Annotated in this window: 51 protein-coding genes, 1 tRNA gene and 4 pseudogenes (1 of these 56 cut by a window edge); 34 read left to right on the plus strand and 22 right to left on the minus strand. The window is 72.0% G+C overall.

All coding sequences use genetic code 11. The features are described from left to right. The first annotated feature begins 152 nt into the window (after window positions 1–152). The 11 genes from CW362_RS16900 to CW362_RS45470 all read left to right on the plus strand — a co-directional run bounded on the left by CW362_RS16900 (window position 153) and on the right by CW362_RS45470 (window position 12,651). The gene (locus tag CW362_RS16900) at window positions 153–2,174 is read left to right on the plus strand and encodes a beta-galactosidase (protein ID WP_103550306.1); all 2,022 of its coding nucleotides are present in this window, start codon (window positions 153–155) and stop codon (window positions 2,172–2,174) included. 818 nt (window positions 2,175–2,992) lie between these two features. Continuing rightward, a complete protein-coding gene (locus CW362_RS16905; protein WP_103550307.1) occupies window positions 2,993–4,552 on the plus strand; it encodes a glycosyl hydrolase 53 family protein in 1,560 nt (519 codons plus the stop codon). 145 nt (window positions 4,553–4,697) lie between these two features. After that, the gene (locus tag CW362_RS16910; RefSeq protein WP_103550308.1) at window positions 4,698–4,985 is read left to right on the plus strand and encodes a helix-turn-helix domain-containing protein; all 288 of its coding nucleotides are present in this window, start codon (window positions 4,698–4,700) and stop codon (window positions 4,983–4,985) included. A 25-nt stretch (window positions 4,986–5,010) separates the two neighbouring features. Then, window positions 5,011–5,967, plus strand: a complete 957-nt coding sequence (locus tag CW362_RS16915; protein ID WP_103550383.1) for an SMP-30/gluconolactonase/LRE family protein — start codon at window positions 5,011–5,013, stop codon at window positions 5,965–5,967. A 213-nt stretch (window positions 5,968–6,180) separates the two neighbouring features. Beyond that, window positions 6,181–6,657 carry a fluoride efflux transporter CrcB gene (gene crcB, locus CW362_RS16920; RefSeq protein WP_103550309.1) on the plus strand — a complete coding sequence of 159 codons (477 nt, stop codon included), beginning with the start codon at window positions 6,181–6,183 and terminating at the stop codon, window positions 6,655–6,657. Continuing rightward, entirely contained in the window at window positions 6,654–7,037 is a 384-nt protein-coding gene (locus CW362_RS16925; protein WP_103550310.1) for a DUF190 domain-containing protein, read from the plus strand. Before crcB (CW362_RS16920) ends, CW362_RS16925 begins: the two co-directional genes overlap by 4 nt. Continuing rightward, entirely contained in the window at window positions 7,034–7,408 is a 375-nt protein-coding gene (gene crcB, locus CW362_RS16930; protein WP_103550311.1) for a fluoride efflux transporter CrcB, read from the plus strand. Before CW362_RS16925 ends, crcB (CW362_RS16930) begins: the two co-directional genes overlap by 4 nt. Before the next feature lie 83 nt (window positions 7,409–7,491). Further along, entirely contained in the window at window positions 7,492–8,328 is an 837-nt protein-coding gene (locus CW362_RS16935) for an undecaprenyl-diphosphate phosphatase (protein WP_103550312.1), read from the plus strand. Window positions 8,329–8,568: 240 nt separating this feature from the next. Continuing rightward, the gene (locus CW362_RS16940) at window positions 8,569–9,510 is read left to right on the plus strand and encodes a glutaminase (protein ID WP_103550384.1); all 942 of its coding nucleotides are present in this window, start codon (window positions 8,569–8,571) and stop codon (window positions 9,508–9,510) included. 118 nt (window positions 9,511–9,628) lie between these two features. Beyond that, window positions 9,629–11,035, plus strand: coding sequence for a polyprenol phosphomannose-dependent alpha 1,6 mannosyltransferase MptB (mptB, locus tag CW362_RS16945; RefSeq protein ID WP_103550313.1), 1,407 nt, complete (start codon window positions 9,629–9,631; stop codon window positions 11,033–11,035). Beyond that, window positions 11,032–12,651, plus strand: coding sequence for a glycosyltransferase 87 family protein (locus CW362_RS45470; protein WP_338069062.1), 1,620 nt, complete (start codon window positions 11,032–11,034; stop codon window positions 12,649–12,651). Before mptB ends, CW362_RS45470 begins: the two co-directional genes overlap by 4 nt. A 14-nt stretch (window positions 12,652–12,665) precedes the next feature. On the opposite strand, the pseudogene CW362_RS44515 reads toward CW362_RS45470, so the two are convergent. Together CW362_RS44515 and rho are read right to left on the minus strand one after the other, a co-directional pair. After that, window positions 12,666–13,568 (minus strand): annotated as a pseudogene (locus tag CW362_RS44515) (D-alanyl-D-alanine carboxypeptidase family protein); the annotation flags it as partial. An 88-nt stretch (window positions 13,569–13,656) separates the two neighbouring features. Next, the gene (gene rho, locus CW362_RS16960; protein WP_103550316.1) at window positions 13,657–14,799 is read right to left on the minus strand and encodes a transcription termination factor Rho; all 1,143 of its coding nucleotides are present in this window, start codon (window positions 14,797–14,799) and stop codon (window positions 13,657–13,659) included. Window positions 14,800–15,268: 469 nt separating this feature from the next. Between rho and CW362_RS16965 the strand changes: the two genes are divergently transcribed. Continuing rightward, window positions 15,269–16,759: a protein kinase domain-containing protein gene (locus CW362_RS16965; RefSeq protein WP_103550317.1), complete on the plus strand. Its 1,491-nt coding sequence runs from the start codon at window positions 15,269–15,271 to the stop codon at window positions 16,757–16,759. 147 nt (window positions 16,760–16,906) lie between these two features. Here CW362_RS16965 and CW362_RS16970 read toward each other — a convergent pair whose 3' ends face one another. Then, complete coding sequence (locus CW362_RS16970; protein ID WP_103550318.1) at window positions 16,907–17,704, minus strand: nitrilase-related carbon-nitrogen hydrolase; 798 nt, start codon at window positions 17,702–17,704, stop codon at window positions 16,907–16,909. A gap of 326 nt (window positions 17,705–18,030) precedes the next feature. Between CW362_RS16970 and CW362_RS16975 the strand changes: the two genes are divergently transcribed. The 4 genes from CW362_RS16975 (at window position 18,031) to CW362_RS16990 (ending at window position 21,780) form a co-directional block, all read left to right on the plus strand. Continuing rightward, window positions 18,031–19,284 (plus strand): cytochrome P450 family protein, encoded by a 1,254-nt coding sequence (locus tag CW362_RS16975; protein ID WP_103550319.1) that lies wholly within the window; start codon window positions 18,031–18,033, stop codon window positions 19,282–19,284. Window positions 19,285–19,421: 137 nt separating this feature from the next. Continuing rightward, entirely contained in the window at window positions 19,422–20,168 is a 747-nt protein-coding gene (locus CW362_RS16980) for an SgcJ/EcaC family oxidoreductase (RefSeq protein WP_103550320.1), read from the plus strand. Beyond that, complete coding sequence (locus tag CW362_RS16985) at window positions 20,165–20,506, plus strand: YciI family protein (RefSeq protein WP_103550321.1); 342 nt, start codon at window positions 20,165–20,167, stop codon at window positions 20,504–20,506. Before CW362_RS16980 ends, CW362_RS16985 begins: the two co-directional genes overlap by 4 nt. Next, window positions 20,503–21,780: an RNA polymerase sigma factor gene (locus CW362_RS16990; RefSeq protein WP_103550322.1), complete on the plus strand. Its 1,278-nt coding sequence runs from the start codon at window positions 20,503–20,505 to the stop codon at window positions 21,778–21,780. Before CW362_RS16985 ends, CW362_RS16990 begins: the two co-directional genes overlap by 4 nt. A gap of 708 nt (window positions 21,781–22,488) precedes the next feature. On the opposite strand, the gene CW362_RS43325 is transcribed toward CW362_RS16990, so the two are convergent. The 3 genes from CW362_RS43325 to CW362_RS17000 form a co-directional block, all read right to left on the minus strand. Beyond that, window positions 22,489–22,573 (minus strand) — tRNA-OTHER (locus CW362_RS43325). 261 nt (window positions 22,574–22,834) lie between these two features. Further along, window positions 22,835–23,497, minus strand: a complete 663-nt coding sequence (locus tag CW362_RS16995) for a response regulator (RefSeq protein WP_103550323.1) — start codon at window positions 23,495–23,497, stop codon at window positions 22,835–22,837. Then, window positions 23,472–24,644: a sensor histidine kinase gene (locus tag CW362_RS17000; protein ID WP_103550324.1), complete on the minus strand. Its 1,173-nt coding sequence runs from the start codon at window positions 24,642–24,644 to the stop codon at window positions 23,472–23,474. The genes CW362_RS16995 and CW362_RS17000 overlap by 26 nt, the downstream gene beginning before the upstream one ends. 175 nt (window positions 24,645–24,819) lie before the next feature. Here CW362_RS17000 and CW362_RS17005 point away from each other — a divergent pair, with 175 nt between their 5' ends. After that, complete coding sequence (locus CW362_RS17005) at window positions 24,820–27,087, plus strand: MMPL family transporter (protein ID WP_103550325.1); 2,268 nt, start codon at window positions 24,820–24,822, stop codon at window positions 27,085–27,087. Between the two features lie 366 nt (window positions 27,088–27,453). Here the strand turns inward: CW362_RS17005 and CW362_RS17010 are convergent, their stop codons facing one another. After that, entirely contained in the window at window positions 27,454–28,443 is a 990-nt protein-coding gene (locus CW362_RS17010; protein ID WP_103550326.1) for a helix-turn-helix transcriptional regulator, read from the minus strand. 93 nt (window positions 28,444–28,536) lie between these two features. On the opposite strand from CW362_RS17010, the gene CW362_RS17015 reads away from it, so the two are divergent. From CW362_RS17015 to CW362_RS17025, 3 genes and pseudogenes are all read left to right on the plus strand, one after another. Beyond that, window positions 28,537–28,935, plus strand: coding sequence for a VOC family protein (locus CW362_RS17015; protein WP_103550327.1), 399 nt, complete (start codon window positions 28,537–28,539; stop codon window positions 28,933–28,935). Between the two features lie 339 nt (window positions 28,936–29,274). Then, a pseudogene (locus CW362_RS17020) lies at window positions 29,275–29,415 on the plus strand (VOC family protein); the annotation flags it as partial. A 68-nt stretch (window positions 29,416–29,483) separates the two neighbouring features. Next, window positions 29,484–30,548: a hypothetical protein gene (locus CW362_RS17025; RefSeq protein WP_103550328.1), complete on the plus strand. Its 1,065-nt coding sequence runs from the start codon at window positions 29,484–29,486 to the stop codon at window positions 30,546–30,548. Window positions 30,549–30,567: 19 nt separating this feature from the next. On the opposite strand, the gene CW362_RS17030 is transcribed toward CW362_RS17025, so the two are convergent. Together CW362_RS17030 and CW362_RS17035 are read right to left on the minus strand one after the other, a co-directional pair. Beyond that, window positions 30,568–31,410 (minus strand): ATP-grasp domain-containing protein, encoded by an 843-nt coding sequence (locus tag CW362_RS17030; protein ID WP_103550329.1) that lies wholly within the window; start codon window positions 31,408–31,410, stop codon window positions 30,568–30,570. Window positions 31,411–31,672: 262 nt separating this feature from the next. Beyond that, entirely contained in the window at window positions 31,673–34,345 is a 2,673-nt protein-coding gene (locus CW362_RS17035; protein WP_162684109.1) for an NACHT domain-containing protein, read from the minus strand. 229 nt (window positions 34,346–34,574) lie between these two features. On the opposite strand from CW362_RS17035, the gene CW362_RS45285 reads away from it, so the two are divergent. From CW362_RS45285 to CW362_RS17055, 4 genes are all read left to right on the plus strand, one after another. Next, window positions 34,575–35,069: a hypothetical protein gene (locus CW362_RS45285; RefSeq protein ID WP_276313672.1), complete on the plus strand. Its 495-nt coding sequence runs from the start codon at window positions 34,575–34,577 to the stop codon at window positions 35,067–35,069. Continuing rightward, complete coding sequence (locus CW362_RS43070; protein WP_112477702.1) at window positions 35,066–35,593, plus strand: hypothetical protein; 528 nt, start codon at window positions 35,066–35,068, stop codon at window positions 35,591–35,593. Before CW362_RS45285 ends, CW362_RS43070 begins: the two co-directional genes overlap by 4 nt. 68 nt (window positions 35,594–35,661) lie before the next feature. After that, on the plus strand, window positions 35,662–36,063 hold the full coding sequence (locus CW362_RS17045) for a hypothetical protein (protein WP_103550331.1): 402 nt from the start codon (window positions 35,662–35,664) through the stop codon (window positions 36,061–36,063). Between the two features lie 407 nt (window positions 36,064–36,470). After that, the gene (locus tag CW362_RS17055) at window positions 36,471–37,061 is read left to right on the plus strand and encodes a hypothetical protein (RefSeq protein WP_103550333.1); all 591 of its coding nucleotides are present in this window, start codon (window positions 36,471–36,473) and stop codon (window positions 37,059–37,061) included. Window positions 37,062–37,139: 78 nt separating this feature from the next. Here the strand turns inward: CW362_RS17055 and CW362_RS17060 are convergent, their stop codons facing one another. After that, a complete protein-coding gene (locus CW362_RS17060; protein ID WP_103550334.1) occupies window positions 37,140–37,523 on the minus strand; it encodes a hypothetical protein in 384 nt (127 codons plus the stop codon). A 718-nt stretch (window positions 37,524–38,241) separates the two neighbouring features. Here CW362_RS17060 and CW362_RS44060 point away from each other — a divergent pair. Both CW362_RS44060 and CW362_RS17070 read left to right on the plus strand, forming a co-directional pair. Beyond that, on the plus strand, window positions 38,242–38,703 hold the full coding sequence (locus CW362_RS44060; RefSeq protein WP_206300974.1) for a DUF6193 family natural product biosynthesis protein: 462 nt from the start codon (window positions 38,242–38,244) through the stop codon (window positions 38,701–38,703). A 180-nt stretch (window positions 38,704–38,883) separates the two neighbouring features. Then, window positions 38,884–39,039 (plus strand): annotated as a pseudogene (locus CW362_RS17070) (IS5/IS1182 family transposase); the annotation flags it as partial. 714 nt (window positions 39,040–39,753) lie between these two features. Here the strand turns inward: CW362_RS17070 and CW362_RS45290 are convergent. Both CW362_RS45290 and CW362_RS17080 read right to left on the minus strand, forming a co-directional pair. Continuing rightward, window positions 39,754–39,888 (minus strand): hypothetical protein, encoded by a 135-nt coding sequence (locus CW362_RS45290; RefSeq protein ID WP_276313673.1) that lies wholly within the window; start codon window positions 39,886–39,888, stop codon window positions 39,754–39,756. 141 nt (window positions 39,889–40,029) lie between these two features. Further along, window positions 40,030–40,887, minus strand: coding sequence for a hypothetical protein (locus CW362_RS17080; protein WP_103550336.1), 858 nt, complete (start codon window positions 40,885–40,887; stop codon window positions 40,030–40,032). 60 nt (window positions 40,888–40,947) lie between these two features. On the opposite strand from CW362_RS17080, the gene CW362_RS17085 reads away from it, so the two are divergent. Then, entirely contained in the window at window positions 40,948–41,400 is a 453-nt protein-coding gene (locus CW362_RS17085; protein ID WP_103550337.1) for a hypothetical protein, read from the plus strand. 149 nt (window positions 41,401–41,549) lie between these two features. Here CW362_RS17085 and CW362_RS45295 read toward each other — a convergent pair whose 3' ends face one another. Further along, a complete protein-coding gene (locus tag CW362_RS45295) occupies window positions 41,550–41,678 on the minus strand; it encodes a hypothetical protein (RefSeq protein ID WP_276313674.1) in 129 nt (42 codons plus the stop codon). Between the two features lie 561 nt (window positions 41,679–42,239). Here CW362_RS45295 and CW362_RS45635 point away from each other — a divergent pair. Both CW362_RS45635 and CW362_RS17100 read left to right on the plus strand, forming a co-directional pair. Further along, a pseudogene (locus CW362_RS45635) lies at window positions 42,240–42,806 on the plus strand (molybdopterin-binding oxidoreductase); the annotation flags it as partial. 288 nt (window positions 42,807–43,094) lie between these two features. Continuing rightward, window positions 43,095–43,769 (plus strand): fasciclin domain-containing protein, encoded by a 675-nt coding sequence (locus tag CW362_RS17100; protein ID WP_103550338.1) that lies wholly within the window; start codon window positions 43,095–43,097, stop codon window positions 43,767–43,769. A gap of 109 nt (window positions 43,770–43,878) precedes the next feature. Here the strand turns inward: CW362_RS17100 and CW362_RS44525 are convergent, their stop codons facing one another. The 4 genes from CW362_RS44525 to CW362_RS17115 all read right to left on the minus strand — a co-directional run bounded on the left by CW362_RS44525 (window position 43,879) and on the right by CW362_RS17115 (window position 46,493). Continuing rightward, entirely contained in the window at window positions 43,879–44,226 is a 348-nt protein-coding gene (locus tag CW362_RS44525) for a zf-HC2 domain-containing protein (protein WP_240657832.1), read from the minus strand. 45 nt (window positions 44,227–44,271) lie between these two features. Further along, on the minus strand, window positions 44,272–44,805 hold the full coding sequence (locus CW362_RS17110; protein ID WP_103550339.1) for a DinB family protein: 534 nt from the start codon (window positions 44,803–44,805) through the stop codon (window positions 44,272–44,274). 15 nt (window positions 44,806–44,820) lie between these two features. Further along, on the minus strand, window positions 44,821–44,961 hold the full coding sequence (locus CW362_RS43330) for a hypothetical protein (protein WP_162684110.1): 141 nt from the start codon (window positions 44,959–44,961) through the stop codon (window positions 44,821–44,823). Between the two features lie 149 nt (window positions 44,962–45,110). Continuing rightward, window positions 45,111–46,493, minus strand: a complete 1,383-nt coding sequence (locus CW362_RS17115) for a hypothetical protein (RefSeq protein ID WP_376450044.1) — start codon at window positions 46,491–46,493, stop codon at window positions 45,111–45,113. Between the two features lie 113 nt (window positions 46,494–46,606). On the opposite strand from CW362_RS17115, the gene CW362_RS17120 reads away from it, so the two are divergent. Further along, window positions 46,607–47,836: a molybdopterin-dependent oxidoreductase gene (locus CW362_RS17120; protein WP_103550340.1), complete on the plus strand. Its 1,230-nt coding sequence runs from the start codon at window positions 46,607–46,609 to the stop codon at window positions 47,834–47,836. Between the two features lie 298 nt (window positions 47,837–48,134). On the opposite strand, the gene CW362_RS17125 is transcribed toward CW362_RS17120, so the two are convergent. From CW362_RS17125 to CW362_RS17135, 3 genes are read right to left on the minus strand one after another with little or no spacing between them, the layout of a single operon-like run. Next, window positions 48,135–48,875, minus strand: a complete 741-nt coding sequence (locus CW362_RS17125) for a class I SAM-dependent methyltransferase (protein WP_103550341.1) — start codon at window positions 48,873–48,875, stop codon at window positions 48,135–48,137. Beyond that, window positions 48,872–49,489, minus strand: a complete 618-nt coding sequence (locus CW362_RS17130) for a TIGR04282 family arsenosugar biosynthesis glycosyltransferase (RefSeq protein WP_103550342.1) — start codon at window positions 49,487–49,489, stop codon at window positions 48,872–48,874. Before CW362_RS17130 ends, CW362_RS17125 begins: the two co-directional genes overlap by 4 nt. Beyond that, window positions 49,486–50,190, minus strand: a complete 705-nt coding sequence (locus tag CW362_RS17135; protein ID WP_103550343.1) for a glycosyltransferase family 2 protein — start codon at window positions 50,188–50,190, stop codon at window positions 49,486–49,488. The genes CW362_RS17130 and CW362_RS17135 overlap by 4 nt, the downstream gene beginning before the upstream one ends. A 114-nt stretch (window positions 50,191–50,304) precedes the next feature. On the opposite strand from CW362_RS17135, the gene CW362_RS17140 reads away from it, so the two are divergent. Continuing rightward, a complete protein-coding gene (locus CW362_RS17140) occupies window positions 50,305–51,030 on the plus strand; it encodes a response regulator transcription factor (RefSeq protein ID WP_103550344.1) in 726 nt (241 codons plus the stop codon). A 2-nt stretch (window positions 51,031–51,032) separates the two neighbouring features. Next, window positions 51,033–52,142, plus strand: coding sequence for a sensor histidine kinase (locus CW362_RS17145; protein WP_103550345.1), 1,110 nt, complete (start codon window positions 51,033–51,035; stop codon window positions 52,140–52,142). Window positions 52,143–52,224: 82 nt separating this feature from the next. On the opposite strand, the gene CW362_RS17150 is transcribed toward CW362_RS17145, so the two are convergent. Further along, window positions 52,225–53,226, minus strand: a complete 1,002-nt coding sequence (locus tag CW362_RS17150) for an NAD-dependent epimerase/dehydratase family protein (RefSeq protein ID WP_103550346.1) — start codon at window positions 53,224–53,226, stop codon at window positions 52,225–52,227. A gap of 124 nt (window positions 53,227–53,350) precedes the next feature. Between CW362_RS17150 and CW362_RS17155 the strand changes: the two genes are divergently transcribed. Continuing rightward, on the plus strand, window positions 53,351–54,070 hold the full coding sequence (locus CW362_RS17155; protein WP_103550347.1) for a flavodoxin family protein: 720 nt from the start codon (window positions 53,351–53,353) through the stop codon (window positions 54,068–54,070). Between the two features lie 113 nt (window positions 54,071–54,183). On the opposite strand, the gene CW362_RS17160 is transcribed toward CW362_RS17155, so the two are convergent. Then, entirely contained in the window at window positions 54,184–55,785 is a 1,602-nt protein-coding gene (locus CW362_RS17160) for an alpha-amylase family glycosyl hydrolase (protein ID WP_103550348.1), read from the minus strand. A gap of 103 nt (window positions 55,786–55,888) precedes the next feature. Here CW362_RS17160 and CW362_RS17165 point away from each other — a divergent pair, with 103 nt between their 5' ends. After that, window positions 55,889–56,392: the 5' portion of a carbon-nitrogen hydrolase family protein gene (locus CW362_RS17165; RefSeq protein ID WP_103550349.1), read on the plus strand. Its footprint extends 222 nt past the window's final position; only the first 504 of its 726 coding nucleotides appear in the window; the start codon lies at window positions 55,889–55,891; its stop codon lies off the right edge, out of view.

Consider the following 56,392-nt stretch of genomic DNA (forward strand, 5'->3'; position numbering starts at 1 on the left):
CTTCGGCTCACCTGCCGTGCTTCTGTGAGCGTTCACAGTAGAGAAACATCCCGGACACTTGTCAATGGTTGTTGCTGTGCGGTTATGTTGGTCTCACGCCGCTGGCGTTGTGTGTGCACGTTCCCAAATGATCGATTACATGGGAGAGATCCATGCCGGAGACCAACCCCAAGGGCCTCACCGGGCTCGCCTTCGGTGGGGACTACAACCCCGAGCAGTGGCCGGAAAGCGTCTGGCCCGAGGACGTCCGGCTGATGCGCGAGGCGGGCGTCACCATGGTGAGCGTCGGGATCTTCTCCTGGGCCCTCCTCGAACCGGCCCGGGGCACCTACGAGTTCGGCTGGCTCGACCGCGTCCTCGACCTGCTGCACGAGAACGGCATCCGCGCGGACCTGGGCACCCCGACCGTCGCACCGCCCGCCTGGTTCTACCGCGAACACCCCGAGGCGCTCCCCGTCGCAGCCGACGGCACCCGCTACGCCTTCGGCTCACGCGGCGCCATCTGCCACAGCAACACCGACTACCGCGCCGCCGCCGCTTCCATCACCACCCGGCTCGCGACCCGGTACGCGGACCATCCCGCCCTCGCCCTGTGGCACGTCCACAACGAGTACGGCGTCCCGGTCTCGGCCTGCTACTGCGACTCCTGCGCGGCGCACTTCCGCCGCTGGCTGACCGGTGCCTACGGGACCGTCGACGAGCTCAACGAGGCCTGGGGCACGGCCTTCTGGGGCCAGCGCTACACCGACTTCGACCAGGTCGACCCGCCACGCACGACACCGACCGTCGGCAATCCGGCGCAGGCGCTGGACTACAGGCGGTTCGCCGACGCGACCATGCGGGAGAACTTCACCGCGGAGCGGGACATCCTCCACCGCCTCGCGCCGGGCATCCCCGTCACCACCAACTTCATGACGGCCCTCAGCCAGTGCGACTCGGTCGACTACTGGGCCTGGGGCCGCGAGGTCGACCTCGTCACCAACGACCACTACCTGATGACCGACGGACGCCGCACCCAGGTGAACCTCGCGATGGCCGCCGACCTCACCCGCTCGGTCGCGGGCGGCGCGCCCTGGCTGCTCCTCGAACACTCCACCTCGGGCGTGAACTGGCAGCCCCGCAACCCGGCCAAGGCGCCCGGCCAGATGGCCCGCAACTCCCTCACCCACGTGGCCCGCGGCTCCGAGGGCGCCATGTTCTTCCAGTGGCGGCAGTCCCGCAGCGGCGCCGAGAAGTTCCACTCCTCGATGCTGCCGCACGCCGGCACCGACTCGCGCGTGTGGCGCGAGGTGGTCGAACTCGGCGCGGCCGTCGACTCGTTGAGCTCGATCAAGGGCACCCGGACGGTCGCCGACGTGGCCGTGCTGTGGGACTGGCAGTCCTGGTGGGCGCAGAGCCTCCAGTGGCGGCCGAGCGAGGACCACGACGCCCGTGAGCGCGCCGACGCCTTCTACGAGGCCCTCTACGACCGTCACCTCACCGTCGACTTCGCCCACCCGGAAGCCGACTTGTCGGCCTATCCCCTTGTCGTCGTACCCGCCCTCTATCTGATGACCGAGGCCGCGGCGGACAACCTGAGGGAGTACGTCGAGCGCGGCGGCACCCTTCTCGTCTCCTACTTCTCCGGCATCGTCGACGAGCACGACGCCGTCCACGAGGGGCCGCATCCCGGCGCCCTGCGGGACGTACTCGGCCTGACTGTCGAGGAGTTCTCGCCCCTGCTCCAGGGGGAGCTCGTCCGGATCACCGGGCCCGACGGCTCCGAACTCACCGGCGACGTGTGGACCGAGTTCGTGGTCCCGCGCGGTGCCGAGACCGTCTGGACGTACGCGGACGGGCTCGCCGCCGGGCACCCGGCCGTCACCCGGCACCGCAGCGGCGCGGGCTCGGCCTGGTACGTGTCCACGCGCCTGGCGACCGAGGGGCTCGACGCGCTGATCGGTTGGGTGGCCGACGACGCGCGCATCGCGCCGCGCGCCGACGTACCCCGCGACGTCGAAGTGGTGCGCCGCACGGGCGAGTCGGGAACCTACGTGTTCGCGGTCAACCACACCGCGTCCGACGCGAAGGTGTCGCTGGACGCCCACGGCACCGAGCTCCTCACGGGCGAACGCGCCGCCGGCCGTCTCGCGGTCCCGGCGGGCGCCGTGCGGGTCGTGCGCCTCGACACATGACTGGCCGTGGGCCGTTCGGGGCGCTCGACCGTGCCCCGGTCGGCCGGCACGGGGATGGGGACTTCACCTGGGCTCAGGGCCGGCCCGGCGGCGGGCCGGGGGTCCTGCCCCGTCCACCTGGGCGACCGGGGGCCGGAGGGGGGATCCCGTTCCGGCCCCCGGGTGAGCCGGAAGCCCGGGTACGGACCTGGCCGGGCCCCGGGCCGACCGGCCGCCGGGGTGTGGGCCCGCCCCGGAACGGGCTCGGACGAGCCGGCCCCCACCGCACGGGAGGCACCGGACCCGCCCCGACCGGTCACCGGAACACGGGGTTCGACCGTTTCCGGTCCGGCGGCGGACCCGGCACCGCCCCCGCCGACCGCACCACCCGACCCCGGTTCCACCGAACCCGGCGGCACCGACCACCGTCCGGGGCGTGACCCGGCAGCCGCACCCGCGGCGCCGGTCGTCCGACCCCGTCCCGGGCACCGCCCGACCACCGTCCGGGCCGTACCCCGGCAGAGCTGGTCGTTCGACCCCGTCCCAAACGCCGCCCGACCACTGTCCGTGCCCGAGGCCCCGGCGACCGCACCCGAGTCGTCCGGGCACCACCCGGCGATCCCCCCACCCGGCGATCCCCCCACCCGGCAGGCCGCACGGCCCGCCGGGCCGCTCCGACAGCCGTCCGAGTCGCAGCACTCGACGGCGATCCGCCCCCCCTCCGCCCGTGCGAGCCGTGAAGCCGCGGGCGGAGGGGTTCGCCCCGGTTCCACCTCGGATCCACCCCGGATCCCTCCGGGGCACCTCTCCCCACCACGTCGAAGGGACGACGGACGACGATGTTCCATCCCAGACGCACACTCAGGGCCCTGCTGCTGCCATTCGTGGCCGGACTCGCCCTCACCGCCCTCCCCGCGGGGACCGCGCAGGCGGCGAGCACCCTGACCAACGCCGGCTTCGAGACCGACGGGACCGGCGCCGCCGTGCCCAGCGGCTGGTCGGAGTACGGCGACACCGGCGCCTCGTACGTCGAGGCCGGTGGCCACGGCGGCAGTTACCGCCTCACCCATTACTCCGCCTCGGCCTACAAGGTGGAGACCTATCAGTACCTCTCCGGACTGACCAACGGGAACTACAAGCTCACCGCGTGGGTGCGCTCGGGCGGCGGGCAGAACTCCGCCTACCTCGCCCTGAAGAACTGCGGCGGCACCGAGCAGCGCACCGACCTGCCGGTCTCCAGCAGCGGGTGGATCCACCTCGTCGTGCCCGTCTCCGTGACGAACAACCAGTGCACGATCAGCGTCTACTCCGACGCCAACGCCGGGAACTGGATCAACGTCGACGACCTGACGTTCACCTCCGGCACCACCGGACTGTCCGTCAAGGGCTCCGACGTCTCCTCCCTCGCCAAGAGCGAGGCCTACGGCGGTGTCTACAAGACCAGTTCGGGCACCACCGGCGACGCGCTCGCCATCCTGAAGTCCGCCGGGATGAACTACGCGCGCCTCAAGGTCTGGGTGAATCCGGCCGACGGCTACAACAACAAGACCCGTGTCCTCGCGACGGCCAAGCGCGTCAAGGCGCAGGGCATGAAGCTCCTGGTCGACTTCCACTACTCCGACACCTGGGCCGACCCGGGCACCCAGACCAAGCCGGCCGCCTGGAGCGGACACACGTACAGCCAGTTGAAGACGGACGTCTACAACCACACGTACGACGTCCTGAACGCCCTCAAGGCGCAGGGCACCACGGCCGACATGGTGCAGATCGGCAACGAGATCAACGGCGGCATGCTCTGGTCCGAGGGCTCCACGGACAACTTCGCGCAGCTCGCGGGACTTCTCAACTCCGGCTACGACGCGGCCAAGGCGGTCAGTTCCTCCACCGTCGTGGCACTGCACCTCGCCAAGGGCGGCGATCTCACCGGCACCCGCTGGTGGTTCGACACCGCCCTCGCCAACGGCGTGAAGTTCGACGCCATCGGCCTGTCCTACTACGGCTACTGGCACGGCTCGCTCTACGACTTCCAGACCACCCTGGACGACGCGGCCTCCCGCTACGCCAAGCCGGTGTTCGTCGCCGAGACGGCCTACCCCTTCCGTCTGGACAGCGACGACGCGCTCGTCAACCAGATCGACACGACCGGTGAACTGGTCTCCGGCTACCCAGCCACGACCACCGGGCAGTCCAACTGGCTGCGTGACGTCATGAACATCGTGGAGGCCGTGCCCAACGGCCGCGGTCTCGGCGTCTTCTACTGGGAGGCCACCTGGACGGCGGTCACCGGCAACGGCTGGGACCCGGCCGACGCCGCCTCCGGCAACGGGTGGGAGAACCAGGCCCTGTTCGGCTTCGACGACAAGGCGCTTCCGGCCATGTCCGTGTTCGGTCACCGCTGAGCGCGAAGGGGTCCGGCCGCCGGTGCGGCCGGGCCCCGCGCCCCCTCGGGGTCGTCCCGCTCCGGCCACGGTCGCCCGAAGTCCGTGCGTGCCGCCCCCGGCTGCGGGACAGTGGCGGGAGACCGTCACGACGGAGGGGAACGAGATGCTGAAGGGGCCCTGCAACGGGCGACGGCTGGACATCCTGGAGTGGTTGCGCAACCCCGTGGCGCACTTCCCGCCGCAGCGCCGCGCCGACCTCGTCGAGGACGGTGTCGGCACCGAGGCCCTCGCCGTCAAACTCGGTGTGAGCCGGGCCGTGGCCCGCACCCACCTGGACCTCCTCGCCGGAGTCGGTCTGCTGCGCGCCAAGAAGGTGGGGCGGCGGACCTACTACCGTTGCGACGAGTACCGTATCGCCGAGGTGAGCCACTACTTCGAGAAGGGCTGGTAGGCGCGTGGGAGACGGGTCCGGCACGGTGGCCACAGCCCTTTCGCCCCGGCGCGCGGTGCCGCTCGGCGGCAGCGGCCCCGAGGACGTGGTGGCCGACTCCCGGGGCGGGGTGCTGACCGGCCTGGAGGACGGCCGCATCGTGCGCGTCGACGGGCTCGACGACCCCGACCGCACCGGCGTCAAGGTCGTCGCCGAGACGGGCGGCAGGCCACTCGGCCTCGAACTCCTGCCGGACAACGCGCTGTTGGTGTGCGACGCCGAACGCGGACTGCTGCGGGTCGGTCTCGAGGACGGAGTGGTCCGCGTCCTCGCCGACAAGGTCGCCGGAGTCCCGCTGCGCTTCTGCAGCAATGTGGTCGCCCTCTCGGACGGCACGGTGTACTTCACCGTCTCCAGCCGGAGTTACCCCCTGAAGCAGTGGATCGGCGACCTCGTCGAGCACACCGGCTCGGGCTGTCTGCTGCGCCTCGCGCCGGGGGAGAAGGAACCCGAAGTCCTCCTGGAAGGGCTTCAGTTCGCGAACGGCCTCGCCGCCTCGGCCGACGAGTCGTTCCTCGTCCTCGCGGAGACGGGCCGGTTCCGTCTCGTCCGGTACTGGCTCACCGGACCGCTCGCGGGCCGTTCCGAGACCTTCGCCGACGACCTGCCCGGTCAGCCCGACAACCTGTGGCGCGCCCCGGACGGTCCGATCTGGGTGGCCCTGGCGGGCCCCCGCGTCGGTGCCCTGGAACTCCTGCACCGCCGGGGCCCGGCCGTCCGGCGCGCCGCCGCCCGGATCGCCGTACGGGCGCCCTTCCGGCCCCCGGGCACCACGGGCGTCCTCGCGGTCGCCGACGACGGCACCGTCGTGCACCACCTCGAGAGCCGCCGGGCCCGGTTCCGGATGGTGACCAGCGCCTGTGAGTCCGACGGCCGGCTGGTCCTCGGGAGCATCTGGGAGCGGGGCCTCGCTGTCTGCGACCTCCCGGGCACCGTCGGCTGAGCGGCCGGGGCCCTTCGGCGGGGACCGGGTGTGCGGGGACCGGGTGTGCGGGGTCCGCGCTCCCGGCGTTACCCTGTTCACCGGCCGCGATCCCACAGCGCGGCGCGGTGGTGGGGCCCGCCGTACCCGAACCGCGGCGCGGATGCCGCCAACGGTCCCTGCTTGCGATGCCGTGTGCCCGCACCGGCCCGGCGAGTAGGAGCACCGGAGACCATGGCAGTCCCGCATCCCGAGCATGTCGGCGAGTCCGGCGCCCCCGTGCGCCCGCCCGCCCGTACCCCGTCCCCCTGGCACGGCCAGGGCCCGGTCGTCGCGGCGGTCTCGCTGGGCGGCGTCATCGGCGCCACGGCCCGCTACGGAGCCGGGCTGCTGTGGCCCACGCCGGACGGCGCCTTCCCCTGGACCACGTTCACGATCAACGTCGTGGGCTGCGCCGCCATGGGCGTGCTCATGGTGCTGATCACCGACCTGCCGGCCGTGCACCGCCTCGCGCGCCCCTTCCTCGGCACCGGGGTCCTCGGCGGCTTCACCACCTTTTCGACGTACGCCGTCGACATCCGGGGACTGGTCGGCGCGGGTCACCCGGGCACCGGGCTCGCCTACCTCGCCGCGACCCTGTGCGCGGCCCTCGCGGCGGTGTGGCTCGGGACGACGGCGGCGCGCCGCGCCCTGGCACGGAGGCGACGATGACACGACTCACGGGCGGCGCCCTGCGGCTGACGGTCCTCATCGGCGAGAACGACACCTGGCACCACAGACCGCTGTACGCGGAGATCGTGCACCGCGCCCACGCGGCGGGTCTCGCGGGCGCCAGCGTCTTCAAGGGCGTCGAGGGCTTCGGCGCCTCCTCGCTCGTCCACACCTCGCGGCTGCTCTCGCTGAGCGAGGACCTGCCGGTGGCCGTGATCGTCGTGGACACCGAGGAGCGGGTCCGGGCCTTCCTGCCGCAGCTCGACGAACTCGTCACCGAGGGCCTGGTGGTCCTCGACCCCTGCGAGGTCATCCGCTACGTGGGCCGCGGCGGCGCGACCGGCGGAGACCCGTCCGCGGAAGGCGGGAGTCCGCCGTGAACTGGCTGCTGGTGATCATCGGTGCCGCGATCGGCGCACCCCTGCGGTACCTGACCGACCGGGCGGTGCAGCTGAGGCACGATACGGTCTTCCCCTGGGGCACCCTCGTCGTGAACGTGACAGGATGCCTGATCCTCGGTCTGCTGACCGGTGCCGCCTCGGCGGGGCAGGTGTCCGGACACCTGCACCTGCTGATCGGGACCGGTCTGTGCGGGGCGCTCACCACGTACTCGACGTTCTCGTACGAGACCCTGCGTCTGACCGGGACGGGGGCGGGGTTCTACGCTGCCGCCAACGTGATCGTGAGTGTGACGGCGGGCCTCGGCGCGGCGTTCGCCGGGGTCTCGTTTGCCCAAGCTTTGTGGACCTAGGTGTCGGGCGTCCGCGCGTATAGGTAACACTGTCCCCTGCACCGTCTACAGCACTGTCGACCAACTTTTCAGAACTGGATCCCATGAGCGTCATCAACGTCGGTCAGGCCGTCGTCCTCGGAATCGTCGAGGGGGTGACCGAATTCCTCCCCGTGTCCTCGACCGGCCACCTCAAGATCACCGAGGGCCTGATGGGGATCCCCGTCGACGACGACGCCGTCGTCGGCTTCTCCGCGGTCATCCAGGTCGGCGCCATCGCCGCCGTGCTCGTGTACTTCTTCAAGGACATCGTGCGGATCGTCTCCGCCTGGGGACGCGGACTGCGCGACAAGAACGAGCGCCACCACCACGACTACAAGTTCGCGTGGTGGGTCATCTACGCGACGATCCCGATCGTGGCCGTGGGCCTCGGGGCCAAGAGCCTCATCGAGGGTCCGCTGGCCTCCCTGTGGGTGGTCGCCGGCTCGCTGATCGTCGGCAGTGGCGTGATGTGGGCGGCCGACCAGATGGGCCGCCACAAGCGCGGTGAGGACGACGTCTCGTTCAAGGACGCGATGCTGGTCGGCAGCTCCCAGATCCTCGCCCTGCTCTTCCCCGGCTTCTCGCGCTCCGGCGCCACCATGTCGACGGGTCTCATCCTCGACCTGGACCGCGTCGCCGCCACCCGGCTCTCCTTCTTCCTCGGCATCCCGGCCCTGACCGGCGCCGGCCTGTACGAGCTGAAGGACGCCCTGGGCACCGGCGTGGGCGCCGCCCCGCTGATCACCGGCACCGTCGTGTCGTTCGTCGTCGCCTACGCCTCCATCGCCTGGCTCCTGAAGTTCGTCGCCAAGCACTCCTTCAACGCCTTCGTGATCTACCGCATCGTCATCGGCGTGCTGCTCTTCGGGCTGCTGGGCACGGGCGTCATCGACAGCTGACACCACCCGGGGCGACGGTGCGCATTCGCTCCGGGCCGAGAACGATCCGCCCGCAGGGGGCGTGGAGCCGGAATCCGGCTCCACGCCCCCTGCGCCGTTCCCGCACACCGCACACCGTTGGCCCAGGAGCCCAGGAGCCCAGGAGCCCAGGAGCCCAGGAGCCCAGGAGCCCGGAAGGCCGGAAGGTCGGAAGGCCGGGCCGCCGGGCCGCGGCACGGAGCGGGCGGCACAATGGCGATCATGCCCGGGAACTCGCCACAGCCGTCCGCCCTGACCTTCCAGCCGGTCCTGGAGCGCATCGCCACCGAGGTCGCGCAGACACCGGGACGCGGGCGGCCCGCCGACTACATCCCGGCGCTCGCCGCCTGCGACCCCCGCCGCTTCGGCATGGCCGTCGCCGAGCTCGACGGCACGGTGTACGGCGTGGGGGACTGGCGGCAGCCGTTCTCCACGCAGTCCGTCACCAAGGTCTTCACGCTCGCCCTCGACCTGGCCCGCGAGGGCGACGCGCTGTGGGAGCACGTCGGGCGGGAGCCCTCCGGCAACCCGTTCAACTCCCTGGTCCAGCTCGAGTACGAGAACGGCATCCCGCGCAACCCGTTCATCAACGCCGGAGCCCTCGTCGTCACCGACCGGTTGCAGACCCGGACCGGCGACGCGGCCGGCACCCTGCTGGAGTTCCTGCGGGCCGAGAGCGGCAACGCACATCTCGACTTCGACCGGGACATCGCCGCCTCCGAGACCGCGAACGGCGACCGCAACGCGGCCCTCGCCCACTTCATGGCCTCCTACGGCAACATCGACAACCCGGTGCCGGTCCTGCTCGACCAGTACTTCCTCCAGTGCTCGATCGCCGCCTCCTGCGCCGACCTCGCCCTCGCCACCGGATTCCTGGCCCGGCACGGCATCCGTGCCGACGGCAGCAGGCTGCTCTCCCGCAGCCAGGCCAAGCAGATCAACGCGATCATGCTGACCTGCGGGACGTACGACGCCGCGGGCGACTTCGCCTACCGGGTCGGACTTCCGGGCAAGAGCGGGGTGGGCGGCGGCATCATCGCCGTGGTGCCGGGCCGGTGCACCCTGTGCGTCTGGAGCCCGGGTCTCGACGAACGCGGCAACTCGGTGGCGGGCGTGGCGGCCCTGGACCGCTTCACGACCCTGACCGGCCTGTCGGTGTTCTGACTCCCCTCCCACCACGACTCTCCTCCCACCACACGGAGGTCACGCGCCGGACCCCGTCCGGAGGGCGCCGCGTCGTCTTCCGGCCACCCGGTGTCGACACGCTTGCGGAGTGTTGGCCATGGCTTTTCCCGCCGATCTCCGCCGCTGCCAGGCCCTGGGCCTGGCCGGTACCGCCGTCCTCGCCCTGGGCGGCGAGACCGCGGGGGCCCTGCCCGCGCGCGACCTCCTCGCCCCCGGATCGGGGCGGGCCGTACTGGGCCTGGTCGGGGTGTACTTCGGTGTCGTCCTGCTGATAGCCGCGTGGGCGCTGCTGGGCACCGTCGTCCGCGGGCCCGAACCGCCGGCTCCGCGCTCCCTGCTGCTCGTCCTGGCCACCTGGGCGGCGCCGCTGCTGCTCGCACCGCCGCTCTTCAGCCGGGACGTCTACAGCTATCTCGCCCAGGGCGCCATGGTCGACGCCCACATCGACGTCTACGCGTACGGGCCCGCGCGGCTCGGCGGCCCGCTCGCCGACGAGGTGGCGCCCGTGTGGCGGAGCACGACGACGCCGTACGGACCGGTCTTCCTCGCCGTCGCCCGCGGCCTGTCGTCGCTGACCCGCGGGGAGATACCGGCCGGACTCCTCGGCATGCGCGTGGTCGCCCTGCTCGGCGTGGCCCTGATGGCGGCGGCCCTGCCCCGCCTCGCCCGGCACAGCGGCGCCGATCCGGCCGCCGCGCTGTGGCTGGGCGCGCTGAACCCCCTGGTCCTGCTGCACCTGGTGGCCGGTGCGCACAACGACGCCGTCATGCTCGGTCTGCTCGGTGTCGGCCTGGTGGCCGCGCGCGGCCGATGGCCCGTCGCGGGCGTCGTCCTGGTCACCCTGGCCGCCCTCGTCAAGGCGCCCGCCGCGCTCGGCCTGGTGGCGGTGATCGCGCTGCGCGGGCGCGGGCGGGGGCACCGGGGCATCGCGCGGGCCACGGCGGCCACCGTCGTGGTCGCGGCCGCGACGACGGTCGCCGCGACCGCGGTGGCCGGTACGGGCTACGGCTGGATAGCCGCCCTGAGGACCCCCGTCTCGCCGCACAACTGGTCACCCACCAGCGTCCTCGGGCGCGCCACCGGCGCGCTGCTCCAGAAGCTCGGCAGCGGACTCGCCCCCCTCGCGATGCCCGCCTGGCACGCCCTCGGACTCGTGGCGACCGTGGGACTGCTGCTCTTCATATGGCTGCGGCTGCGCCCGCACCCGGTCTACGCGCTGGGCCTGAGCCTGGCCGCGGTGGCCGTGTTCGGACCGGCGATCCGCCCCTGGTACGCGCTGTGGGGCCTGTTCCTCATCGCGGCGGCCGCGCCCACCGCCTCGGTGCGCGGCCGGGTCGCGGCCGCCAGCGCGGTGCTCGCGCTCGCGGTCCTGCCGAGCGGGTCGCCGGCGGACGCGGGACAGGTGGTCCTCGCCGTCTCCGGCGGCCTGCTCGCCCTCGTCGTGCTCTGGCACGCCCATCAGGCGGCGCGGCCGCAGACCCCGGTACTGGAACGGACGGCATGACGGAAGACACGGAGCACGGAACGGGCCCCAGCGGGACGAGAGGGGCGGGGGAGACGAGCGGGGCGAGGGTGATGAGTGCCGGGAGCGCGACGACGGGGACGACGGAAGCGGACGCGCCGGCCGGTGGGCGGGGCTCCGGCGGCGCGGCGGCGCTGCTGGGCACCGACCGCCGGAGGTTCCTCCTCGTCCTCGCCCTGGCCGTCGTCGTCGGCGCCTTCACGGCCACCGTGCCGCTGCTGCGCGACTGGTTCGACCTGCGCGTGTACTACGGGGCGGTCGACACCTGGGTCCACCACGGCGGCAGCATCTACGACTACCGGGTGCCGGGAACGGCGTACGGCTTCACCTACCCGCCCTTCGCGGCCCTCGGCATGCTGCCGATGGCACTGGTCGGGCTGAGCACGGCGATCGCCCTCGCACTGCTGCTCAACCTCGCCGCCCTGACCTTGGTGGTGGGCGTCCTGGTCGGGCCCGAACTGCGCCGCTACGGCTGGTTCGGCTGCGCTCTGACGGCCTGTCTGCTGGCGCTGTTCGAACCGGTCCGCGACACCTTCAGCTTCGGCCAGGTCAACCTGGTGCTGCTGGCCCTCGTGCTGAGCGACGCCTGGCTGCTGTCGGCCGGGCGGGGCCGCTGGGCGGGTGTCGGCATCGGTCTGGCCGCGGCGGTCAAGCTGACCCCCGCGCTCTTCGTCGCGCTGCTGCTGCTGGGCCGCCGCCGGCGGGCCGCCGGTGTCGCCACGGCCGTCGCCGCGGCCGCCACCGCGCTGGCCGCCTGGGCGGCGCCGGACGCCTCGCGCTTCTACTGGACCGACGCGCTGTGGGACACGTCCCGCGTCGGGCGCCTGGCCTACGTCTCCAACCAGTCGTTGCAGGGCGTGCTGGCACGGCTCGTGGCGCCGCAGGAGCCGAGCAGGGCGCTGTGGGCGATGCTGGCCCTGCTGGTCCTCGCCGTCTGGGCGCGGCGGACCTCGCGCGCCCTCGCCGACGAGGACTGGACCGCCGCCTTCGCCCTGACCGGGCTGGCCGCCTGTCTCGTCAGCCCGATCACCTGGGTGCACCACCTCGTCTGGCTGCTGCCCTCCTTCGCGGTGCTGCTGCGCCGGCGCCGGCTGCGGGTCGCGGCGGCCCTGTACGCGGTGCTGTGCAGCAGCGTGGTGTGGCTGTGGTTCGACGACGCCTCGGGCCTCGACGGTTTCCTCGGCGGCAACGCCTATGCGTGGATCACGCTCGGGCTGCTGCTGTGGCTGCCGGTGGGTCAGCCGCGCCCGGACCGGCGCGCCCTGAGCCGCAGGGCCAGCGCGACGCCCGCGGCGCCCAGCACGGCGGCACCGGCGATCTCGGCCGCGCCGGGCCAGTCGAGGCCCGCGTCCTCAGGGGGTGCGGCAGCCGGCCGGGCGCTGTTCGCGGGCGGGGCGGCGGCGGCCGGGGGCCGGGCGACGGGCCGGGAGGGAACGGAGGAAGGGGCGGAGGGCCCGGCAGGGGTGGAGGGTCCGGCGGCGGGGGCGGCAGGTGCGTCGGGCAGCGTCCCCACGGGATCGACGCGGCCGTCCGCCGCGAAGCCCCAGTCGAGCAGCGAGCGCGCCTCCTCGTACACGGTCGTCCCGCCGCCCGCCTGAGGGTGCATCACCGTGACGACGAGGGTGCGCGTGCCGTGCTTGGCGGCGGCGACCAGGGTGTTCCCCGCGTTGGTGGTGTAGCCGTTCTTGACCCCGATCAGCCCCGGGTACCGCCCCACCCCGCTCGCGCCGGTCAGGAGCCGGTTGGTGTTCTGGATCCCGTACGAGGAGCCGTTCTCACCGGGGAACATCGCCTCGGCGGTGGAGCAGTACCGCGCGAAGTCGGGGTCGCGCAGCCCGGCCCGGCCGAACACCGCCAGGTCGTACGCCGAGGAGACCTGCCCGGGGGTGTCGTACCCGTCGGGCGACACGACGTAGGTGTCGTCCGCGCCGAGGGAGCGGGCCTTGGCCTGCATCTGGGCGGCGGTGGCCGTCCAGCCGCCGTTCATCGAGGCGAGCACGTGCACGGCGTCGTTGCCGGAGTTGAGGAAGACACCGCGCCACAGGTCCGCCACCCGGTAGGTGATGCCCCCGACGACACCGACCATGCTGCTGCCCGCGCCGATGCCCTCCAGTTCCCGCTCCTTGACGGTGTGCAGGGTGCTGCCGGGCAGCATCGGGAGGACGGTGAGGGCGAACAGGGTCTTCAGGGTGCTCGCGGGCGGCAGCCTGCGGTGGGCGTTGTGCGCGGCGAGGATGTCACCGGTGCGCGCGTCGGCCACCACCCAGGACAGTGCGGAGATGTTCGCGGGGACGTCGGGTGCCCCGGTCCGGAGCCGTACCCGGGTGCCCGGCTGATGGAGCGACGAAGGCGGCAGCGCGGCCGGCCGCGCTGCCCCGGGACCCCGGGCACCGAGTGCGGTGGCCGGGCCCTGCGCGGCCAGCAGACCGGCCGCGCAGACGGCGGAACAGGCCAGGGCGGCACGCGTGACCGCGGAGCGCGAAGCGGCGGTCCGGAATGAGAATCCGATCGTCATACCGCAAACGTAGGAACGGACGCGCGACACGCCGGGGTGGCCGGGCCGCGCGGCGCCGTCGAGCACCCGGATGCCGCAGGGGCGGCGGTCAGGAGGGCAGGGTGGGCTGAACGCGGCGCAGGAAGGCGGCGTTGTCGGGCGTGGCGCGCAGCCGCTCCAGGAGCGTTTCCAGACCGGTCCCCCCGTCCCGTGTCAGCAGGGCGCGGCGCAGTCCTCGTACGACGGTCAACTCGGCCTCCGGCACCAGGAGTTCCTCGCGGCGGGTACCGGAGGGGGTGATGTCGACGGCGGGGAAGACGCGCCGGGCGGCCAGGGTCCGGTCCAGCCGGAGCTCCATGTTGCCGGTGCTCTTGAGCTCCTCGAAGAAGTAGTCGTCGGCGCGGGAACCGGTCTCCACCAGGGCGGTGGCGAGGATGGTCAGCGAGCCGCCCTCCTCGGCGAGGCGCGCCGCGCCGAAGAGCCGTTTGGGGCCCTGGAGGGCGGCGGCGTCGACACCGCCGCTGAGGGTGCGCCCGCCGGCGGCGGCCGCGTTGTTGTGCGCCCGGCACAGCCGGGTGAGCGAGTCGAGCAGGATCACGACGTCCTCGCCCGCCTCGACGAGCCGCTTGGCCCGCTCGACGACGAGTTCGGCGAGCGCGATGTGCTGCCTGGGCGTCTGGTCGAAGGTGGAGGCGTACACCTCGCCGCGCACGGAGCGCCGCATGTCGGTGACTTCCTCGGGGCGTTCGTCGAGCAGCACCACCATCAGACGGCATTCGGGGTGGTTGCCGGCCACGGCGGCGGCGATCTGCTGGAGCAGCACCGTCTTGCCGGTCTTGGGCGGGGCGACGATCAGGCCGCGCTGCCCCTTGCCGACCGGCGAGACGAGGTCCGCGACGCGTCCGGTCAGCCCGCTCGCCGGGTGCTCCAGGCGGAGCCGGTCACGGGGGTGCAGCGGGGTGAGGTCCTTGAAGTGCGGTCGGCGGAGCGGCACTTCGGCCGCCCGGCCGTTGATCCGCTCGACCTCGGTGAGGACCCGGGGTCCGCCGCGCACGCCTTCCACGGTGTCGCCCTTGCGCAGGCCGTGACGGCGGATCAGCGCGGGGGAGACCTGGAGGTCGTCGGGCGACGGCAGGAGGTTCGCGGAGCGCAGGTGCCCCTTCCCGCCGCCGTCGATGTCGAGGACACCGATGACGGTGGTCCGGGCCTGGGGCCGCCGCTGTACGGGAGGGTGTTCGAGTGTGGTGGTCATGGGGTGTCCTCTCACGGACGGAATCGCACGGGCATGCGGAAGGAAGGGGGAGAGGCCGCTGAGGGAGGACGCGGTGCGCGCCTCGGTGCGGCGGGAACACCACTTCGGACGCGACGGGAGGGATTCCCTGCCGTGTGCGGGAGGTGGTGCCGAGAAGCCGGTCCACGCGTCGGAACCGACGGTGTCCCAGCGGGAGAAAGGAACTGGCACCGGCGCCTGAAGAAGGAGGCGTACACGAGTGCTGTTCGCAGAGTACCACTGTCAGGGCGAGTTCGGGAGTGATCCGCGTCTCGGGGGGGCGTGCGGTGCCCGGCGCCACGCCGCACGATCGGTCGCGGGCCGTCCGTTCCGGGGCGTCCTCCGCGGCCCGCGCCCGGATCCGGCGCCGACGACATTCGTAGATCCGTACGGTTGGCCGGACGGGCTCCGGTCGAGGTCGCAAAGTCCCCATAATTTCCCGTACTTGCCGATGTCGATGCAGGGCACGGGATACACGGGGGGCGACGCGGTGCGGGTGCTGTCGGACAGGTACGAGGTGCACGAGCTTCTGGGCCGCGGCGGCATGGGGGTGGTCCATCGTGCCGTGGACCGCGAACTGGGACGGACGGTCGCCGTCAAGCTGCTGCCCGCCGAACTCCTGCGGCAGCCGGGCTTCCGCTCCCGGTTCCGCCGCGAGGCGCGCGCGGCCGCCGGACTGAGTCACCCCGCCATCGCGGTCGTCCACGACATGGGGGAGGACGCCCGTGGTGAAGAGCCCGTCCTCTACATGGTCATGGAGCTGGTGTCGGGCCGCACGCTCGCCGAGACGATCGCCGACGGGCCGCTCGCGCCGGACCACGCGGCCGCCGTGATCGGGGAGGTGCTGGACGCGCTGGACCACAGTCACGGCCGCGGCGTCGTGCACCGGGACATCAAGCCGTCGAACATCATCACCCAGCGGACCGCGTCGCGCACGACGGCCAAGGTGATGGACTTCGGCATCGCACGGCTGCTGTCGGAGAGCGCCACCCGCCTCACCGCCACCGGTGTGCTGATCGGCACTCCCTCCTACCTCTCGCCGGAACAGGCCGAGGGGAAGGAGGCGGACGAGCGGTCCGACATCTACTCCGCCGGGTGCGTGCTCTATGAACTCCTCACCGGACAGCCGCCGTTCCGTGGTGACTCCGCCACCGCCGTCCTGCTCCAGCACCTGCAGAGGACACCCGAACCGCCGTCGTCCGTACGGCCCGGGATCCCGGCCGCCTGGGACGCCCTCGTGCTGCGCGCGATGGCGAAGCGGCCCCAGGACCGGTACGAGGGCGCCGCGGCCATGCGCGCCGCCCTCGACACGGTGACGGAGGAGGCTTCCGCCCGGCCCCCGCGGCAGTGGACACCGACCGTCGTCGACCGCCCGGAGCCCGGGGACCCCGACACGCCCCTCGCGTCCCACCCGACCGTGTCCTCCTCCGGGCGATCGGTTCCCTCCGCCGCGCGGACCGTCCCGGCCGCGACCGCCGCCGCACGGGAGCGGAAGCCCGCCCCGGAGCCGGGTGCGGTCGTGGCGGGCGCCAGGGTGCGCTGCAAGGCCAGGCTGATCGACCTCCTGGTCACCCTGGCGACGGCACCCCTGGTGGCGGCCCTGCTGTCGGCGCTGTTCGCCCTGCGCTGGTGGGTCCTGCTCCTTCCCTCCTTCCTGGGGGTGTCCCTCGTCCACGAGATCGGCGCGCTGGCCCTGTTCGGGCGCACGGTGGGGAAACGGGCGGCCGGCCTGCGCGTGGTGGGGAAGGAGAGCGGAGCACGCCCGGGCCCACGCGGAGTGCTGAGGGCGCTGGTCTTCTGGGTGCTGCACGGATTTCCGTGGCTCGTCCTGGTCTGGGTCGTGGACCTGGTCCTGTTCCTCCGGGCCGGACCGCAGCGCCCGCTCCTGGCCGACCGGTTCGCGGGAACCCGGGTGGTCCTGGACGAGGACGGCGGCCGCTGACGTCGCCCGGTGCCCTCCGCGGAGCGGGTCGGGCGCGCGGGCCGGCGGGAGCTGCGGTCTCCGGCGGGAGCGGCGGTCTCCGCCGGATCCCTCCGTCCGTACGCCCGGCCGCCGACTTCACCGTCGCCGGCTTCACTGTCGTCGGATTCACCGTCGCCGGGGAGCCTCGATGGCGAGGACGCGATCGCGCAGGACGGGGAGCTCGGAACGCATCCGGGCGACCTGGGCCATGTCGCATTCCACCGTCAGGGTCTCCTCCGCGGTGCCGGCCTCGCCGAGGGCGGTTCCCCAGGGGTCGACGGCCACGCTGTGTCCGCCCTGCCGCATACCACCGTGGGTGCCGGTCGCGCAGCAGGCCAGCAGGAAGACCTGCTCCTCCAGGGCCCGCGTACGGGTCAGGAGCCGCCAGTGGGTGAGCCGGGCCGCGGGCCACGCGGCGGGCACGGCGATCAGCTCCGCGCCCGCGTCGAGCAGGCCCCGGAAGAGTTCGGGGAAGCGCAGGTCGTAGCAGATGGCGAGGCCGACCACGCCGAAGTCGGTGGGCACGGTGACGATGTCGTCGCCCCCGCCCATCAGGGTCGCCTCGCCGGTGTCGAAGCCGTACCGGTGGATCTTGCGGTAGCGCCCCCGCAGGTCACCGTCGCGGTCGAAGAGCAGTGCCGTGTTGTACAGCGTCCCGTCCTCGACCCGCTCGACGACGGATCCGGCGTGCAGCCACACCCCGGCCTCGCGGGCCGCGGCGGACATGGCCGCCGCGGTGGGACCGTCGATCCCCTCGGCGTCGTGTTCCCAGCGGTCGTAGGCCCACGCGCCCGCGGCCCACAGCTCGGGCAGGACCACGAGGTCGTCGCCCGCCCGGCCGCGCACCAGCGAGGCCGCCCGGCGACGGCGCTCGTCCGCGGAGTCCGAGGAGTCCACGGACAACTGGATCAGCGAGGCACGCATGGCTGTCACCTCCGGGACCGCGCCCGCGGTCCAAGGAAACCCGTCCCTACGAGCGTAAGGAGGAAGCCGCGTTTCCCGCTTCCCGTGGGACGGCGCGCTCCCGGACGATGGCCTCACCGGCGACATCCGGCGTCGGCGTCCGCGGACGCCGACGGCAGCCGTTCGGCGAGCCGTTCCGGGAAGGCGGCCGCGACGGCGGTCCGGTCCGCCCGAAAGGCTTCGCGGAGCTGCTGCGCATGCCGCTCCGAGCAGGCACAATCGATCTTCGCGTGACGCCCGTCGGCGTCGTGCGACCGTCAACTCGGCCCGGCAGCAAGGAGAACACGGTGGACACCTCGCCCGTCACGCCGCACCGCATGGACCCCGCGGGCGGCTGCCCGCACGCCGACAATCAGCGGCTCCTCGCGCGGGGCGCCGTCGCGACGGTGGTGCTGCCCGGTGAGGTGGAGGGCGCGGTGGTGCTCGGGCACGAGGCGCTGAAGGAATTCCTCGCGCACCCCGATGTCGCCAAGGGGGCCCAGCACTTCACGGAGCTGCGCGAGGGACGCATAGCCGCCGGCTGGCCGCTCATGACCTTCGCCACCGTGCAGGGCATGACGACCGCCGACGGTGACGACCACCGGCGGCTGCGGTCCCTCGTCAGCAAGGCGTTCACCGTGCGACGGGTCGAGCAACTGCGGCCCCGTATCGAGGAATTGACCTCGAGCCTGCTCGACGGCCTGCACGCGGCGGCGGAGGGCGGCGGGGGAGTGGCCGACCTGCGCGAGCACTTCGCGCTCCCGCTGCCCATGGGTGTCATCGGTGAACTCCTCGGCGTCGGCGCCGAGCACCGCGACCGGCTCCACCATCTGACGAACCAGGTCGTCGCCACCGACATCGGCCCCGAGCAGGCCGTCGCCGCCAACCGCGAACTGGTGGCCGTGCTGGGCGCCGTCGCGGCCGCCCGCGCGGAGGACCCCGGCGACGACCTCACCAGCGCGCTGATCGCCGCCCGCGACGAGGACGGTGACCGGCTCAGCCAGCAGGAACTCATCGGCACCCTGGTGCTCATGATCATCGCCGGGCACGAGACCACGCTGAACCTGATCACCAACGCCGTACGGGCGCTGTGCGGGCACCGGGACCAGCTGGAGTCCGTCCTGAAGGGCGAGGCGGGCTGGGGGGACGTCGTCGAGGAGACCCTGCGCTGGAACGCCCCCGTCAGCTACTTCCCGTTCCGCTACCCGGTGCGCGACCTGACCGTCGACGGGACCGTCGTCCCCCGGGGCACGCCCGTCCTCGCCGGCTACTCGGCCGCGGGCCGCGACCGGGCCGCGCACGGGCCGGACGCCGACCGCTTCGACGTCACCCGCCCCGGGCGGCCCGGCGCCGCCCGCCACCTCTCCCTCGGGCACGGCGCCCACTACTGCCTCGGCGCCCCGCTCGCCCGGATGGAGGCCACCATCGCCCTGGAGCGGCTGTTCACCCGCTTCCCCGACCTCGACCTCGCCGTGTCCGAGGCGGACCTCGTCCAGCAGACCAGCTTCGTCGGCAACAGCGTCCAGGTCCTTCCCGTGCGGCCCGGAACCTCCCGCCTCTGAGGGGGTGCGAACCGCGTCCGACGGCGCTCGGGAACCGGGGTTCGAAGGCGCTCGCGAAAAATTTCCGCCGACGGTCGATCCGTCGGGGTGCGGTTCGTCGGTGGGGTGTAGGAAGCTCATGAGCACCGGGAGGAACCATGAAGTACATGCTGCTGGTCTGCGGCGACGACACCGCCGACGCCTCCGGTATGGCACCCGTCGAACCCTGGGTCGAGGAACTGGGCGCCGAGCGGGGCGTCCGGCTGCACGGCCACCGCCTCCGGCTGCCCGCCGAGGCGGTCACCGTCCGGGTGCGCGACGGCGAAGTGCTGCGCACCGACGGGCCGTTCGCCGAGACGAAGGAGTACGTCGCCGGCTTCGACATCCTCGACTGCGCGTCCATGGAGGAGGCGGTCGAGGCCGCCGCGAAGCACCCCGTCGCGACGATCGGTGCCATGGAGGTCCGCGCGTTCTGGGACGACGAGGACGCCGAAGGAGAGATCCGCCGCCTCGACGGCGAGCTCACCGCGGCGCTCCGCGAACGTGACATCGACCGGATGATGGCCTGCTACGCCCCCGACGTCGAGGTGTTCCACCCCGCGGGCGACGGGGAACAGAGCGGCGCGGACGCCCTGCGCAAGGCGCAGGAACAGTGGTTCTCGACGCTCGCGGGGCCCGTGGAACGCGAGGTGCTCGACCTCCGGGTGCGCGTCGACGAGAGCGTCGCCTTCGGCCACGCCCTGGTGCGCCTGCGCGCCCCGCTCGCCGACGGCACCACCCTGGACACCACCGCACGCGTCACCACGGGCTACCGCGCGGCCGCCGACCGCTGGCGGATCGTCCACCAGCACACGTCCGTGCCGTCGGCCCCGGACCTTTCGGCGGCGGAGGAGGCGCGGTCATGAAGTACGCCCTGTTCATCTGCACACCGGTCGACGGAGAGGAGCTCGCTCCCGAGGAGATCGCCGCCGACCCGCGGTTCGCCTCGTACGTCCAGGAGGTGCGCGAGCGCGGCATCGTGAAGGGCGGAGCCCGGCTGCGCCCGGCGACCGACGCCACCACCGTCCGGGTTCAGGGCGACGAAGTCCTGCTCACCGACGGGCCGTTCGTCGAATCGAAGGAGTACGTGGCGGGCATCGACATCATCGAGGTCGCCGACCTCGACGAGGCCATCGCGCTCGCGTCCCGGCACCCGGCGGCGCTGGGCGGCGGTTCGGTGGAGGTGCGGCCGGTCTGGGAATGAACGACGGAGTCGAGGAGGCGGTCGCGGCCGCGTTCCGCGAGGAGTGGGGCCAGGTCGTCGCCACCCTGATCCGGACGACCGGCGACTGGGACCTCGCCGAGGAGTGCGCGCAGGACGCCTTCGCCCAGGCGCTCGACCGGTGGCGGCGCGACGGAGTACCGCGCCGCCCCGGCGCCTGGCTGACCACGACCGCGCGCAACCGTGCCCTGGACGTACTGCGCCGGGAGGCGGTCGGCGCGCGGAAGCTGCGGGAGGTGGCGGTGGCGGCGCGCGACGACGTTCCGTACGACCCGTACGGAACGTACAACCCGTACGAACCGGATCCCGACGACGAGAGCGGAGTGGGCGACGACCGGCTGCGGCTGATCTTCACCTGCTGCCACCCGGCGCTGGCCATCGAGGCCCGGGTGGCACTCACCCTGCGCACCCTGGCCGGGCTGACCACGCCCGAGATCGCGCGCGCCTTCCTCGTCCCCGAGGCGACGATGGCGCAACGGCTGGTGCGCGCCAAGCGGAAGATCCGCAACGCGGGCATCCCCTACCGCGTACCGCCCGCCCACCTCCTGCCCGAACGCACCACGGGTGTCCTCGGCGTGCTCTACCTGCTCTTCAACGAGGGGTACGCCGCCACGGCCGGCGCCGATCTGGTGCGCGCGAACCTCTCGGCGGAGGCGATCCGCCTCGCCCGCGTCCTGGCCCGCCTGATGCCCGACGAGCCCGAAGTCCTCGGCCTGCTCGCCCTGTTGCTGCTCCACGACGCCCGCAGCGGCACCCGCGTCGACGCCTCCGGCGACCTGGTCACCCTGGAGGACCAGGACCGTACGGCCTGGGACACCGTCAAGGTGGACGAGGGCGCCGCACTCCTTGAGACCACCCTGCGCCGGGGACGCCCGGGCCCGTACCAGATCCAGGCCGCGATCGCCGCCTGCCACACCACCGCGGCCACGGCGGAGGAGACCGACTGGGCCGACATCGCCGCCCTCTACGGCGAGCTCCGACGCTTCGTGCCCTCCGCCGTGGTCCGGCTCAACCGGGCGGTCGCCGTCGGCATGTCCGAAGGCCCCGACGCCGGGCTCGCCCTGGTCGCCGAACTGGAGCAGGAGGGCGAACTGGACGCCTACCACCTGCTGCCCGCCACCCGAGCGGACCTGCTGCGCCGCGCCGGACGCCCGGCGGAGGCCGCCGAAGCCTACGACCGGGCCCTCGCCCTGGTGGAGAACGCGGCGGAGCGGAGATTCCTGGAGAAGCGGCTCGGGGAGTGTCGATCGGCGTAGGGGTGTTCGTCGGTGGGGCGAGACCGACTCCCGGCCGCTGTCGGCCGGGAGCGACGCCACTGCTCTCCCGACCCTCCAGGAGGCCCCTCCCATGACCACCCCGGCACCACGTGCCCGCGGCCCCCTCGGCCGGCTGCTCACCCGTCGCGCACGGCCGAAGGCGGCCACCGCGCCGGTGTCCCCACCCGCCGAAGCAGTCCCGAACACCCCGGACGTCTGGCTCGCCGGGCTACGCCTGGGAAGCTGACCTGGCGTCGTCCGCTCAATCAGGACCGCAGAGGAGACACCGGGCTTTGTGGGGGGTGGTCGGGGGGCAGGCGCCTTGGGGAGGGAACGGCGGAGGCGTGGGCGCGTATCTCCTGCTCCCTCGCGGGGGAAAACTGCTCGTACTGGAAACCGCCCGGAGAACGCCTCCGCCCGCAGAGCGCCGTCCGTGGGGTCACCGGCGCTCGAAGACCGATTCACCAGCCCGGCAGACCTCAACGACCGTCCTGCCCCATGGTTCGCATCGAGGGGCCACACTGTCGGAGTCCGGGGCTGTCCCATCCCTGGAAGCGTCTTCGGGCCGCCCGATGACGCCCGATGGCGGCCGGCGACGACAGGCAGCAAAAGCGCTGCCCCAGCCCAGAGGCGGCACGCCGGACACTTGCGCAGGTGCCGATCGGCGACGGTGGGTTGAGATGGAACCGCACCCGGGGAGGCAAAAGGTGGCCACGGCCCGGATTCGAACCGGGGTTTCTGCGTCGGGGCGAACCCGAGCGCAGGGTCTTAGGCCGCTAAACGACTCATGGCCAAGCGGACCATACCAACTCGAAGACTGGGCGAGCTCAGTGGGTGGTCCTGGTGAGGTCTTTGATCCAGATCATCGAGGCGTGCAGGCGGAGACCGGCGAGGTAGCCGTCGGGGGTCTTGTCGTATCGGGTGTCTCACCGTCCCGGTTCCGGCCTCCTGGTACGTCACGCTCCGGGGCGGTTGAGGCACGTGGAGCCGACGTGAGCCGACCGGTGCACTGGTGTCCGGGCGGGGACTCATGGGACATGTCCCGGCACCCGGCTCAGGTTCCGGGGAGGATACGGCGCGTTTCGTAGGCCCACATCGCGATCTCGACCCGGTTGCGGGCGCCGAGTTTGGCCATCAGGCTGGCCAGATGCGTCTTCACCGTGCTGAGGCTGATGTGCAGTGCATCGGCGATCTCGGTGTTGGTCAGCCCGCGAGCGACGGCGAGGAGCACCTGCTCCTCGCGGGCGGTGACGGGGGAGACCGGCTGGGCCACGGGCCGGCCGGCGGGCAGGTCCGCGAATGCCTGGAGCAGACGGACGGTGACGCTGGGCGCGATGAGCGCCTCACCGTCGGACGCCGACCGTACGGCCTGCGCCAGAAGGTCCGGTCCCGTGTCCTTGAGGAGGAATCCGCGGGCGCCGGCACGCAGTGAGCCGTAGACGTACTCGTCGAGGTCGAACGTGGTGATGACGACCACGGCCAGCGGGTCGGCGACGCCCGGGCCGGCGACCAGCCGGGTGGCCTCGAGCCCGTCGAGTACGGGCATGCGGATGTCGAACAGGCAGACGTCGGGCCGTAGTCCGCGGGCCAGACGTACCGCTTCCCGCCCGTCGGCGGCCTCGCCGACCACCTCGATGCCGGGCTGGGCGTTCAGCATGATCCGCAAGCCGGTGCGGATGATCGCCTGGTCGTCAGCGACGAGGACGCGAATGGACACGGCTCTCGCTCCTCGCTCCCGGCAGTTCGGCTTCGACATGCCAGCCCCGGTCGGTACCCGGGCCGGCTCGTAGTGTGCCGCCGAGCAGGGTCGCGCGCTCGCGCAGTCCGGTAAGTCCGTATCCGTCGCGACCCCGGCCGGTGCGCCGGCCGTTGTCGCGCACGCTCACCCGTACCGTGTGCCGTTCCGCGGCGACCTGGACGACGAGCTCGGTCGCGTCGACCGCATGGCGCAGCGCGTTGGTCACCGACTCCTGCACGATCCGGTAGACGGCCGCGTCCACGGCCGGGGGCAGCGCGTCCAGTTCGCCGTCGAGCCGCAGGTCGACCCTGAGGCGACCACCCGGGGTGCGCACCAGGCGCTCCAGATCCGCGACTCCGGCAGGGGGCGCCAGCTCGGCGCCGACCCCGCGGTCGCGCAGCGCGGCGACCATGGCGCGCATTTCCTCCAGCGTGCGCGCCCCTTCCTCCTCGACCTCCTCCAGCGCCTTGACGGCGGCGGACGGGTCGGTGCCCGCCAGCACCCCGCCCGCCTGGGCGATGATCACCATGGCCGACACGTGGTGGGCCACCGTGTCGTGCAGTTCCCGGGCGAGCTGCTCGCGCTCGCGGGAGCGTACCTGCTCCAACTGCCGCTCGCGAGCGGTCACCCAGAACCGCACGGCAGCCCCGACCACGCCGGGCAGCAGCAGGAAGACGAGGCCCACGACCTTTTCGACGACCGGGGTCTCGTCCGCGACGACACACAGCGCGCCGACTGCGAGGATCACCGCGCCGCCCAGCACGATCTCGCGTCCCGATCCCCACCGGGGCAGCGCGTACACCAGCACGAGCACGACCACGCCGGTGTACAGGCCGACGGACTCGCGCTGTGCGGCGACGAGCGAGGCCACCGTGAGCAGGACCACCGAGCCGAACGCCAGCGTCACCACCGCCAGCGGGCGGGTCCGGCGCCACAGGAGCAGCAGCCACAGCCATACGGCGAACACCACCGCCACCGGCCGCCACACGACGTTCTCCCGCAGGGTGGCCTCCAGCGCCACACCGGCAAGGCCCGCGCCGAGCAGCGCCCAGTCCCGCCGCACCCGGGCGGGCGCGTCGGGCGGCCGGGGTTCGGTCCACAGGGTTCGCAGGTCGTCTCGGAGCACGGTTCTCAGCCTAGGGACCGCGGCGTGCCGCGCATCGGCCGAAAGGACGGTTCGTCACTCCACCCCGGGGCCGACGGATCCGCGGCCCGCGGGCCGATGCCACGGAGCGCCGTGGCGACGAGCCTCGGCATCGGCGGCCGTACAAGGACGGCCGACGAGGTGGTTGGAGGACCCGATGCTCTCGAAAGCCCTGTTGCGCCTGGGCGCAAGCGCCGCTCGCCATCCCTGGCGGGTGATCGCGGCATGGCTGATCGCCGCCACGCTCGCCGTCCTCGCCGCCGTCGCCTTCGGCGGGCGCACCGCGGACTCGATGACCGCTCCGGGACTGGACTCCCGACGGGCCGCGGAACTGATCGAGCGGGCAGGCACCGGCCAGGAGGGGATGACCGCCCAGGTGGTCGTCACCCCCCTCGACGACGGTGCGACCTTCTTCGACGACGGCGCGCGCACCGCTCTCACGCGGCTGCGGGCCGAGGTGAACCGGTTGCCGCACGTGCTCGGCACGAGCGACCCGGCGGCGGCGCTCGACGCGGGCGGGGACACGGCCGTGCGCGGCGGCCTCGTCTCGGCCGACGGGCGGATCGCGGTCGTCCGGGTGCAGTACCCCGACCAGAGCCGGCTGTCGGCCGAAGACCTCGACGCCCTCGTCGATCTCGGCGACCGGCTGCGCGCCGAGCTGCCGTTGCGCATCGAGATGGGCGGGAACCTCTTCTACGCCTTCTCCGACCCCGACGGCGGCGCGAGCGAGCTGATCGGCCTCCTCGCCGCGGCCGCGATCCTGTTCCTGGCGTTCGGTTCGCTCGTCGCCGCCGCGCTGCCGATCGGCATGGCGGTCTTCGGGCTGACCGTCGGGGTCGCCACGATGACGGTACTGGCGGGGGTGACAGAGGTCCCCACCTTCGCACCGGTCCTGGGCAGCATGGTCGGGCTCGGAGTGGGCATCGACTACGCGCTGTTCGTGCTCGCCAGGCACCGGGAGTACCTCGCGTGCGGGCTCGATCCGCAGGGGGCGGCCGGACGAGCGGTGGCAACGGCGGGGCGGCCGGTGGTCTTCGCCGGCGGCACCGTCGTCGTGTCGATCCTCGGCCTGGCGGTCGCGAACGTGCCGTTCATGACGGTGGGCGGGGTCGCCGTCTCGATCGTCGTCCTGACGATGGTGCTCGCGTCGGTGACGCTGCTGCCGGCCTTCCTCGGCGCGGCGGGCCCGCGGCTGGGCCGGGCCGGCCGGATCGGCCGGGTACTTCGGGCCGGGTGGTCGGGCCGCCTCGGCCGACGGCGGGACACGGCGGCGGGCGCCGTCCCCGCCGTCGGGTGGCGTCGCTGGATCGGACACGTCGGCCGGCACCCGGTGCCGTACGCGGTCGGCGCGGCGGGGCTGCTGCTGACGGCGACGCTGCCCGTGCTCGGCCTGCGCGTCGGCCTGCCCGACGACGGCTCACTGCCGCAGAGCCGTACCGAGCGCCGGGCCTATGAACTCGTCGCCGAGGGGTTCGGCCCGGGCACCAACGGTCCCCTCGTCATCGCCGCGGACCCCGCCGGTGATCCGGGAGTGGTGGACCGTCTCGTCGCAACGGTCGCGGCGGATCCGGGGGTCGCGTCCGTCGCGCCGGCGCGCATCGATCGGGCCACCGGCGTCGCGACCCTCGTGGTGTTCCCGACCACCAGCCCTCAGGACGAGGCCACGGCCGACACCATCGCCCGGCTGCGCACCGACGTGCTGCCCGCGGCGATCGGGGACGGCCCGGCCAGGGCGCACGTCGGCGGGGCCGCCGCGAGCCTGTCCGATGTGGGCCGACGCACCAGCGAACGTCTGCCGGTGTTCGTCGCCGCCGTGCTGGCGATGTCGTTCCTGCTGCTGATGCTGGTCTTCCGCTCGGTCGTCGTACCGCTCAAGGCGGTACTGCTGAATCTGCTGAGCATCGGCGCGGCCTACGGCATCATGGTCGCGGTCTTCCAGTGGGGCTGGGGAGGCGCACTCATCGGGCTGGAGGCGACGGTTCCGATCGTGTCGTTCATCCCGATGTTCCTCTTCGCCATCCTGTTCGGCCTGTCGATGGACTACGAGGTGTTCCTCCTCTCCCGCGTACGCGAGGAGTACCTGCGCACCGGCGACAACGGCACGGCGATCGTCGAGGGCGTCTCGCGCACCGCCCGGATCATCACCTCGGCCGCCCTCATCATGGTGGCGGTCTTCCTGTCCTTCGCCGTCGCCGAGGACCCCTCCACCAAAATGTTCGGGCTCGGCCTGGCCACCGCGATCTTCATCGACGCCACGGTCGTTCGCATGGTGCTGGTACCGGCGACCATGACACTCCTCGGCCGGACCAACTGGTGGCTGCCGAAGTGGCTGGACCGGATGTTTCCCCGCGGCCCGGTCGGCACCGACGACACCGACGCTGAATCCACGGGTGAAGCCCCGCGTCCACGGTTGGTTGACCGTTGACCCAACTCCTGCCCGCCCTTGGCGTCCGGCACCTCGGCGCGTCACCTAGAACGTGTCTCTTTGAATGGTTGGTCGTCTGAAATGCTGGCCCTGTCTCAGGGCGTTCACCGGATCAGGTCACCTCCGCTCGCACGGAGAGCACGCCCTCAACCTCACCGCCGGCCTCTTCGGCTGCGGTTCACCTCCGATCGAGCGGAGGTGAACCGGACAACCACGGCGCCCTGCACATGGCCAACAGGTGCTCTCTGTGAGAGCGGAGATGAACCGAACACCGTCACCACAACCTTTGCGAGGAACCGATGAGCACTTTCAGCGTTGCCTCACCCTGGTGAGGCAACGCTGAAAGTGCTCATCGGTTCCTCGCTGTCAGGCTCGGCGGGCGTAGGACGTGAGGCGATCGGCGAGCGCGGTGACGAGGTCGCGGAGTTCATCGGGGCGCTCGATGACGAACGGCCGGTCGAGCGAGGCGAGTACCGGAGGCAACCAGTCGAGCCGCTCCGCCCGCAGCTCGACGCGCAGCCAGTGCTCGGTCGTCCGGTCCTCGCCGGCCGGGGACTCGTGCTCCTCCAGGCTCGCGACGCCGGCCGGAAGGCGGGCGCGGATCTGCTCGACCGTCCCCTGGATCCGCAAGGTCACCTGATGCCGGTACTCGGCCGTGGCGAACCCCGACAACACGCGCTGTGCCGGACCGGGACCCGTCGGCGCTTCGAACGAGCCGGGCAGGGCCCTCGCGTCCGCGATGCGATCGAGCCGGAAGGTTCGGTCCTCGCCGATCCGGGCGTCCTCGCCCGTGACGTACCACCGGCCCCCATGGGCGACGATCCCGTACGCGTGCAGCGTGCGTTCGCTGCGCCGTCCGTCACGGTCGGTGTAGCGGATCGAGACCGGTCGGTGGTGGCGCACCGCATCGGCGATCGTGAGCAGGACCCCGGCGTCCGGGGTGTCGAACTCGCCGGGCTGATCCGTGAAGGCGAGGGATTCCAGGAGCGTGTCGAGCCGGCGGGCGATGTGCTGGGGCAGCACCCGCCGGATCTTCGCTGACGCCGTCTCGTTCGCCGTGCGCTCCGTCGTCGTCAACCCTGCCCGGCGGCCGGCGATCAGGCCGAGCAGCACGGCCAGCGCCTCGTCGTCGCTGAGCATGAGCGGAGGCAAGCGGTACCCGGGGGCCAGCCGGTAGCCGCCGTAGCGGCCGCGCACCGACTCCACGGGCACGTCCAGGTCGATCAGCTGGTCCACGTACCGGCGCACGGTGCGCCCTCCGACGCCGAGACGGTCGGCGAGCTCGGCCACCGTCCGGGTGCCGCCCGACTGCAACAGCTCCAGGAGTGTCAGCACGCGGCCGGTGGGTCGAGGCATGTTCGCAGCCTAACGCGAATACAGGACCGATTCTGTCCACTATTTCTCCTAGCCTGCGACGTGCACGCCTCCAGCACGACCAAGGAGATTCCCATGGACTTCGTCTCGATCCGCATCATCACCAGCGACGTGGCGCGCCTCGTCGAGTTCTACGAGCGAGCCACAGGGGCGCGGGCGACGTGGGCCACCGAGGACTTCGCCGAACTCGAGACCACGGGCGCAACCCTCGCGATCGCCGGCACCCGCACGGTCCCGCTGTTCGCCCCGGGCTCCGCCCGCCCGGCGGACAACCACAGCGTGATCACCGAGTTCCTCGTCGACGACGTGGACCGCGTTCACCAGAACCTGACCGGCTTCGTCACCGACTTCGTCGCCGGGCCCACCACGATGCCCTGGGGCAACCGGTCGCTGCTGTTCCGCGACCCCGACGGCAACCTCGTCAACTTCTTCACCCCTGTCACCCCGGCGGCCATCGAAAAGTTCGCACGCTGACGCCACGCACAGCCGCTCACGCGGGAGCCCCGAGATCCCAGGGCTCCCCGTGAACGCGGCCACCGACTCCAGGAGCGCCACCAGCAGAGGACATCCGAACGCACCGCTGACTCCAGCGTTCGCTGACGCCGGCCAGGCCGATGACGTTCGCCGGTTCGCCTCCGCTCGAGCGGAGGCGAACCGGGGGACCTCCGGGCGGCCCGAGGGAAGGTTTCGTGCTCTCCGCGTGAGCGGAGGTGAACCGCGTGTGCCCGCACGGATCATGAAGATGGCCGCGTGCTCTCCGCGAGCGGAGAGCACGTACGACACGGAGCCTGTCCCGGGCCACCTCGTCGACGAATCGAGGACACCATCGCCCGCCTGCGGCCCCGCGGCGGCGAACTCGTCGGTGAGATCGCCCGGTTCGAGGACAGCCACCTGCTGTGCCACCTCCGCGGGCCGGAGGGAGTCGTCGTCGGACTGGCCGAGCAACTGGGCTGAGCGTCGCTGTGACCCCGAAGGTCCCTCGGTCGGCCGTCGTGGGCGGGGCGTGTGACAGGATCATGGGCATGGCGGACGCGAGGTGGCGGCGTGTCGGTGTGCAACACATCGGTACGGCAAGGGCGGCCCGAGGGCTGATCCACGCCTTGGACGGGGAGCGGCTCCTCCTGGACAGGGCGTACAGCCTGGAGGTCCACCGGCGGGACGGGTTCCTCGCCCTGGGTGCCGTACGCCCCCTGTCGAAGGTGGAGTTGCCGTCCGTGACGCGGGGCACGGCGCTGCCCGACGACGGGTTCGTGCTCTGCGATGAGTTCCGCGTATGGCGCGCGGCCCCGGACGGCAGCACCCGCTGGGAACTTTCCGAGGAGATCTGGCCCGACGGCGACCGGGTGCGCGGGGACGTGACGGTGAGTCCGGACGGATCGCTGGCGGCGGTGGTCAAGGCGACACGGGTCGCCGGTCCCTCCCCGCCCGACGCGCGCGTCGACGACGGTCCGGAGGAGCACCCGTACGGCCCGGACGTCCTGCTCCTCCTGGACACCGCGACCGGCGAGGTGCTCGGCCGGCAGCCGCTGGACGTCCCGGCGCTGCTCACGGCGCGGCACGTGTGGCATCCGGACGGATCCCGGCTCGCGGTCTCCTGCTGGGACTTCTGGGACAGCTGGATCACCTACTGGCTGGGGGCCGGGCGTGACGGGCTGCGGCTGCTCGGCCGGAAGACGATGGTGGACGCCGCGGCCTTCGTCCCGGGGTCGTCCCGGCTGCTCACCGTGCGGCGCGCCGAGGGCTTCGGCGCGTCGCGGCAGGCCGACGAGTTGGCGTCGTACGACACGGACACCTCCGAGCGCCTCGCGGTGGAGGACGTCGGCGACCTGCTCGCCGACTGGGGGGACCCGAGCGGGACGCAGGCGTACCTCCTGGACGCCGAGCGGGTCATCCTCAGCGTCAACCCGCGTGACAGGGACAGGGACGAGCGGAGCAGGCACTGGCTGTGCGACGCGGACACCCTTCGTCCGCTCGGGCTCCTGGACTACTCCGTGCACCCGGGCGCCGGGCACGCGGTGACGCCTCTGGAGGACGGCACCTGGCTCACCCGGCGCGGCAGGCGGGTGGACCGCTGGGCCCTCGCCTGAGGACACGCGGCCCCCACCCTCAGCCGGTGGGGCGGGCGGTCTCGGGGGTGCGGCAGAAGCGGCGGTCGCGGTCCGCCGTCCGGGTACGCGGGCCGGCGGCGCGGAGGACGACGTCCAGGGCCCGGTCGGGGTCGGCGGCGTAGGTGTTGCTGAACCACGCCATGTTCGCCTCGACCACCGCCCATCGGTCGGCGGCGCCGTGCTCGGGCGGGGTCAGGAGCCCGACGTCCACCACCACCGCGCTGGGCAGGCCGTCGCCGCAGGTGGCCAGGAAGTCCTTCGCGAACGCCAGGACGGCGTCCTCGTGACGGTGACCGTCGAGGGGCCGGGCGTCGAGACGGCCGAAGGTGGCGTACTGCGAACCCGTGCGGACCTCGCCGTCCAGGACGTAGAGGCGGAACTCCGTCGCCCAGGTCACCACGTCGCTGATCTGCACCGGGATGTCGGACGGCAGCTCGGCCCCCGTCGGGAGGCGGCCACCGTCGGCGTAGACGGCGGCCGGGAAGCTCTTGTCGGTCGGCGGCTTGACGAAGGCCGGTCGGTTCAGGCGACGGGCCTCGCCCAGGGTCGCCATGGCGATGTGCCGTCCGGTGTACGCGGGGGGCACGGTGACCAGCCAGTCGTCGGAGGGCTCCAGGAGTGCGAGCTCGAGTTCGTCCACGACGCCTGCCGCGAAGACGGGGCCGCCGTAGTAGTGGCCGCCACGCCTCCCCGCGGCGGTGCCCGCGCCACCCCGGGCGGGGAGGACTTCGACGTCCATGCCCCGTCGGCGTGCCGATGTCGAGAGCAGCTCGGAGGTCGTGGTGTACTGCGGCGCCAATGCCAGGAAACCGTGCTTCGTCACGATCGACGACCATGCCATCGGTCCGGTCGGGCAGTCCACCGGATTCGGGCCCGCGCCCCGGGCCGACCGGCCACCGCTCCGTTCACCCCGCTCTCACGGGTCCTGGCGGCGATCCCGGCCCGCCTCGACGAGGGCGTAGGGGGGCAGGTCGACTGCCGCAGAATGGACGACCAACGGGGCTTTCCAGCAAGCGAGTTGCGGCTTTCGACGTCCCATTCGACCACCTGGAGGTTCTCGCCCGTCCTCCCCGCGCGCACTGCCGTCGGGCAGCATCACCCGCTCAGCGTTCACGTACCGGCGGCAGCGGGAAGCGTGGCCCGGGCAGTGGCGGTCGTCTCGACGCTCCGGGCTCCTGAGACGGCCCTGGGGCGGCGAGATGGTGCTGTAGGTCGATGTGACGGAACTGGTGGACCGTTCCCACCTGTCGCAGTACGCCGCGTCGTTCGTGGGCGTCGGCGAGGAAAGCGGTCAGATCCATGGGGAGGTGGCGGCGCGCCGCCAGGTGATGGCGGGTCAGGGTGTAGTACCACCAGGCGTTCTGGCTGAGCGCCGCCGCGAGGCCCACGGTGAGTCCGTAGGCGAGGCCGCGGTCGAGGATGTGGGGCGGGCTCATCGCGATCCCCCGTCCGCCCGGGACCCCTCGGCCCAGGCCGTAGGAAAACCCGCCCTGTGCGACGTATTCGACGCCGTAACAGAGAAGGAACGCGGCGCAGACCGCGAGGCCCACGACGATCCACAGCCTGCGGAAGATCCCTCGGTCCTGCTCCATGAGGGCGGCCGGTCCGACCGCGGCGGTGAGGTCGGCCGCTTTGCCGGTGAGGCCGTGGGCGATTCCGACGGCGAGCCCGAACGCGCAGGAGAAGGAGAGCGCGGTGGTGAAGGTGTAGGAGGGAGTGCCGGTGAGGAGCGACTGGATCCTGAGCACGGCCCAGTGGGTGAAGCCGATGGTGGAGCCGCTGGCGAGGCCGCCGGAAAAGCCCCGCCAGTTCCAGGCCCACAGCGTGCGGACGGTGGGGACGGCGTCCGGGCGGTGGGCGGACAGGCTGCTCGCCCGGGCGCCGACGACTCCGCCGGCCAACGCGTAGACCACGCCGTTGGCGAGGGCGCCGACGGTCGCGGCCGTCGGACCGTAGTTGAGGCGGAAGGAGAACCAGAGGACGGCTCCGGCGGCGAAGCCGAGGGCACACATGCGCCAGTCCCAGAGCCCTCTGCGCCGGGACTCCGGGGCCGTCCCGGGTCGCCGGTCCGCGAGTCTGCTGGAGAGCGCGCCCACGATTCCGCCGGCGAAACCGTAGGCGAGTCCATAGGCCGACATGGTCGGCAGCCATCCCGGCTGCCCGGTGGTGAGCAGATGGGTCGCTCCCTCGACGACGCCCCCGGTCACCCCCGCGACGAGGCCGCAGCCGATGCCGCCGGCGATCCCTCCGGCCAGGCCCGCGACGATGGCCGCGGGCGGGCCCGTCTGCCATCCGGAGTCGAGACCGGCGAGCAGCGCCGTGAGCCTGCCGACCACGGTGGCGGCGGTCCAGGACACGACACCGAGGACAACTCCCGTCACCACTTGGGCGACACGGGGCGGCAGCGCACGACGCAACTGCCACCAGGCCAGGTCGCCGCTACCGCCCAGGGTGTGCTGCAGGTGTCGCGCCATGTACCGCAGGGAGCGCTCGGCCTGCTGGGGGGACCAGCGGCACGGATACCGCGGATGGGGCCGGTAGGCGGCGGGCACGAACGCGTCGAAGAGATGGGCCCGTACGTCCGCGGTGTCGGGGAAGCGGGTCGGATCACACAGGTCGGCGGGCGTGGGGAGGACACCGGCATGTTCCCCTGGCCGGGGGTTGTACACCGTCCTGGCCAGGAAGAGCATCAGTGGTGTGGTCAGCGCGCGGGCCACGGGGGCGTCGGTGCCGAGCAGACGGATCACCGGATCCCAGCGGGCAGCCGCCGCCGTGCCCTGGCCGCCGGCGTCCCGTCTCAGATAGTCGGCGATGTCCGGCACGTCCAAGGGGCGCAGTTCCACGGCGGCGGCACCGCAGAGCATGACCGGTACCCCGCGGGCCGGAGCCAGCGTGTCCCCGTACTCCGTCACCCGGCTGGACAGCACCAGCGGCTGGCCGGGCGGCAGGGCGGCGTTGATCGCGTCCAGCGCCGTGGCACGGAACGGTTCGGGAATCTCGTCGAACCCGTCCAGCACCGGCAGGATCAGCCGGTGCTCCAACAGAGCCCGGGCGCGGCCGACCTGCCCAGGGCGATCCGCGGGCCCCGCCTCCGGAGCACCGAGACCGCTGTAGTCGCGCGCGAGCCGTTGCGCCATCCAGGATTCCAGGGTCTGTTCCGCTGGATTCCACGAGGCCAGCGGGAACAGGACCGGAACCGGGCCTCCCTCCGCACGTTCGGCGACCAGCGCCAGCACCAGGCGGATCAGCAGCATCGTCTTCCCGCTCCCCGGACCGCCGAGGACCACAAGACGGCGGGTCGGCACCCGTTCCAGGAACACCTGGGTGATCTCCCCGCCTGTTCCGGCCAGTCCGGCGGGCCCGGTGGCCCAGCCGGAGGGGGACGCCGGACGGTCGGACGGCCAGTCACCGGCCAGCTCCCGCAGAAGGGACCACGACTCGCCGAATCGCGGATCGGCCGCCTGCCAGGAGACCGGGAGCGGATAGGGGTCGTTCAGCCGCCGCACCCGGACCTCGGACTCCCACTGGCCCCGCACGGCCACCGCCAGCCGATCGGCGATCTCGCCCACACCGTACCCGTGAGCCGCCTCCCGGCGATCGGCACGGAAGGTCGCCCAGGACAGGTACAGGCCGCCTGCGGACGGAAGCAGAGTCACCGCCGTCTCGGCCATCCGCAGGTCGAAACGGAAGGCGATGCACACGGCCCCGGCCGCGCCGCCGAACGTCAGCACGAGATACAGCACCCCGACCCACCGCGTCCCCGAACCAGTTCCCATGGCCGGATCTTCCAGCGACGGGAACGGGAAACTTGCCGACACAGCGGCTCCACCCCACCTACGAGTGACAAGCCGCTCGCCCCGCCCCACGGGGAGATGACGAAGCGTCACCCATGGCATCACGGCGGGCCACCGGCCTCGTGACCGAATTGCACGAACGGCTCCGCGGGGCCATCCGCGCCGGCGCGGGCCGCGGCCCGGAAGCCAATGCCGCGGTCGTGCCGCGGTCGTGGACTCGCAGTCGGCGAAGGCGGACACCACCGTCTCCGCGGTCTCACTGACCCGCACCATCGCCTACGACGCACAGGCCACCGAGGACGCCGAGGACGCCGAAGCCGCCGACAAGGCCGCCGGCAACGCCGAGGGCTACGCCAAGGACGCCCGCGACTCCGCCGACGCCGCCGAACTCGACGCCTCCGCCGCCCGTTCCGCCGCCGCCCAGGCCGAACAGGACGCCAAGGACGCCAAGGACGCCCGAGCGGCCGCCACCCGCGCCGACACGGCCGCCACTTCGGCAACTGGATCAAGTGCGCCCAGAAGTTCGCCTCCGGTTTTCGGAGCGGCAGTTGGAGCGGATGCGCCTGGGCGCCCCTGGACGTCGCGAGTCTGTTCGCCGGCAGGCTCATCCAACCCATCGCGGACGCCGTCAAGGCGGCCGACGCCGCCGCGAGGACCGGCATCGGATTCGCCGACGCGGGGAAAGCCCTGCGTGCTCTCCCCTTGACCGACGAAGCCATCGCCAGTGTCGGCGCCAAGGTCCTCCAGGAACTGGGCGGTGCGTGCGGCAAGCCCCGCGTCGCCGCTCTCGCACGCACCGCCAGAGGCGAGTTTTGCTGGGTCGAGCTCGGTGGGCCCGGCAGATGGTTTACGGAGAAGGAGTCGATGAAATCAGCCGACGCTGCCTATCGGCGTGCCGTGACAGACGGGATGCCCGAAGGCTTCGTGTACAAGGTTCCGGCCTCCACGCCGAGTGGTTTCATCAAGTTCGACGGATACAAGAACGGAACACTCATCGATGCCAAGAACTTGCACTATCCCGACAATTTCGCCAACCCGAGCACAGGCAAGCTCAAGTTTCCCACCGCGGAGACCACAGCGATGAAGAAACGGGTCGCGGCATCCAATGGTGTGCCCGTCGTGTGGTATATGAACAACGAGAGAACTGCCACTGCTTTGCGACTCTGGGCGATCGATGACGACGTCAAGGGAATCGAGTTCGTGTTCAGATCCGTCGCAATCACGGGCTGAGTGACGGGTGTCCCTCTTCCTGTAGGGAGGGAGGCGCCCGTCGTCTTCCTAGCGGCAAGAGGAGTAAAATGAGTTACAGCCTGGGGCTCTGTAAGTTCGTGGACGGTGAACTTGTTCCGCCTGACATGGATGTGGTGGAGGCGGTTCTTGCTCCATATGGTGCCGTGCCCGGGAAGGCGACGGCCGACGGTATGGAATTCTGGATCCGCGCGGATGACGGCGGAGAAGCCGAGCTGTGTGTCTCTGGCGACATGGTCGGGGTCGAGCGTCCTGCCCTGGGGGAGATCCGCGGCGTCATCGCTGAACTTGCCGACAGGATCGGTGCGGGCGTTCTCACTCCCCGTGGCACGTTCCTCTTTCGTGAGGACAGCCGAAGTCACTTGCCCGAAGGGATGGAGAACGATTCCGTCTTCGTTTCCGAGATCACTCGCGAAGCCCTTGAAGACGTCGAGGCTCGGACAGCTAACTGAGGTCCCCTGAGTGGCCGTGTCCGGGAGAGCCCGCACAAGACACCTGGCATTGATCATCCAGACTGCTGCACAGGCCGCCTAGGTGGTCCGCCCGAACGCAAACAGACGATTCTGCTGGAACCCGGGATCCTGCCTGCCGGTGCTTTGGCTTCGGCAGGGCCCAAAGCGTTGCCTCGGTTTCGGACGCTGCACTCGCGTATTTCGGCGATGCAGTGGAGGGTGTCAAGGGATACTGAAGGGCACTCGGCGGAGGCTGGCGAGACCCGGATCTACGCTGTGCCCGCCGCGCTGGAGCAGAACGGGATGACCGGAGTGTGGGAAGCCCCGGACGAAACCGTCGCTCGTCAGGCCAGGAAGATGCTGTCCTCGCAGCTCATCGCCAACATTCGAGTGAGGGTCGTCGCCCCATGAACCATCTCACCCACATCCTCGCGGGCACCGTTATGAATCTCGATGTGGCTATCCGGTCGTCGTACGTGCCGGACCCTGTCGACCCTGATGACCCCCGGGGAGTCGCTCCGGCCGACGCCGCCGACCTTCTCGAACCGATTTCCGCTGTCAAGAAGGCACTTGGACAGGCGCCGGAACAGGACCAGCGCGAACTCATCCAGCTTTTTCGGGAGATCACCACACAGGTGCCGGAGAGGGGGAGGCCGTTCGCCACAGCGCTGTGCGAAGAAATGGCCGCTGCGCTCGATCAGCCTCACGAGCGGGCACAGGGACGGGCCAGTGTCACTCGTGCTCTTGCGAAGGCCGTGATGGACATCTTCAACGCCATCGAACTTGCCGATGAGGACACCATCGATGACGACGACGCCGTCAAGATCACAGAATGGGTCAGTGGGAACCTGAACAACGCGCTCGCCAAGAGGCCCGAAGAGGACCGGCAGGAACTCGTTCGGCTGTTGTGTGACATCGCCGGTGAAGAGCAGGATCCGGAACGTCGTGAACTCGCACTGCAGTTCCCTGAAGCGATCGGTCTCGTGCCGGAGGCGTGATGCTCATGCCTCCGCTGAACCGCAAGCGAGTGAAGCCGGAAATTTTTTCGAACCTTTTGAACCCGGATCCTCATCCAGTCATGATCTTGGAGGTCCAGTTCGGGACGACTGCGGCGCTGGCTGCGGCTCGCCGTCAGTCTTTGGGCCGCCGGCGAGAGATCCGAAGTATTCGTCGAGCAGCTTGAGCAGTTGATCCACGGCGTGTTGGTCGTCCTCGGGTGACCACGGCTCTGTAGGGCGGCCCTCGGGGAAGGCGAAGTTGAGGACCAGAGCCACCCAGTTCAGGTTCCGGCCGAATCCCAGTTCGGTGGCGAGCCACTCCTGAAACCCGTTCAGCAGGTCTCCTGCAGTGGCGACGTCGTAGCCGCTGAGGAACCCGGTCACCGACTCAAAGTTGACGCGGGCAACAAATATGCCCGGATACTTCTTGAAGTCCTCCCAGAAATCCTGGCGCGAGCGCACCGGCTTGCGCGTGGCACGCCCCGCGCGTCTCCAGGCAGGGGGGACGGCCGACAGATCGGTGCCGACCCCCCCACGTGGAGTACGAGACCGCCTCCGGCCCCACGCCAAGAGCCACGAGGAGACTGCCCGCGCGCGCGGCCGAGTCGACCGGACCGCCCTTCCGGGTCCAGATATGCGTTCCCGGAGCGTCCCCCTCGTGATGGGTAGCGACGAAATCCGTGCCGTCCAGAACGAAGAACGCCGCCCGAACCCTGCCGTGTCCGTCCCACGAGGTCTCAAGAGTCAGCCTCAGCCGTCGGGCCACTGCGTCCAAGTCCACCGAGAGAAAGGCGAACGAGTGCAGAGGCCCGGCCGCGCATTGGAACATCGAGGCTTGCCGGGCCGGATTGGGTCCACCCGGGGGTTCCGTCGCGGGCTCCCAGTCACCCTCGGCATCCGGTACATACATCAGTTCATCCACAGGGGCAGTCAACCAGCATGCGGTGGACTCGATAGGACGGGTCGACAACGGCCTTGCGGCACCCCCGACCAGTTGTTCACGGAACTGCGGCCAGAGCCGTTTTCGGCGTGGCCGCTGATGGGGTGGCGTCGGCGGTGAATGTCTCGTCTCGGCCGATCTGGTCCCTGTCTCAGGTGGACGCGGCCGATCCGCAGGCCGTCTCCGGCGAACCGGTCCGGGTAAAAGGTCGGTCGGCGCACGGGGCGGCAGAATGGGCGCATGGCATGGATGGATCCGCGGAGTGCTTCCGATGACGCCGAGCCCGGTCAGGACGATGTCGTGGAAGCTGCGTGGCAGCGACTGCTTCACAAGGAGTACATGGACGCCAGACTGGTGGGAGCCGCGTATGCGGAGCCGCTTCTCCGGCAGTTGCACCCCTCGAGCAGCCACCAGGACCTGCACTTCAGCAGGTGTACTGGTGACTGGTCCTGGGATGTTCCGTTCATCATGCACCTTCCTGGCGGGCGCTACCTCGTCGTTGGGCCGTCCCGTTCCCGGATCGTCGGGGAGGCGGACACCGCCGAGGAAGCCGTTGCTCTGGTCGTCGGTGGTCTGCCGCCGGGCTGCGGCCCAGCCGTCGTCGGAGGCCGGGAGAAACTCGACCGGCTCGATCCGGTCCCGGCGGACCGGATCCCTGGAGACGACAAGCGGTGTTCTTGCACATCGGACCAGACCGGCTGAGAAAACGAAGCCAGAGCAAGATCCCACTGGTCAGCTGCGCGGACCAGGGCAGCTATATCCACCTGGGCCTCGACGAAGTACTGGTAGATGTCCGCTCCGCTTTCACCCTGCTGCCACGGGGGTGCCGCCTCCATGGACAGATGCACACGAATCACTGCACCGTCCTCGCTTCGATCGGCAAGGACAGCTAACCGGGCCCCGGCCGAGGCGAGGGCGCCGGCCGAACACGGCATGGCACTGCTGAAGTCCTGGCAGATCTTCCGTAGGTCCCGCATCAGTCCCAACCGCATGACCGCCATCGCCAAAGCCGTCCTCGCCCTGGAGAGGCAACGCTGAAAACGCTCAGGGGGCGGCACGGGTGCGGTCAGCACCTGCGATGCCACCACGCCGACTCCGGGTCCGCCGTCGGCTCGTGGTGCGTTCGTCCGAGGAGCACCGCGTCCAGGCGCTCCACCTGCGCCCGGAGTTCGCCGGCGGCCCTCGGCGGAAGCATGAACAGAGTGTCCTGCAGCTTGTCCCGGGCCCACCCCTCGCCGCAGCACGGGCAGGTGAACTCGGCCTCCCACCGCCTCCACCGGCGCCCGGTGCCGTGGACGCGCACGGACCACACGCTCAGCGCCACTGCCACGACGCCCGGGGACAACCGCTCCCGTTCGAGCACACGGACGGCGGCGTTCGCCGCTCCCGACAGGCCTGGGACGTCGCGGTACCGGACCCAGGGTCTTCCCCGGCCGCGTTCCCGCGGTCGAAGCGAAGCTGGTGTTCTACGCGGCACGGCCCCTTCGGATGTACGTCATGGACGGAATCCTCCCACAGCCCAGGACCGGCCGGACGGAACCTGACTCGGCGGCACCGCTGGAAGCGAGTCGGGGCCGCTCGGCCGACGGACTCCATTGCGACTGTAGGCTGCCGAAGTTCCCCGGCACGGCGAGGAACTCAGGGCGAAGAAGGCTGGTGCCGGATGCGGTCGGTTGTCGACGAGGCCGAGCGGGTTCGGTGGGACTACACCCCGTTCGTGAGCGTCGGCCCACTGCACTTCGGCATGAGCCGTCAGCAGGCGGCCACGGCCATGGCGGCCCACGGGTTCACCTGCGACGAGCGCAGGACGGAGACACGCAGCCTCTTCCTGACCCAGCGGGTCGACTTCCGGGCGGCCGACGCGCCGATATGGTCCCCCGCCGTCACGACCTACTCCTGCGACCGCGACATCCTGCACTGCCTGGCCGTCGACGCCCTGTGCGGTCCACAGGTCCGGCTGGACACCCTCCGGCTGGTCGGGCAGGTGCCGTCCCGACTCACCGAGCAGGGTGGTCGCCTCTGGGCGTTTCAGCGGAAGGCGGGGAGGGCGAGGGCGGCGGTACCCCAGCCGACGAGGACGGTGACGGCCGTGAGGACGACCGGTACGGGCAGCCACTTGAAGACGGCACCCAGGCTCTGGCACGCGACCACGCGGGAGTGGTGCTTGGGGTGGTAGGCGACGTCGTACGTCTCGCCACGTACGCTGCGTACGTTGCCGGGGACGGGGCGGAGCCTGCCGTCGGTGGTGGTGTAGCCGTAGGCGACCTCGCCGTGGACGAGGACGGGCTGCGCTTCGACGGTGATGCCGTGGCGGGGCAGGTACCACTCGTTCCACAGGAGGGCCACCGTGCGGGCCGTCAACCGGCCGATCGCCAGGCCGGTGCCGCCGAGCAGCAGCACCGCGAGCGCGCGGCTCACATGGTCCCCGGCGACCACGATGCCCGCGGCGAGGACGACGAGTCCGAGGCCGACCGCGACCATCGTGCAGCGGAGGACGAGCTCGGCCGGCTGCAACGGCTCCGCGTCCCCGTCGTCCTCCTCCCGGCCCGCGCCCGCGACGTCCCGGGGCGTGACGGTCACGAGCGTCGAGCCGTCCACCGGGTCCTCGCCGGCGGGACGTTCGGGCAGTGAACCGTTCACCGCCTCCGCGAAGACCGTGCCCGAGGCGCGGCTCACGCCCTCGATCCGGTACAGGGTCGACTCGGTCCCGGCCGGGGCCGTCAGCTCCACGGTCACCGCCCGCCCGTTCGCGTGCACGCGCGCGAGGGCGGCGAGGGGGACGCGGACCTCCTCGCGGGGGCGGCGCAGGAGCAGTCCGCCGCTGTCGGCGCGGAGTTCGGCGCCGCGGTCGCCCAGAAGGACAGGTATGGACGAGATGATCGACATGCGCGTGATCGTAAGCGGCAGGGGTTCCCGAGGGATATTCCGCTGACGTACGGTCCCGCTGTGGACATGGTCATCCTGGTACTCGGCGCTTTCGTCCTGGCGGGCGGCGGCCTGCTCCTCTTCGGCCTGATGTGCTTCAGCGGCGAGAGGAACGCGCTCCGTGAGGCGAGGGAACTGGAGGAGACGGGCGTCGAGGTCCCCGCGGTCCTGGTCGCCCTGGAGCCGCTGGTCCGCACCGACACCCTGCGCGCCCGCTACGAATACCCGACAGCGGACGGCTCGCAGGCCCGGCACGCCAGGGGCGTCGGCCCCAACCCCCTGCACACCGTGGGCGAGACGTACCCGCTGGTGCGGCTGCCGCGTGTGTCGAAGAGCGTCCACATGGGCACGGTGGCCGCGGTGCGCAAGGAGCGCCGGGACCGCGAGAGGTACGTCCGCCAGGCCGTGTGGATGATGGCCCTGGGCTTCACGGCGTGCGCGACGGCAGTGACGGGCCTCGTCCTCGCTTCTTGACCTCTTCTTCCGGCGTACTCGTCCGACCGAAAGCCCCGGCTGCGGCGAGCGGTACGGCAAAAGGCGCAGGTCCAGGTCGCGTTGGAGCGACGGAAACTGGTCGGGATCGGGGCGGGGCTGACGGTGCTGCCCGCCTGGTGGGCCCTGCGTCAGGTGGCGAGCGGAGCCAGGAAGGGCTGGCGCACCGACACCGCACCGCTGGAGCGGGCGTTCCCGCTGCTGGGCCCGCTCACCGAAGCCAAGTGGGTGAGCAGCCGGGACAACGACGAACGGGGCATGCCCTCGCGGGAGTTGGCGATATCGGGCCTGGCCCGGCTGACGCCGGGGGAAACTTGCCGAGCTGACAGCGACCCATGCTTTCGTTTCCGAGGGGCCGGGCGGCGACTTCTCCTCGTGGTTCGAAAAGCCTCTCAAGGGTGAGGGGCCGAAGGATCCGCCATGGCCCCCGAGGGAGGGATACGCCTTGTCGGCGCGGAGCCGCTGCGGCCGGTCCGCGGTCGGCCACCATCCGGCCGGGCCACGTGCGGGGAGCGGAGCGAGTCGCCTCGACGAAGAGGACCTCGACCGGGCGGTCTCGGTGGACTCCACGAAGTGGTGTCCCGCCCTGTGGAGCAGCCGATCAAGCCGGCGGAACACCCAGGCAGCCGCAGGGGGCGTCGGCGCAGCCGCCCCGCGAGCAGGCCCGGCCCCCTTCTCGAGTACGACAGCGATGGCGATGTCCGGCGGCTTTCCAACCAGGTAATCCGTTGCGGAACGCGCGATGGATTGGCCGGGGCCCTCTTTTCGCCTGATCAGATGAGGGACCAATCCACCCCGGTGCGCAGAACCGGATTCCCCGCGTGAGGGACGAAGAGAAGGATCGGCGAGTACGGCTCGGTCCGCCGCGTTTGGCGCTGGGCGCGCTGAGCGGGGCGCTGACCGGCTTCGCCGCGCCGGCGGTGGCCGAGGTGGTCGCGGCAGCGGTGCGTCCGCAGTCCGGTCCGGTCGTCGCGGTGGACGGCGCCTCCATCGACGCGACGCCCGCTCCGGTCAAGGACCGGGCGGTCCGCCGCTTCGGCACCGACGACGAGCTCGTACCGCAGCTCGGCATCCTGGCCGTGCCGGCCGTGCCGGCACTGGCGTCGGGTGCATCGGCGGTGCGGTTCCGGCGGGTCGGAACCGCCGGGGTCCTCCTCTTCGGGATCGTCGGGGCGGCTGCTGCCGTCAGCCGCCCCGACGCGAGCGGCTCCGTCGACGCGCTGCCCTCCGTCGCGGGCGCCGTCGCCGGAGTTCTGCTTCTGTACGTGTTGGTGGGCCGTCTGACCGGGGTGAGGCGGTCACCGACGCCGGAGTCCATGACGGAGGAGGCCGGAGACGGTCTGCCCGGGCCCGAGAGATGGGACCGGCGGGGACTCGTCCTGGCGGCCGCGGAGAACACCCGGGACACCTGGCGCCAGTGGCCCCTTCCCCGGCAGGCAGCCAAAGGCGGTCACACCCTCACCGCCCGCGCGACCGACCACGACGGCACCGCACAGACGGAGAGACGTACGCGCGCGATGCCTGACGGCGCCGGCGGCCGGCACTCCGTCTTCGTGACCGTGGATTGACCCTCCACCCTCCCCAACCACGAGGGTCTCGGGCCCTTTTCGAGACCCACCCTTTCCGCAACCCCGAACGCAGCCGCATCGTGCTGCGCCGTTCCACAGGAGAACATGATGAACACGCGTACCCGTCGTTCCACCGGCCTTCTCGCCGCCGCCGCCGTGATTCCCCTGGCCCTGACCGCCTGTTCCAGCGGTGGCGGCGACTCGGGCACGTCCGATTCCGCCGGCACGGCGGCAGCCGCGGCGACGAAGAGCGGTGACGACATGGCCGGTTCGAGCGGTAGTGCGAGCAGCAGCGCGAGCAGCACGGACCAGCCGTTCGGGCCCGCCTGCGCCTCCGTTCCGAAGGACGGCGCCGGCTCCTTCGACGGCATGGCCAAGGACCCGGTCGCCACCGCCGCCTCCAACAACCCGGAGCTCTCCACCCTCGTGACGGCGGTGAAGAAGGCGGGCCTGGTCGACACGCTCAACAACGCCCAGAACATCACCGTGTTCGCGCCGACGAACGACGCCTTCGCCAAGATCCCGAAGGCGACCCTGGACAAGGTCCTCAACGACAAGGAGCAGCTGACGAAGATCCTCACCTACCACGTCGTCGGCCAGAGGCTCACCCCGAAGGACCTGGAGAACGGCTCCTTCACGACCCTGGAGAAGTCGAAGCTGACGACCTCCGGCTCCGGTGAGTCCTACACGGTCAACGACTCCGCCGAGGTCGTCTGCGGCAACGTGAAGACCGCCAACGCCAACGTCTACGTCATCGACACCGTCCTGATGCCCAAGAGCTGACACCTGTGCCGCCGGGGCGCACGCTTTGCCCGGTCGCCCTCAGGGGAGCGATGCGAGCGGCGTGCGTTCCTTTGCCCCCGCACGACAGGAGGCGTGCGCACCGTGGAGGTCAGGGCCAGAGCCAGAGCCGGACGCCCGGCGGTGGCCGTGAACTCCGCGACCCCTGCGCGCACGCCTCGCACCCGGTCAGGTGACGCTCGAAGGCGGCACGTTCCTCGTCGTGGAGCGCGTGCACCGCGTGGGCGCCTGTCAGAGCGTGCGCATCCTTCGTGGTCAAACGTCGTACCCGCTCCGGCTCCAGGCGCCTCTCGACCTGCTCGGTCACCTCGTCGTACGCCTGCTGATGCTCGAGCCGGGCGGCCTTGCGGTCACCTCCGCCGGCGCGGAGGTGACCGCGGTTCAGGGAGATCGTGTTCCCGGGCGTCGTGTGCTCTTCGCGCGAACGGGGGCTGTGCACCGAGCCGCCGAGCGGATGGGGAAGAGGGCGTGTCCGGTGGAGGGGTCAGGGGCAGGGGTTGCAGACGAGGTAGCCGTCGACGCGGGTGAGCCAGCCCGAGGCGGGGTCCGGGGGGAGGACGTGACCGAGGTTGTCGGCACGGACCTCGCCGATCCACTGGTCGTGCTGGTACTCGTGGTTGATCAGTGCGAGCAGCAGGTGATTGGCGACGATGGTCAGCTGGGTGGGGGCGCCTACCCTGCCGGTGGCGATGTCGCCGATGCGGGCGTGGACGCGTTCGGCGACGGTGTCACGGAAGGTGGTGAGCCGTTCGACGGTGGGCAGTGCGCCGCGGAACTTCTCCGGGTTGGCCGAGTCCATGAGCGCGTCCAGTTCCGGGTCGGGGCTGGGCTCGGCGGCGGTGAGGTTGCGGATCATGAAGTGGGCGACGTGGGCCTGGTGACCCAGGTGCCAGCCGATGGCGCTCGAGTTCTCGTGCGGGCGCCAGGTCACCTCGTCCGGGGTGAGGTCCTTCCACAGCTCGTCGGTGTAGGCGCGGGCCCGGTCGTACTCACGCAGCAGTGCGTTGATGTCGTGCATGATGCCACCCTGCCTTCAGTCGACGTCGTGGAGGCGGATCTCGAGGTCCGTCTCCGGCAGCGGTGACAGGCCGCCGACCACGTCACGGACGAGGAGCTCCTTGCCGGCGGCGTTCTCTCCCTCGCCCTCCTGACCGCGGTCGCCGCGACCGCCCACCGCCGGTGAACCGTTCCTGCGGACCGAGCGGGAGCGAGTTCCGTTTCCGGACCTCACGCCCGGTCGGATGATCTTTTCCGGCCCGTTGATCGTGGATCCGGCCTTCGCGGCTGTTCCGGCTCTGGGCAGCGGTCTCGAGGGGGTGGCCGTCACCACCCGGTACGCAGCAGGTGGTTGAGGAGGAGTGCGAGCGCCGCCTGGGCCACGAGCCAGGCGCGGGGGCGGGTGAGGAGCGCGCAGGAGGGGAGGAGCCACAGCGCGAAGGGGAGCCAGATACGTTCCGTCTCCGCCTTGCTCATCCCGGAGAGGTCGGCGACCAGCAGGGAGAGGACGGCGACGGTGACAAGGAGCGCGAGGCGCCCGGTACCGCGGTCCGCGGGGTCCCGCCGCAGCAGGACGGTCCCCGTACGCCGCAGTCCCGCCGCCGTCGCCAGACCCGTGATCAGGACCGTGCAGGCGAGATTCGCCCACACCCAGTACGCGTACGGGCGCACTCCGCCCGCGCCCTGGAAGTACCGCGTGACCAGCAGCCGGTACGCCTCCCACCAGTCGAATCCGGCGAGCGTGAAGACCACCGGGACCACGGCCGCCCCCGCGGACATCGCCACCAGCAGCATCGGCCGTCTCCGCACCCCGTGCCGCCCGAGCCACAGCACGGCTGCCGCGATCAGCCCGATGAGGGTGAGGCCGTAGGACAGGTAGCAGGTCAGGCCGAACAGGAGCCCGCCCGCGCCGGCCGCGGTCAGGGAACCCCGGGTGACGGCCAGTGCGAGCAGTGCCACGGACCAGGCCGCCACGGCGGCGAAGTAGGCGTCCGCCGAGGTGCCCGCCCACACCGCTGCCGGGGCGAGCACCAGGAACGGGGCGGCCCGGCGCGCGAGGACTTCCCCGGCCAGCGTCCGCACCGTGACGAGCACCGCCGTGCAGGCCGTCGCGCCGACGGTGATGCACCAGGCCCCGGCCCAGCCACCGCCGTGCAGCCCGACGCGGTCGAGCAGGACGAAGGTGAGGGTGGCGGCCGGGGGGTGTCCGGCGATGTGCGCGGGCCAGTTGTCGGGGGAGTGGAGCAGGATGTGGTGGGTGAAGTCCCTCAGGGTGCCGGGGATGTCGTGGAAGCGGTCGATGCCCTGGAGGTACTCGTGGCGCGTGGTGAGGCGCCCGGCGACGCCCCGCTGCCAGCCGTCGATCAGCGCGAGGCCGAAGGTCCACGCCAGGGACGTGGCCCACGCCGTCAGGAGCAGGGGCCGCCAGCGGAGACGGGCCGCGAGGGCCGGGCCGTACGCCACGGTGGCCGCCGCGACGAGCACGGCCGCCGGGGTGCCGGGACCCATGTGCGGTCCCCAGGACGCCAGCAGCGGTGGCCAGTCGACGCGGAGCGTGTGATCGGTGTCCTGGATGCGGCGGCCGATCAGCACGGCCGCCGTCACGAGCGCGGTGGCGGCCCCGGCGGCGTACAGGTCGCGGCGCAGATCGCGGAGGGAGTCGCCGTCGTGCGGGATGCGCGCCTCGGCGGAGGGCAGGGTGCGGGTCACACCGGCACGCTAGGCCGACCGACGGGAAGCGGGCTGCCGACCGGGCCGGACGTCAGCGTTTCGTCACAGGTCGGGGAGCCCTTCCAGGGGGTGCCAGGACCTACGGTCGGATCATGCGAGACGATCCACGGCTCCCCTTCTCCCCACGGTTCTGGCGCAGCCCCCTGCGCGGCCCCTGGTTCACGTCCGTGCTGGGCCTCGTCCTGCTCGTCGGCATCACGGTGCTGTTCGTGACGGGTCTGGTCTCGTACGCCGCCTACAACCCGGACCTGTCACCGGTGAACGACAAGACCCCCGACAAGGGCGTCCTCGGCTTCTACCTCTTCGCCTGGCCGACGAGCCCGCACTGGCTGTACCGGCTCACCCAGGGCCTCCACGTCACGCTCGGCATCACCCTGATCCCCGTCCTGCTCGCCAAGCTGTGGTCGGTGGTGCCGAGGCTGTTCGCACTGCCCCCGGCCCGCTCGCTCACGCACGCGCTGGAGCGGCTGTCGCTGGTGCTGCTGGTGGGCGGCGGACTCTTCGAGTTCGTGACCGGAGTCCTGAACGTCCAGCTCGACTACGTCTTCCCGGGCTCGTTCTACGTGCTGCACTTCTACGGGGCATGGGTGTTCTTCGCGGCCTTCGTGGCCCACGCGCTGCTGAAGACGCCCACGGCGCTGCGCAATCTGCGGCGGTCGCGGGAGGAGCGGAACGACCTGGTGTCCCCGGCCCCCGCGGAGCCGACGGTCTCCCGGCGAGGCGCCCTGTGGTTCGTCGGGGGCGGTTCGCTGCTGCTGTTCTCGACGACGGTCGGACAGAGCTTCGACTGGTTGCGCCGCACGGCCCTCCTCGCGCCGCACGGCGGCGCCGACCCCGGTACCGGCCCGAACGGCTTCCAGATCAACAAGACCGCCGCGTACGCCGGCATCGACCCGGCGGAGACGAGCGAGGACGCCTGGCGGCTCGTCATCACCGGACGCACCGGCACCGTCCGCCTCAGCCGCGCCCAGCTCGACGAACTCCCCTCGCACAGCGCGGCGTTGCCCATCGCCTGCGTCGAGGGCTGGTCGACCTCCGACCAGTGGTGGCGCGGGGTCCGGCTGCGCGACCTCGCGGCGCTCGTCGGCTACGACGGCGATCCGCCCGATCTGTTCGTCGAGTCCCTCCAGCGGCACGGTGCCTTCCGCCGCGCGGCCCTGCGCGCCAACCAGGTGGCCGACCCGCGTTCCCTGCTCGCCCTGTACGTCAACGGTGAGGAGCTGTCCCCCGACCACGGCCACCCGGCGCGGATCATCGTGCCCGCGGCGCCCGGTGTGCTGAACACCAAATGGGTGGCCCGGCTGACGTTCGGAGACCTGTGATGCGCCACCGGATCGCGATCGGGGGCCCCTTCGCCCTCCTGCTGCTCCTCTGCTCGTTCGCACTCGCCGCCTACGCGGGCGTGCGTCTCCTCGCCGACGACTGGTCCCGCGTGGCGCTGTGGATCGTCGGGGCCGCGGTACTGCACGACCTCGTCCTGCTGCCCCTGTACGCGGCGGCGGACCGGGTGATCGTAGGAGGGCTCGGCACCCGGACGATGTACGTCCGGGTGCCCGCCGCCCTCTCCGGCCTGCTGCTGCTCGTGTGGTTCCCGCTGATCTCCGGCATGACGGCCGCGCGTTACCGGTCGGCCACCGGACTGTCGCCGGACGGCTTCCTCGCCCGCTGGCTGCTGATCACGGCCGCCCTCTTCGCCGGCTCGGCGCTGCTGCTGGTGGTGCGGGTGCGCAGGGCGAGGAAGCGACGGCCCCCGGCCGACCACTGACCGGCCGGCTCCCACCCCCGCGCGTAGCGCAGCAGGGCGGGGGTGCCGAGCCGGGCCCACGGGAAGGGAGCTCCGGCGGCGCTGCCGGCGTCGGTGATGCGGACGCGGACGCGTTCGTCGACGTCCTGCGGCGCGGTCTCGGCGAGCAGCAGTCCGCGCGGTCGCAGCAGCCCGGCCACCCGGTTCAGGAGCGCCGACGGGTCGCCCCCGATGCCGATGTTGCCGTCCATCAGCAGGACGGTGCCCCAGCGGCCCTCGCGGGGCAGCGGATCGAACACCGAGCGCCGCAGCGCCCGGCCCCCGAGCCGCACCGTGTGCTCGACCGCGGCCCCGCTCACGTCGATGCCCAGGGCGGTCCGTCCCCGCCCGGCGAGTTCGGCGACCAGCCGCCCCGGTCCGCATCCGACGTCCAGCACGGCGCCCTCGCACCGGTCCAGGACGTCCTGGTCGACGGCGTCGGCACGCGCGCACCACCGTTCCACCTCCAGCGGCAGCAGCCAGCCGTCGGCGCGGCGCAGGAACAACGGCCCCCGCCCGGCGTGCAGGGCGGCCTCGTAGGAGTCGGCGGTGGCCCAGGGCGGCACGGTGGTGCTCATCGGCGGCCCGCCGCAGCACACCGTGCGAGGTGCGTCGCGAACCTGCCTCGCGGGGCCAGGACGGCGGCCGCGTGCGCGTCCGCGGCGGTGTCCACGTCCCGTAGACAGGGCAGGTCACGCACCCGCAGCCCGGCGGCGACGAGCCGCTCCCGCTGCACGGTCCCGGTCACCGGCGTCGACATGGGCACGCCCCGCAGCAGACGGGGGTCGGGCTCGGCCAGCCCGAGCGCCCAGAAGCCGCCGTCCTGGGCCGGGCCGAACCAGGCGTCGCAGCCGTCGAAGTCCACGGTGAGCAGTTCCGGAGTCACCTGCGGTGTGTCCATCCCGATGAGCAGGGCGGGACCGTCACAGCGGTCGAAGGCGTCCGCCAGCCGTTCGTCCAGCCCGCCCGCGCACTGCGGCAGGACGTCGAATCCGGGCGGCAGCCAGGGGCCGGGGGCGCCGTCGAGGACGAGGACCCGCCGTGAGGCCGGCGCGGCGGCGACCGTCTGCAGGGTGTCGGCGAGGGCCGCCTCCGCGAGCTCCGCGGCCTCCTTCGGGGTGAACGGAGGGGTGAGCCGGGTCTTGACCCGGCCCGGCAGGGGTTCCTTGGCGATGACGAGCAGTGTGGTCACCGGGCGCTCCCCGCCCGCACCGGCGTCTCCCGGAGGACCCGGCTCATGTCCCGGACCGCCTGCCACGTACCCCGCCAGGTGCCCGTGACCTTCGAGGCGCCGGTGCGCGGCAGATACGGCACGTCGTGCTCGGTGATGCGCCAGCCCGCGTCGGCGGCGCGCACCACCATCTGCAGGGGATAGCCACTGCGCCGGTCCGTGAGTCCGAGGCCGAGCAGCTGCTCGCGGCGGGCGGCGCGCAGCGGGCCGAGGTCGTGCAGGCGCAGCCCGGTGCGGCGGCGCAGCATGCGGGCGAGCGCCAGGTTTCCCGCGCGGGCGTGCGCGGGCCAGGCGGCCCGGCCGTGCGGCCGACGCCGCCCGAGGACCAGGTCGGCCTCGTTCCCGCGGATCTCCTCGACGAAGGGCACGAGCAGCGCGGGGTCGAGGGAGGCGTCGCAGTCGCAGAAGCAGACGACCTCCGCGGTCGCGGCCGTCAGGCCCGCGTGACAGGCCGCGCCGAAACCCCGGCGCGGCTCGTGCACGACGGTCGCACCGAGCGAGCGGGCGATCTCCGCGGAGTCGTCGGTGGAACCGTTGTCGACCACGAGGGCTCGCCAGCGGGCCGGGATCCGCGCGAGCACCCAGGGCAGGGCCCCGGCCTCGTTCAGGCACGGCAGGACGACGTCGACGTCTGAGGGTGGTGAGATGGTCACGGCTTTCACTGTACGAACGCGAATGGCGCATATCGGACCTGTGCTCCTTACGAAACGCGGACGTCGGGCCCGCGCCGGGGCCCAGGGGCCGTGCGTCGACCGCCGAGGTGCCAGGCTGGGAGGATGCGACAGCCGTACGAGCCCGTGGAAGCGCCGGGCGTGGACCGAACCGCCCGGGTCCTGGTCGTCGACGACGACCCGACCGTCTCCGAGGTGGTCGCCGGATACCTCGACCGGGCCGGCTACCTGGTGGACCGCGCCGACGACGGGCCGACCGCCCTCGTGCGTGCGGAGGAACACCGGCCGGACCTGGTGGTCCTGGACCTGATGCTGCCCGGCATGGACGGTCTGGAGGTGTGCGGGCGGCTGCGGCGCAGGGGCCCCGTGCCGGTCATCATGCTGACGGCGCGCGGTGACGAGGAGGACCGCGTCCTCGGTCTGGAGGTCGGTGCCGACGACTACGTCACCAAGCCGTTCAGCCCCCGGGAACTGGTCCTGCGCGTGGAGTCCGTACTGCGCCGCTCCCGGCCCGATGCCGGAAGCCGTCCCCTCCGAGCGGGCGGCGTCGCCATCGACCCCACCGCCCGCAGGGCCACCCGCGACGGCGTCGAACTCTCCCTCACGCTCCGCGAGTTCGACCTGCTCTCGTTCTTCCTGCGCCACCCCGGCCGGGCATTCAGCAGACAGGATCTGATGCGCGAGGTGTGGGGCTGGGATTTCGGTGACCTGTCGACCGTCACCGTCCATGTCCGCCGGCTCCGCGGCAAGGTCGAGGACGACCCGGCCCGGCCCCTCCTGATCCAGACCGTATGGGGCGTGGGCTACCGCTTCGAACCGGGTGGTGAGTGACCGTGTCGGACACCCTGCTCATCGCCCTGTACGCCTTCGCGGGCGCCGCCGTCACCGGCCTCGCCGGGGCGGGCGTGCTGCGACTGGTCCGCCGCCGCTCGCTGACCGCCTCGCTCGCCGTGGTCGCGGCGGTCGGGGTCGTCGCGATGCTCGCGGGCACGCTCGTCGTCGCCTGGGCGATGTTCCTCTCCCCGCACGACCTGTCCGTGGTGACGACGGTCGTCGCCATGGCGGCAGTGGTCTCCCTGGCCACCGCCCTGCTGCTGGGCCGCTGGGTGGTGGCCCGCAGCCACGAACTCGTCGACGCCGCGCGCTCGTTCGCCGAGGGCCGGTTCGCCGCACCGCACGGCCCGGCCACCGCCGAACTGGAGGCGGTGAGCCGTGAACTGGCGGCCACCAGTGCCAGGCTGGCCGAGTCCAGAGAGCGCGAGCGCACCCTGGAGCGCTCCCGGCGCGAACTGGTCGCCTGGATCTCGCACGACCTGCGCACCCCCCTGGCGGGTCTACGGGCCATGGCGGAGGCGCTGGAGGACGGAGTGGCCGCCGACCCCCACCGTTACCTGAGGCAGATGCGCACCGAGGTCGAACGCCTCAACGGCATGGTCGGCGACCTCTTCGAGCTCTCCCGCATCCACGCCGGGACGCTTCCGCTGGTCCCCTCCCGCATCTCGCTCTACGACCTGGTCGGAGACGCCTTGGCGGGCGCGGACCCGCTGGCCCGCGAACACGGCGTGCGGCTGGTCGGCGCCGGGGTGGAGCCGGTGCCGGTGGAGGTGGACGCCAAGGAGATGAGCCGGGTCCTGGGCAATCTGCTGGTCAACGCGATCCGCCGGACCCCGGCCGACGGAACGGTCGCGGTCGCGGCCGAACGCTCGTCCGAAGGCGTGGTGCTGTCCGTGACGGACGGCTGCGGCGGCATCCCCGAGACGGACCTCCCCCGGGTCTTCGACACCGGCTGGCGCGGTACGCACGCCCGGACGCCGCCGGCCGGGGCGGGCCTGGGGCTGGCCATCGTCCGGGGGATCGTGGAGGCGCACCAGGGCCGGGCCACCGTACGCAACATCCCCGGAGGCTGCCGCTTCGAGGTGGTGCTGCCCGCCGCACCTTCATGAACGCGGGCACCACCGGCCCCACGCCTTTCGCTTCGAGGTGGTGCCGCGCGCCACGCCTTCCGGGACGTGGGCACCACCAGTCCTACGCCCCCCGCATCCCGGCCCGCGCGAACTCTGCCATCCCGTCCTCGAAGCCGACCACCGGCTTCCACCCCAGCTCGCCGCGCAGCCGCGAGGAGTCCGCGGTGATGTGCCGTACGTCCCCGAGCCGGTACGCGCCGGTCACGACCGGCTCGGGCCCGCCGTACGCGGAGGCCAACGCCCGGGCCATCTCCCCGACGGTGTGCGGTTCTCCACTGCCGGTGTTGTACGCGGTCAGCGCCCCGCCCCGCGCCTCGGCCTCCAGTGCGGCGAGGTTGGCCGCGGCCACGTCCCGCACATGCACGAAGTCCCGTAGCTGTCGCCCGTCCTCGAAGACGCGCGGGGCCTCGCCCCGGGCCAGCGAGGACCGGAAGAAGGAGGCCACCCCGGCGTACGGGGTGTCGCGGGGCATCCCGGGCCCGTACACGTTGTGGTAGCGCAGCGACACCGCCGACCCGCCGGTGCAGCGGGCCCACGCGGCGGCCAGATGCTCCTGGGCGAGCTTGGTCGTGGCGTACACGTTGCGCGGATCGGCAGGGGCGTCCTCGCCGACCAGACCCGGAGCCAGGTCCTGCCCGCACACCGGGCAGGCGGGCTCGAACCGGCCCGCTTCGAGGTCACCGACGGCGCGCGGCCCGGGCCGTACGACCCCGTGCCGCGGGCACGCGTACCGCCCCTCCCCGTAGACGACCATCGATCCGGCCAGCACGAGACGCCGTACCCCCGCCTCCGCCATGGCGGTGAGCAGCACGGCGGTGCCCAGGTCGTTGCGGGAGACGTACTCCGCCGCGTCGAGGACGCCGTCACCGAGCCCGACCATCGCCGCCTGATGGCACACCGCGTCGACCCCGGCCAGGGCCCGTGCCACGGCGGCGGGGTCGCGCACGTCGGCGCCGGGATCCTCACGGACGTCGTACACGACCGGCTCGTGCCCCCGCCCCCGCAGCACGTCGACGAGATGGGACCCGATGAACCCGGCACCGCCGGTGACCAGTACACGCATACGGCCACGCTAGGTCCGGAGGCCCGCCGAGCACCGTGACCCGCCGGACGCGTCATCACTCCGTAAGACGTCACGGGCGCGTCGAACCAGGGGACGACGCCCGGCACGCGAGACGCTGCCCGTCATGGACGCACCCTCTCCCCACCGGTTCGACGACCTCAGTGCCCTCTACATCAACTGCACCCTCAAACCGTCCCCGCAGCTCAGCCACACCCAGGGGCTGATCGACAAGAGCCGTTCGATCATGGACGCGCAGGGCGTGTCGACGGCCGAGATCCGGGCGATCGACCACGACATCGCCACCGGTGTCTACCCGGACATGACCGAGCACGGCTTCGCCACCGACGAGTGGCCAGCCCTCTACGAGAAGGTGATGGCCGCCGACATCCTCGTGCTCGCCGGCCCGATCTGGCTGGGCGACAACAGCTCGGTGACGAAAAAGGTCGTCGAGCGCCTCTACGCCTGCTCCTCACTGCTGAACTCCCAGGGCCAGTACGCCTACTACGGCCGCGTCGGCGGCTGCCTGATCACCGGCAACGAGGACGGCGTGAAGCACTGCGCCATGAACGTCCTCTACAGCCTCCAGCACCTCGGCTACACGATCCCGCCCCAGGCGGACGCCGGCTGGATCGGCGCGGCCGGCCCCGGCCCGTCCTACCTCGACCCGGGATCCGGCGGCCCCGAGAACGACTTCACCAACCGCAACACCAGCTTCATGACCTGGAACCTCCTCCACCTCGCCGCCCTCCTCAAGCGTGCCGGGGGGATTCCCGCCCACGGCAACCAGCGCTCGGAATGGGACGCGGGCTGCCGGCCGGGAGCAGAGAACCCCGAGCACCGCTGAATCCGTCGCCCAGGAGGTTCCGTCCCATGGCCGGCCTTCGGCCGGGAGGCCGGCCGGACGGGGCCCCGCGGTCGTCGCTGCGGGGCCCCGCCGGGAACGGCGGTCGTTCAGGATCAGCCCCGCGCGTCGGCGAGTTCGAAGACGCCGTGACCGAATCCCCGGGCGCTCACCGTGCCCGCCTCGATCCCGACCCCGTCCGATTCCAGGGAGCGGGCGACGGCGATCCGTTCGACGGAGCAACTCGCCTGCTCACGACGCGGGTTGACCACGACGAGATACCGGCCGCCCCGCACGTACACGAACGGGTACCCGGCGTGCAGCACCTCGACCGAGCCGCCCGGCCCCAGCTCCGGCGCGCCCTTGCGCAAGGCGACCAGACGGCGTACGAGGTGCAGGAGCGAGGTGTCGTCGGCCCGTTGGGCGGCGACCGTCGGGCGGTCCGGGGCCGGGTCGAGGGGGAGGTACAGCCGGTCGGCCGGGGCCGTGGAGAAACCGGCGCCCGGGCCCTCGTCCCACTGCATCGGCGTACGGGAACCCGCGCGGTTGTAGCGCGGGCCCAGCACGCTGCCCTCCTTCCCGGGCAGCCCCGGAACGTAGCGCATGCCGATCTCGTCGCCGTAGTAGATCGCCGGAAGGGTCGGCCAGGTCAGCTGGAAGACGAAGGCGGCGGGCAGTTGACCGGCCGTGCGGGGACCGCAGTTGAGGCGGGAGAAGTCGTGGTTGGCGGTCGGGAGCGCGATGAACCCGCTGTCGCCGAGCGCGTCGGCCGCGTCGCGCCAGGCCTCCACGAACGGGTGCGGCGAGCCGCGGCCCTCGGGGTCGAAGAAGCAGTCGAGCGGGTCCCAGGCCTCGTTGACCGTGCCCTCGCCGTTGCTCCACAGCGAGCGCAGGGCGCGCCCGTCGGTGGGACCGCCGAACTGGAGGAAGAAGTCCGCGTGGAACCCCGCGGGGACGGACACCTCGGGCTCGCCCCACTCCGAGAGCAGTACGGCCTCCGGGTGCGCGTCGTCCAGCCAGTGCCTCAACTCCGTCCAGACCGCGGCCGTCTCGCGCTTGTCCGGGTCGTCCTTCACGAGCGAGGCGGCCATGTCCACGCGGAAGCCTGCCAGTCCGAGGCCGAGCCAGTGGTCCATCACCGCGCGCAGCGCCGCCCGGTTGGCGCGCGGACCCGGCGCGTCGACCGGCAGGCGCCAGGGCTCGTCCGGACGGGCGCGCCCGTAGCCGAAGTTGAGGGCGGGCTGGAAGGCGAAGAAGTTCGGCAGGTACGTCCCCGGGCGGCTCCCGGGGGAGGGGACGAATCCGTCCGGTGAGTGACCCTCGGGGGCCCAGATGTACCGGTCGTCGGCCGGATCGTCCATTGCGGCCCGGAACCAGGGGTGCTGGTCGGAGGTGTGGCCCGCCACGAGGTCGAGGAGGACGCGGATGCCGCGGCGGCCCGCTTCGTCGACGAGGCGGGCGAGGTCGTCGTACGTGCCGTAGCGGGGTGCGACGCGCAGGTAGTCGGCGACGTCGTACCCGGCGTCGCCGAAGGGGGACACGAAACACGGGTTGAGCCACACGGCGTTGACGCCCAGCCACGCGAGGTGGTCGAGGCGCTCGGTGATTCCGTCGAAGTCACCGATGCCGTCACCGTTCGAGTCGGCGAACGACTGCGGATAGATCTGGTAGAAGACGGCGTCGGCCAGCCAGGCGGGGGCGGGGCGGAACGAGGTCATACCCGGACGATAGGTCAGCGCACCGGGTGTCCGCTGCCCCGCGGGTCGCCGTTCGGCCGCCGTTTGTGCCGAGGGTGTGGCCGGCTCTTGGATAATCCGGGTCATGGAGACGAGTGGAGTGAAGAGGGAGCCGCTGGCGGTGGCCGCCGTCCAGCCCGTGTGGGCCGGAGCGGACGTCCCGGCGAACGTCGGGGAACACGCGCGGGCCGTCGAGCGGGCGAACGCGAGACTGGTGGTCTTCCCCGAGCTCTCCCTCACCGGATACGACCTCGGCGCGCCCTCGCTGGCCCTGGACGACGGTCGTCTCGGGCCCTTGGTGGACGCTTGCCGTGCCACCGGCTCGGTGGCGCTGGTCGGCGCGCCGATCAGCGACGAGGACGGCCGCGACCGCATCGCCACTCTGGCCGTGACCGGTGACGGCGTGACGGCGGTGTACCGGAAGATGTGGCTGCACGGACCCGAGTTTGACCGGTTCAGCCCCGGTGAGAAGCCCGCGGTGATCACCGTCGACGGGTGGAGGCTCGGGCTGGCCATCTGCTACGACGCCGCCGTGCCCCGGCACGCCGCTGACACGGCGGCGCTCGGCATCGACGCCTACGTGGCGAGC

It is taken from the genome of Streptomyces populi (genome assembly GCF_002911015.1).
GTDB lineage: Bacteria > Actinomycetota > Actinomycetes > Streptomycetales > Streptomycetaceae > Streptomyces > Streptomyces populi.

What these genes read in the sequence shown, in the direction of transcription:
- CW362_RS16900 (WP_103550306.1), top strand. Translation starts at nt 153, where the DNA reads ATGCCGGAGACCAACCCCAAGGGCCTCACCGGGCTCGCCTTCGGTGGG.
- CW362_RS16905 (WP_103550307.1), top strand. Translation starts at nt 2,993, where the DNA reads ATGTTCCATCCCAGACGCACACTCAGGGCCCTGCTGCTGCCATTCGTG.
- CW362_RS16910 (WP_103550308.1), top strand. Translation starts at nt 4,698, where the DNA reads ATGCTGAAGGGGCCCTGCAACGGGCGACGGCTGGACATCCTGGAGTGG.
- crcB (WP_103550309.1), top strand. Translation starts at nt 6,181, where the DNA reads ATGGCAGTCCCGCATCCCGAGCATGTCGGCGAGTCCGGCGCCCCCGTG.
- CW362_RS16925 (WP_103550310.1), top strand. Translation starts at nt 6,654, where the DNA reads ATGACACGACTCACGGGCGGCGCCCTGCGGCTGACGGTCCTCATCGGC.
- CW362_RS16935 (WP_103550312.1), top strand. Translation starts at nt 7,492, where the DNA reads ATGAGCGTCATCAACGTCGGTCAGGCCGTCGTCCTCGGAATCGTCGAG.
- CW362_RS16940 (WP_103550384.1), top strand. Translation starts at nt 8,569, where the DNA reads ATGCCCGGGAACTCGCCACAGCCGTCCGCCCTGACCTTCCAGCCGGTC.
- mptB (WP_103550313.1), top strand. Translation starts at nt 9,629, where the DNA reads ATGGCTTTTCCCGCCGATCTCCGCCGCTGCCAGGCCCTGGGCCTGGCC.
- CW362_RS45470 (WP_338069062.1), top strand. Translation starts at nt 11,032, where the DNA reads ATGACGGAAGACACGGAGCACGGAACGGGCCCCAGCGGGACGAGAGGG.
- rho (WP_103550316.1), bottom strand. Translation starts at nt 14,799, where the DNA reads ATGACCACCACACTCGAACACCCTCCCGTACAGCGGCGGCCCCAGGCC.
- CW362_RS16965 (WP_103550317.1), top strand. Translation starts at nt 15,269, where the DNA reads ATGTCGATGCAGGGCACGGGATACACGGGGGGCGACGCGGTGCGGGTG.
- CW362_RS16970 (WP_103550318.1), bottom strand. Translation starts at nt 17,704, where the DNA reads ATGCGTGCCTCGCTGATCCAGTTGTCCGTGGACTCCTCGGACTCCGCG.
- CW362_RS16980 (WP_103550320.1), top strand. Translation starts at nt 19,422, where the DNA reads ATGAAGTACATGCTGCTGGTCTGCGGCGACGACACCGCCGACGCCTCC.
- CW362_RS16985 (WP_103550321.1), top strand. Translation starts at nt 20,165, where the DNA reads ATGAAGTACGCCCTGTTCATCTGCACACCGGTCGACGGAGAGGAGCTC.
- CW362_RS16990 (WP_103550322.1), top strand. Translation starts at nt 20,503, where the DNA reads ATGAACGACGGAGTCGAGGAGGCGGTCGCGGCCGCGTTCCGCGAGGAG.
- CW362_RS17005 (WP_103550325.1), top strand. Translation starts at nt 24,820, where the DNA reads ATGCTCTCGAAAGCCCTGTTGCGCCTGGGCGCAAGCGCCGCTCGCCAT.
- CW362_RS17010 (WP_103550326.1), bottom strand. Translation starts at nt 28,443, where the DNA reads ATGCCTCGACCCACCGGCCGCGTGCTGACACTCCTGGAGCTGTTGCAG.
- CW362_RS17015 (WP_103550327.1), top strand. Translation starts at nt 28,537, where the DNA reads ATGGACTTCGTCTCGATCCGCATCATCACCAGCGACGTGGCGCGCCTC.
- CW362_RS17025 (WP_103550328.1), top strand. Translation starts at nt 29,484, where the DNA reads ATGGCGGACGCGAGGTGGCGGCGTGTCGGTGTGCAACACATCGGTACG.
- CW362_RS17030 (WP_103550329.1), bottom strand. Translation starts at nt 31,410, where the DNA reads ATGGCATGGTCGTCGATCGTGACGAAGCACGGTTTCCTGGCATTGGCG.
- CW362_RS17035 (WP_162684109.1), bottom strand. Translation starts at nt 34,345, where the DNA reads ATGGGAACTGGTTCGGGGACGCGGTGGGTCGGGGTGCTGTATCTCGTG.
- CW362_RS17045 (WP_103550331.1), top strand. Translation starts at nt 35,662, where the DNA reads ATGAGTTACAGCCTGGGGCTCTGTAAGTTCGTGGACGGTGAACTTGTT.
- CW362_RS17055 (WP_103550333.1), top strand. Translation starts at nt 36,471, where the DNA reads ATGAACCATCTCACCCACATCCTCGCGGGCACCGTTATGAATCTCGAT.
- CW362_RS44060 (WP_206300974.1), top strand. Translation starts at nt 38,242, where the DNA reads ATGGCATGGATGGATCCGCGGAGTGCTTCCGATGACGCCGAGCCCGGT.
- CW362_RS17080 (WP_103550336.1), bottom strand. Translation starts at nt 40,887, where the DNA reads ATGTCGATCATCTCGTCCATACCTGTCCTTCTGGGCGACCGCGGCGCC.
- CW362_RS45295 (WP_276313674.1), bottom strand. Translation starts at nt 41,678, where the DNA reads ATGCCCCGTTCGTCGTTGTCCCGGCTGCTCACCCACTTGGCTTCGGTG.
- CW362_RS17100 (WP_103550338.1), top strand. Translation starts at nt 43,095, where the DNA reads ATGAACACGCGTACCCGTCGTTCCACCGGCCTTCTCGCCGCCGCCGCC.
- CW362_RS17110 (WP_103550339.1), bottom strand. Translation starts at nt 44,805, where the DNA reads ATGCACGACATCAACGCACTGCTGCGTGAGTACGACCGGGCCCGCGCC.
- CW362_RS17120 (WP_103550340.1), top strand. Translation starts at nt 46,607, where the DNA reads ATGCGAGACGATCCACGGCTCCCCTTCTCCCCACGGTTCTGGCGCAGC.
- CW362_RS17125 (WP_103550341.1), bottom strand. Translation starts at nt 48,875, where the DNA reads ATGAGCACCACCGTGCCGCCCTGGGCCACCGCCGACTCCTACGAGGCC.
- CW362_RS17140 (WP_103550344.1), top strand. Translation starts at nt 50,305, where the DNA reads ATGCGACAGCCGTACGAGCCCGTGGAAGCGCCGGGCGTGGACCGAACC.
- CW362_RS17150 (WP_103550346.1), bottom strand. Translation starts at nt 53,226, where the DNA reads ATGCGTGTACTGGTCACCGGCGGTGCCGGGTTCATCGGGTCCCATCTC.
- CW362_RS17155 (WP_103550347.1), top strand. Translation starts at nt 53,351, where the DNA reads ATGGACGCACCCTCTCCCCACCGGTTCGACGACCTCAGTGCCCTCTAC.
- CW362_RS17160 (WP_103550348.1), bottom strand. Translation starts at nt 55,785, where the DNA reads ATGACCTCGTTCCGCCCCGCCCCCGCCTGGCTGGCCGACGCCGTCTTC.